The sequence below is a fragment of the Neorhizobium populisoli genome (genome assembly GCF_019430945.1).
GTDB classification, from domain to species: Bacteria; Pseudomonadota; Alphaproteobacteria; order Rhizobiales; family Rhizobiaceae; genus Neorhizobium; species Neorhizobium populisoli.
In genome coordinates this window covers 288,358-345,499 of record NZ_JAHYCB010000004.1, presented here as the reverse complement: position 1 = coordinate 345,499, position 57,142 = coordinate 288,358, and the positions used below count along the sequence as shown (strand labels likewise).

Genomic DNA, 57,142 nt, shown 5'->3' with positions numbered 1-57,142 from the left:
CTCCGCGCGCGTCGAAACCCGCGCCTTCAACACGTCTGAACAGGCTGCCGAAACCCAGCCGCTCGACACCGCAACGTCACCGATCAGCGCCGGTCAGGTGCGCACCGAACTCACCTCGATCGAAGGTGTGCCCTTCGAAGCCCGCGCCCGTTCCGGCCGTGCCGTCGAGGCGCGTTACCACAAGGGAAGCGACAGGCCGGTGATCATCAGCGGCGGTCAGCATCCGAACGAAACGACCGGCATCGTCGGCGCGATCCGCGCTGCGAAAAACCTTGCAGCACGACCGGGCGGTCATTTCGTCATCTCGCCGCTGGAAAATCCGGACGGTTACCAGATCCACTGGCGCCTTCGCGAAGACAATCCGCTGCACATGCACCACGCCGCCCGCTACACGGCTTACGGCGACGACCTCGAATACCGTTCGGGCGAAAACCTGAATGAAAAGGCGATCCGTGTCGAAGCCGAGAAGCTGAGCGGTGCCAAGTTGCACGTCAACCTGCATGGTTACCCCTCGCATGAATGGACACGCCCGCTGTCCGGTTACGTACCGCGCGGCTTTGCCATGTGGACCGTGCCAAAGGGCTTCTTCCTTGTCATGCGCCACCATGCCGGTTGGACGGAACAGGCGGAAGTGCTGATCGACCGCGTCACGCGCCATCTCGCTGCCATTCCGGGCCTCGTCGATTACAACAACAGCCAAGTTGCGTTGTTCGAAACCCATGCCGGCGAAACCGGTTTCCGAGTCATCAACGGCTTCCCCTGCCTGATCTCGATCGACGACCGCCACACGGTACCGCTGACGCTGATCACCGAATATCCGGACGAGACGATCTACGACGACGCCTTCATCGCCGGCCACACGGCCCAGATGGAAACGGTGCTTGCCGCCTATGATGCGATCCAGACGATCGAAGAACCGGCCACGGCCTGACCGGTTCTCAGCTCTCCTCGCCGAGCAATCGTATGACGCTCTGCTTCATATGAAAATTCATGATCTCGCGCGCCTGCGCGGGATCGCCGGCCTTGATCGCCTCCAGCACGCGGGAATGTTCATCCACCACGCGGGGCGCTACCTGGTCTGACGGCCGATCCTGCAGTTTGCGGGTGAATTCCACCGTCAACCGGATCTGCTCGCGCATCGTGCCGAGCGCGAAGGTGAAATACGGATTGCGGGCAGCCTCGGCGACCGCCATGTGAAAGGCGAAATCAGCTTCGAAGACGCCTTCGCCCGGCGGCAGGGTCAACATGCGCTGATGGGCCTGCTCGATGCCGCGGATTGCATCGGGATCGCAAAGCCGTGCCGCATCCTCGGCTGCCGCACATTCCACGACCTGCCGAAACCGCATGCAGCGTTTCATGTCGTAGACGGTCTGGATCGACAGACCCTGAATATCCGCAGCCGAAGGCACGACATCGGCGCGCGGCTGCACGAAATTGGCCGAGCCCCGCCGCGAAATGATTCGGCCGGCTTCGCGCATACGCACCAGCGCCTTACGCAGCACAGGGCGGGAAACGCCGAACTGGCGGGCAAGCTCCGCTTCCGGCGGCAGGCGCCCGCCGCCGTGCCAGGCCGGCGTGTCGAGCATCGCTTCCAGCCGCGTCAGCACATGCGACGACAGGTCTTTCACAGAACGCGGCTTGTGACTGATTTCATCCATCCAGACATCCTATAGCCGCGCTTTGGGCTTTCCAATAGCCCCAAGCGTTTACTAATTTTTACTGATATTGACAAATGGGTTCAGTTCATGGAGTGATTGGCTACCGCGCGGAGGAGTTGAGGATGCCGCGCCGAACGATCAGAAGAGTACAGGACCCGATGCTGACCGAGCCGCATTCGCCGACATTTGCCACCAATCCCCACCTCGCCCGCCTCACGCCCCGCATCGTTTCCGTGCGGGCGATCCCGGTGGCGGGGCAAGACAGCATGCTTCTGAACCTCAGCGGCGCGCATGGCCCGTTCTTCACCCGCAACCTGGCAATCATTGAAGACGATTCGGGCCATACGGGCATCGGCGAAGTGCCGGGCGGCGAGGCGATCCGCAAGACGATCGAAGACGCGGCCTCCCTGCTGATCGGCCAGACGATCGGCAGCTATAACGGCCTGCTCGACAAGGTACGCAAGACCTTCAGCGATCGCGACAGCGGCGGCCGCGGGCTGCAAACCTTCGACCTGCGCACGACGATCCATGTGGTCACGGCGCTGGAATCGGCGCTGCTCGATCTGCTGGGGAAACATCTCGGCGTGCCGGTCGCGGCGCTGCTCGGCGATGGACAACAGCGCGACCGGGTGGAGATGCTCGGTTATCTCTTTTATGTCGGCGACCGCCGCAAGACGGATTTGCAATATCGTGATGGCAAAGCAGAGACTGACGACTGGCTGCGACTGCGCGATGAGGAGGCTCTTAAGCCGGAAGCGGTTGTCAGGCTCGCAGAAGCAACCCACGAACGTTACGGCTTTCGCGACTTCAAGCTGAAGGGCGGCGTTCTGCGCGGTGACGAGGAGATCGAGGCCGTCACCGCCATTGCCCGCCGTTTTCCGGAAGCGCGCGTGACGCTCGATCCGAACGGCGCATGGTCGCTGGAAGAAGCGATCCGGCTGTGCAAAGGCCGCGGCGACGTGCTGGCCTATGCGGAGGATCCGTGCGGCGCCGAACAGGGTTATTCCGGCCGCGAGATCATGGCCGAGTTCCGCCGCGCCACCGGCCTTCCGACCGCGACCAATATGGTGGCGACCGACTGGCGCCAGCTTTCGCATGCGATCCAGCTGCAATCGGTCGATATTCCGCTTGCCGATCCGCATTTCTGGACCATGCAGGGTTCGGTGCGCGTCGCGCAGATCTGCCAGAATTTCGGCATGACCTGGGGTTCGCATTCCAACAACCATTTCGACGTGTCGCTCGCGATGTTCACCCATGTCGGCGCCGCCGCCCCCGGCCGCGTCACCGCGCTCGATACGCACTGGATCTGGCAGGACGGCCAGCGGCTGACCCGCGAACCGCTGAAGATCGAAGACGGCCACATCGCCGTGCCGGAACAGCCGGGCCTCGGTGTCGAACTGGATATGGACCGCGTCGAGGAGGCGCATCAGCTCTATCTGAAACACGGCCTCGGCGCCCGCGACGACGCGATTGCCATGCAGTATCTCGTCAAAGACTGGCGGTTCGATAACAAGCGGCCGTGCCTGGTGCGTTAGCCGACGGAATTGCCTGCCGCCCTGCCAGGGAGGCGGCAGTCCGTTTCGCGATCCGGAGACAAGCGGGAAGGCTCTAAAGTACACCCCAAGCGCGAAAACGGTCGCGACCGGTCAGTTCGCGGAGGTTAAGCTCTCCGGCGATCTTCAACGCCCCCTGCGGTGTAACGCCAAGTTCAGACGCGATCATTCCCGCCGAAACCATTGGCTTGGCAAGCACGAGATCGATCAGTTGCGGCAGTTTCGACGAGATGCGGCGCCCGGAAATCCGGTGCTGCATCTGCTGGCGGGCCAGAAGAAGCCGGTCGTGCTCCTTGAGCCCGGCCTCCGCGCCGGCAGTCAAACCGTCGAGGATGGCAAGCAGTCGCGTATCGCGATCGCGGCTTGCCCGGCGTTCGCGGGAAATCTGTTTTAGTCCGAGATTGACTGGAGCAAGATGCGCCGGCGTGACGCCTGCCTCCCGCAGCAGCGAAGCCGCCAGCAGCCGGCCGAGCCAGGGCGCATGTTGCAGCACCTGCAACATGTTCCAGGCATCGAGCAGCACTGCGGCCCGCAAGACCGCCGGCAATCCCTCCGCCTGTGAGCGCGCCACCCGCCATTCGGCAAGCCGCTCGTCCTCGTTCCAGTCGGGCTCGTAGACGAAGGCATCCCGCTCGCGTGCGCCCGATGGCGTCCGTTCACGGGCATCGGAAAGCAGCGCTTCGCTGCGGGCAAGCACGGCATCGATTTCGGCAAAATTCAAATCGAACGGATCGTCCAGCCCGTCTGCCTCGTCGGAGAACGGCTCATCCTCTACGGCGAAAGTCGCGGCGGCCGATTTGGCCAGCTCTTCGATGCCCCTGCCCCGCAGCTTTGCCAGACCATCGGCGCTCAATGCCCAACCGGGCGGATGGCTGAAAATGCTGCGGCGGCTGCGCAGCACGTCCTGTGCGATCGTCAGTTCGTGGGACGGCGCACGAATGCCCATGCCGACATCGTGCAATACTAAATCTTCGAGATGAACCAGCTCGCCATCGACCCAGAGCGAGGCGCAGGCATCGGCAAAATGGGCGCGTTGAACCCAGCCGTCACCGATCGGTGACCGGGCGATACGCTCGTCAAGTCTCGTCAGTGCCGCCGTCGCGGTCGCGACCGGTGCGAAAAGATCTGGCAGGGAAAGTTTGGAGACGTCGTAACGCATTGATTCGACTATAGCCGATCGGCGTTATGAAAGCGAGGAGGCCTTATGGTTTCGCAGAGCTGTCAGCGATCTGCCGGGGCGACAGGTTCATCCTCAAAACCGGCGGCATCCATGGCTCGCCGCACCACACCGGAAAGCTTGGCATGCTCGAGAAAATCGCTGACGAAGGCGAGGGCTGCCGGACGCTCCTTGCCGACGGCGATCGCAATACCCGTCTGCTGGAACCCGCCATCGAGCACGCGGGCACCCGGCAATTGCGGCAGGAGCGTGCGGAAGGCATCGCGCGAAAGTGCCAGAGCCTCGGCCTGTCCCTCCACCAGGCGCCCGACGGCTTCGGCGATCGTCTCGGCGGCCTGCGGTACGGTTCTCGTCAAGGTACGGATGGAGCTGCGAATAGTGGTCGTGTTGGCGATGCCGACGACGCGAACGTCCTCGCGGTCCACTTCCGAAAGTGCGGTGATGCCGGAAGCGCCGGTGACCAGATAGGTGCTTTCGAGGATATAATAGGCGGGGCCGAAGGCGACGCGTTTCTGCCGCTCGGCATCGACAGGCATGAAGCTGACGTCGATCGCACCGGCTTCCAGCGCCTCGGTGCAGGCGCCGGAATTCGGAAAGTTGACGATTTCGAGGTCGGCGCCAAGCTGCATCGCCAGCGCTTCGCCGATATCGACCGTCACGCCGCGATAGGTCTGGCTGCCGGTATCGAAGACCGCGAACAGAGCCGAAGGCGCGGGAGCCGCGACAATGCCGAGCCGCAGGCAGCCGGTCGGCATGAGTTCGTCGCGAAAATCGTCTAGCACCGCGGTCTCGATCGAAAGCATATAAAATTCCTTCGCCTGAGCGCCGCAGGCCGGCGCGTTTTTCACGCCGACCTGTTCAGCATGCCGCGGCCTGCAAAGCAAGCACGCGGAGCGAGTCAAACGGTCACGGGTTGCTACCTAGCCATCGGTCAGGCCGGCGTGCCGACGCCGAGCAGTGCTTCGTTTTCGTTCACCGAAAGGCTGGTCAGGCGATAGAGGATAAAGCCCGATTTTTCGGAATGGATGCTGGTCAGCACATCGCCGAACACTGTCTTGATCTCCCCCAGCAATTCGCCCTCGGTAACCGGTTCGCCGAGATCCTTTTTCGGATACCAGAGGCCGGTCACCGGCGCGGTTGGCACCCACATGGTCACAACGTCGAGCGGCGTGACCGTAGCCTCACCCGGCAACATGCCTATATGCTGCATGACACGGCGGATACCGTCCGTCATCTGCGGCACGGTCGCCTCGCCCCAAAGACCATTGCCACTGACCTCCGGAAGAATGCTCGGAATGCCGAGCTTGTGGGCTGCATCGACCGTATATCCCGCGCCGCCGGCAGCCACCGCCACCTTGATACCAAAAGCGGCGGCCAGCGCCTTGGACTTTTCGCAGCCCGCCGGGAAGATGGTGAAAGGTGCCAGCCCCTCGTCCAGATCGCCACCGTGGCAATCGATATAGGCATCCGCCTTGGGAAACACATCCGTCACCAGCCAATGAGCCAGCTTTTCGCTGGTCGTGCCATCCGGCCTGCCGGGAAACATGCGGTTCAGGTTCTTGCCGTCCTGCGGCATGATATAGATGTTGCGCCGGCGAAAACCTTCGACATTCAGGATCGGCAGGACGATCAACGTGCCTTTGATGTCCTCCGGCTTCGTCTGCATCAGCTGCACGGCGGCTTCGATCGAACAGTATTCCGAGCCGTGCACACCGGCTGTCACCAGAAGGGTGGGGCCTTCTTCCACCCCTTCGATGACGGCGAACGGGATTTCCAGCTCGTCCACGGCGCTGACATGACCGAATTCCGAACGTGGTCTTCCGGTGCGAAGGGCAGGCAGAGCATGCATGGGCGAACCTCGATGTGACGGGGAAAATGAACGGAAGGCACGCGCCTTCCGGAAGACCACGGATGAGGACCGTCAGCTCTTCTTGACGCCCTGCAGGCGGATCAGGCCGTCTGAATAGGGGACGAAACCCTCGACATTGCTGCGCGCCGCCCAGATCGACTTGTAGTGATAGAGCGGGATGAACGGCATGTCGTTGAGGATCAAGCCGAGGCTCTGGGAATAGAGCTTCATCCGCTCCTTGTCGTCGGTGATCTGGCGGGCCTGTGAGAGCAGCTTGTCCAGTTCCGGATTGCAGTATTTGCCCCAGTTCAGGAAGCCATCGCAGGCAACCCATGGGCTGATATTGCCGTCCGGATCCGGCCGGCCGCTCCAGATCGCCATCGAGGCCTGGTATTTGCCGTCATTGGAATTGGCGGCAAGCGTTGACGATTCCAGCGTCAGAACCTTCACGTCGAAACCCGCTTCGCCGGCCATCGCCTGGATCATCTGGCCGACCTGTCCCAGCGTCGGGCTGTTGGCGACGGAGAAGGTGAAGGACGGGTTCGTTACGCCCGCCTCGGCCAGCAGCGCCTTAGCCTTGGCAACGTCGCGGCCTTTCAGGGCATGCGTCGGGTCATAGAAAGGCGCTCCCTGCGGCTCGGTCTGATTGCTCGGCGGGAAGAGGCCTTCGTAAACGACCTGGCTGATTGCCGCACGGTCGAGAGACAGTTCGAAGGCCTGCCGCACCTTGGCATTCCTGCCGAGCGGGTTGTTGGCCTGATCGCCATGGGCAACGTTGATCGAGATGACGTCGAAGGCGATCGACGGCCCCTGGATCGCCTTGACGCCCTTGTCGTCCTTGATCGTGGCAACATCACTCGGCGAAAGCCGCTCGATCAGATCCAGATCGCCGGAGCGCAGGCTGAGCAACCGCACGGTATCGTCCGGGATCATCCGGTAGATGACGTTATCGACATTGATCGCCTGCTTGTTCCAATACTGGTCTAAGCGCTTCAGCGTGATGTGATCCTGCGAGACGCGTTCGACAAACTGGAACGGCCCGGCGCAGACCGGCTTGGCGCCGACATTGGCGCTGTTGGCCGCAAGCGCTGCCGGCGACATGATCATGCCGGCGCGATCGGCCAGCACGCTGACTAAAGGCGCATAAGCCTGGCTGAGCTTGATTGCCACCGTCAGCGGATCGACGACCTCGATGCTCGAAACCGGCTTCAGCTCGGCCTTGCGGCGGGAATTGGGATCGCTGCGGTAACGTTCCAGATTGGTCTTGACCGCGGCGGCATCCATCTTCTGGCCGTCGTGGAAGGTAACGCCGTCACGCAGTTTCAGCGTCAGCGTCAGGTTATCCGCCGACCAAGCCCAGGACGTGGCAAGCTGCGGCTGGAACTTACCGTCGGGCGTCGTATCGACAAGCTTGTCGCAAAGTGCGGCGAAAATCACGCGGCCGGCGACGGAGCCGCCCGTTGCCGGATCGAGCGCATCGGGATCCGCCCGCAAACCGATGCGCAGATCAGCAGCGGAAACCGGGGCGGCGAGAACCATGGAAGCGAAAACGGCAGAAATCATCCCGGCCATGTGCCGGCCAACCAGTGAAGTCATGAAACGTCCCTCTTTTATCGGCGGCTTTGCCGCGCTGCTCTTTGGCAGCTCAAGAATTGTATTAGCATACAAGAACAGCAATGCACAATCTCGTGCAGTGCCGGCTCAATGATCGATTTCAAGGCAAGGTAATTTAGAGATTTCTGCTATATTCCTGATGAATATCAAGCCGCAACGTCCGCTCACATCGGACTTGTGATCCTATTGACATGCTGCGGTGCATGGTCTGTTATATCACCGTATAACGATTATGACCGCCTTATGACCACAATCGAGACGCCGCATTTGCCAGCGTCGCTCTCGATTGACGGTCATATATCCTGATGCCGGAGCCCATCCGGCCTGGATGGCGTTCAAACCCCAGAGGAGAATAATTTATGAAATTACCGCTGCTGCTTCCGGCTGTCGCGGCCGCACTGCTTGCCGCTGGTGCGCCTTCCATCGCCAGCGCCGATGAGTTGAAGATCGGTCTTCAGGACGACCTCGACGGGCTGGACCCCGCCCGCTCGCGCACGTTCGTTGGCGAAGTCGTGTTCGAATCCATGTGCGACAGCCTTGTCGCCGTCGGTGCCGATCTCGCACCCAAGCCCGAGCTTGCCGAAAAATGGGCATGGAATGCCGACAAGACCGAGCTGACGCTGTCGCTGTTTCCGAACCTGAAATTCCAGGACGGCGCGGCGATCGATGCTGCCGCCGTGAAGGCCAATCTCGACCGCGCTACAACCCTGCCGGACAGCATGCGCAAGTCCGAACTTCTGTCGGTGAAAAGCGTCGATGTCGTTGACGGCCTGACCGTGAAGATCGGCCTGAAACAGCCCGATCCGACACTTCTGCCGCAGCTTTCCAACCGCGCCGGCATGATGCTGTCGCCGGCAAGCTTCGAAAAGGCCGTCACCGCGCCCGCCTGCTCCGGCCCTTACAAATTTGTCTCGCGCCAGCAGAACTACAAGATCGAGCTGGAAAAGTTCGCTGATTACCGCAATGCGGCCGACTACCATTTCGACAAGCTCACCTTCATGATCATTCCGGACACGACGGTGCGCCTTGCCAACCTGCGCTCCGGTGGCCTCGACATGCTGGAACGGCTTGCCCCCTCCGACATTCCGGCCGTGAAAAGCGATGCCAAGCTGCAGCTCGCGCAGGTCACCAGCGTCGGTTACCAGGGCATGACGATCAATGTCGGCAGCAATCCGCGCGCCTCTACCCCACTCGCCAAGGATAAGCGCGTTCGTCTGGCGCTGGAACTGGCAATCGACCGCAACGCGATCAACGAAGTCATCGGGTCGGGCACGTTCAAGCCGGCGCAACAGCCGTTTACCGATCTCAGCCCCTATCACAACCCGGCCTTCAAGGTGACGACACGTGATGTCGCCAAGGCCAAGGCGTTGCTCAAGGAAGCGGGTGCGGAGAAGGTTTCCTTCGAACTGCTCTTCGCCAATTCGACCACCAGCCAGCAGGTGGCCGAGATGATCCAGGCAATGGCGGGCGAAGCCGGTTTCGACATCAAGCTGCGCGCCACCGAGTTCACCACCATGCTGAGCCAGGCGCAGTCCGGCAATTACGATGCCGTGCTGACCGGCTGGTCCGGCCGTTACGACCCGGACGGCAACCTGCACCAGTTCGTCACCTGCAAGGGCTCACTGAACTACGCCGCCTTCTGCAACGAGGCCGTCGATAAGGCGCTCAACACAGCCAAGGTGACGCCGGACTTCGAACCGCGCAAGAAGCTCTACGACGAAGCCCAGACGATCCTGCAGGACCAGCTGCCGATCATCTACCTTTACCACCAGCCGTGGCCGTTCGTGCTCTCGAAGAGCCTGAAGGGTTTTACGCCGAACCCGACCGGCGTGATCAGCATCAAGGGCGTGACCCGCGGTTCGTGATGATTTCGAACTGAAATGCGAAAAGGGTCGGTCATACCGGCCCTTTTTTGTTTAAATCATGATGAGTGTGTCCAACACATTTTAAAGTTATGCGAGAACGGACCCGGCGTAGTGAAGCGGAAACATATCAGATGAAGCGGTCCATGCAGAAAAGACTGGAGGCATTGGAGGCCAATTATATGATCCAGCTCGTCGAAGCTTTGGAGCGTTGTGCCCACGGGAAATATGGGCTTCTAGATCAAAACCAAGCCGTTCTGAACACGCTTAATAAGCAGCTCAGATCGCGCCTTTCATCGCAGGACGCTGAAGACTTGCTGGAGCTTGGTTCTCTCATCGAAAAGCTGCGGCTACAACTCGGCTATATGGACGCCTTTCCACCTCACCAACGCTTGCTTAAAATCCGATCGTCCACCCATCCAAATTCACCGGGCGAACCGAAGCTCGCGCGCGCGCATGGCTTGAAGAACTGTCACGAGAATCGGGGTAAGGCCCAGCCCCTGACCAAGCTCTCGCTCAAAAATGCACCAGCTTCTTCGCCATCATCATATGGACGCCCTTGCAGCCATTCACCGTCTGCGTAATGCGCAGATCGCCCGCCAGGCTGCAGAGCGTATAGGCATCCTCGCGTGACAGGCCGCCCTTTTCGGTCAAGAGCACGATCATGTCGCGCAGCGCCATGACGGAGCACTGGTCGAGGTCCGGGTCCATGCCCATGGTGATGTAGTGGGTCGGCGTTTCGGCGCGTGGATAAACGAAGTCCAGATCGTCGCGGACGGTGAGCTGGAAGGTGCCGCGCAGCGCCGTTTCGATCGCCGTGATGCAGACTTCGCCATCGCCCTGCGCGCCATGGCCATCGCCACAGGAGAACAACGCGCCTTCATTGAAGATCGGCAGATAGAGCGTCGTACCGGCGACCAGTTCCTTGTTGTCGATATTGCCGGCATGCGCACGCGGCATGATCGAGGTGATACGGCCCCAGTTCGGCGGTGGGGCAAGGCCCATCACGCCGAAGAAAGGCGCGAGCGGCAGGTCCAAACCCCAAGGGAGCTTCGCGACGTTGTTTGCCTTGTCGAGCGGGATGTTCAGCAGTCGCGACGTCTCGAAATCGTAAGGCAGGGTGCCGGCGAGCGGGCGGATGACATTGTAGCCCCAGTCCTGACGCAGCTCGACATCGAGAATCTTGACTTCCAGCACCTGGCCGGGTTTGGCGCCGCGCACCGCGACGGGGCCGGTCAGGATATGGCCCTGCATGATCGGCCGGCAGTTCTCGTGGATATCCAGATGCTCCGGCAGGATGGTGAAATCTCCCTTCGGCAGCACTTCCGGCGGGCCGGAAACACTGTCGATGACAACCGTATCGCCGCTGTCGATGGTGATGACAGGCGCGCGCTCCGGATCGAAATAACCCCAGGCGCAATTTTCCGCAGAAGCCGGCACTTTATGCAACATGACTTGGTCCCCATTGTTTGCCTTGGACTTCTCGCCAAGGCGTTCTGAAATTCCATTGAAAAACCCGCCGCGGAGGCCGCGGCGGGTGCAAATGACAGGCTCAGATGGCCGCAAGGCGTCGGAGCAGCATGGTCCAGGCCTTCATGCCGAGCTTGAAATTATCAAGCCGGAAGAACTCGTTCGGCGCGTGGTAATCCTCGTCGGCCGTCGAGAACGAGAAGAAGATCGAGGCGCAGCCGAGATGGTTGCGGAATGCGCTGCCGATCGGGATCGTCGCACCCATAGCGACCCTGAGCGGCTTCTGACCCAGCAACTCGCCGAGCACGCCTTCGGAAACGGCCAGCGCCGGCAGGTCCGGATCGATGAAATCCGCCTCACTGCCCGGCCCATGGCGATGGACCTCCAACACGAAACCATTCGGCAGGCGCGTTTCCAGATGGCGGGTGATCGACGCGATTACATGATCCGGCTTCTGCCCGGCAATCAGCCGGCAGGTGATCTTGACGCTCGCGGTATTAGGAATGACCGTCTTGGTGCCTGCCCCCTGGTAACCGCCGGAAATGCCGTTGAATTCCAGCGTCGGTTCCAGCCATTGGCGGATCAGCAGTTCCCGGCCGGTATCGATCGGATCGCCTCCCTCGACGCCGATTTCCCGATAATAGGCGGCACTGTCGAATTGCGAAGCCTCGATCGCCGAGATGATCAGCGGATCCGGTGGGCTGGTGCCGTCGAGAAAACCGTCGACTGTCACTCGGCCATCCGGCCCGTGCATCGAAGCAAGCAGCGTGGCAAGTGCCGCAATCGGGTTCGGCGCGCTGCCGCCGTGACGGCCGGAATGCAGGTCTTTCGACGCACCGGTGATCGTCACATCCAGCGCCGCAAGACCGCGGCTGGCAACGGTGATGGACGGTTTGTCCGGCCGCCACATGGCGCCATCGGCGGAAAGCACCAGATCGCAGCGCAGCTTGTCGCGATGTTTTTCCAAGACCGGCTCGAAACTCGGGCTGCCGCTTTCTTCCTCACCCTCGATCAACACCTTGAGATTGACCGGCAGCCGGCCTTCCTCGCGCATGAAAGCTTCGGCGACGAGGATCGGGATCAGCAGCGGCCCCTTGTCGTCGGAAACACCGCGGGCATAAAGCCTGCCGTCCCGAATGTCCGGCTCGAACGGCGGCGTCTTCCACTTTTCCAGCGGGTCCGGCGGCTGCACGTCATAATGGCCATAGACCAGAAAGGTCGGCAAAGCCGGGTCGCCGATGATCTCGCCGAAAACAGCCGGATGGCCATCGGTCGTCAGCTGCTCGACATTGGAAAAGCCGGCTCGGCGCAGTCGATCCGCGACGAAATTTGCTGCGGCTTTTATGCCGTCCGCATAGGCCGGATCGGTGCTGACGCTCGGAATGCGGCAGAAAGCCTTCAGGTCTTCCAGCGCCGCCGGATAGTTCGCATCCAGATAGCTTTCGACACTCATTTGCCGCCGTCCACGCTGATCACCTGGCCGGATACCCAGCCGGCAAAATCGGAGGCGAAAAACATCACCATGGCGGCGATGTCGCCCGGCGCACCGAGCCGCTTCAGGGCGATGTTGTTCAGAAGCTTTGCCTGCCCCTCTTCGCCCATCGCCTCCCACTGCTTTTCGGTCGATGGGTTGGATCGCACGAAACCGGGCGCGACATTGTTGACCGTGATGTTCCACGGCCCGAGCTCATGGGCCAGCTGGCGGGTCAGGCCGATCTGCCCGGCCTTGGCGCTGGCATAGGCCTGGATGCCGGTCAGCGAAATGCCAAGGCCTGCGCCGCTGGAAATATTGATGATGCGGCCCGCGCGATTCTTCTTCATGCCCGGCGCCACGGCCTGCGCCATGAAGAAAGCCCCCGACAGGTTGACGTCGAAGATCGTCCGCCAGTCCTCTTCGGAAATCTCCTCGATCGGCCGGCCGGTCTGGCCGCGCACGCCGCCGGCATTGTTGACGAGGATATCGACATCGCCGATCTCAGCCACCAGCGCCTGCACATCGGCACGGCTGCCGACATCAACGATGTGCGAGGTAGTGTTCTCGCCGCAAAGCTTCACCGTCTCTTCAAGACCGACCGCGTTGACATCGCAGACATGCACGATCGCGCCGCGGCTTGCGAAACCCTGCGCGATCGCCCGGCCGAAACCGTGCGCCGCGCCGGTGACGATCACCACCTTGCCGTCGAAGGAAATGTTCATGCGGAAACCCTCGCAAGCTCTTCCAGATTGGCCATGTCGAGCGGACGTTTGCCGTCCTCGATCTCATGGATCATGGTGATCAGCCGGGCGGTGAGCGGCGTCGGCACACGGGATTCCTTGCCGATCTCGACCACCGGCAGAACCTGCGCATCGACTTCCGTCTTGCGCTTGCGGATCGCCAGATCGCGCCAGATGCCGGTGTGGGATTTCGCCGATTTGCGGTTATGCACCACCATGTCGTCGAAGGACTGGGCCGTCTGCTCTTCTGTCGCCAGCGGGCCGAAGGCTGCCGGATCGAACCCGTCGAAGGCTTCGGGGGTGATGTTATTGAGCGCCGCGACGGTCGCGACCTCGAGCGCGATCTGGCGCAGCACCGGCCGCGCCATTGGGTTTTCCATCACGTCGGCAATGCTGTCATTGGTCAGAGCGGTGCCGAACAGCAGCGCACCATAGATCAGCTTGCCCCAGAGGAAGCCCCAGATATTGCTGGTGATCAGCGCCTTCGGCTCGAAATCCTTGAAGTAGCTGTAGATTTCTTCGGCGCGATCGGAGAATCGCCCGTCGAGTTCGCCGAGAACCACCGCGCCGCGGCCGCTCAGCTGGACGACGCCCGGCTCAAGATAATCGGCACCGAAATTGACGAAGCAGCCAACCACCCGGTTTTCGCCGACGATGCGGCCGATTACCCGTTCGTTGAGACCGTTCTGGGCGGAAACGACATAACCGTCCGACGCCAGATGCTTGACCAGTTCCCTGGTCGCCTCTTCCGTGTGGTGAGCTTTGACGCAGAGGAGCGTGCGCTCGTAGATGCCTTCGACCTCTTCCGGCAGATACGCCTTCGCCCTCACCACATCCTCGAAGATCGGACCGACGATCTTCAGCCCTTTTTCGTTGATTGCATCCACATGCGCTTTCGCCGCATCGACGAAGATCACTTCGTGACCGGCGCGGATGAAGGCAGCCCCCAGCGAACCGCCGATCGCGCCGGCGCCCCAGATCAGGATCGGATTGCTCATTTCAGGCCTCCCGCAATGGTGCGCAGCACGTCAGATTTCGACACGTTCATATTGGCTTCCGTCCCTTATTGTCTCTCAACAAGCGTTTCCGCCGGCGGCGGGGAAATCCCGGCGGCGCGGATGATCGGCACGATCACCCGTTCGATATCGGCGGTATCTGGCGCGTGGCGGTATTCGATCGCCTGCTGGCCTGCCGGCACATCCGACAATACGCTCTCCGCGCCCGACGCATAGATCACCACGGTTGCATGCGCGATCATCCCGTCAAGACCAGGGGTTTCGAGCGCGGCTGCGACGATCTCGCCGACATGAGGGGCAAAGCGCTGCACGCCGCTTTTCATGATCGGCAGAAACTCCGGAAAACGGGAAACGACGAGAATGCGCGCTAGGGAATCCAGCGAGGCAAGCGCCCGGCGCGTCTCTTCCGATGGCGTGAAGCTGATCGTCACGACCTTGGGATTTTGCACCAGTACGGTGACATCCCGGTGCCGGTTGGCAATGGTGATGGCGAGATCTGCCGAATTGGCAAGCGCCCTCGCCTTCGGATCGCGTTCGAGTGCCGCGATCGTCAACGGCTCAACGGTGACGTCCCGACCAAGCCGCGCCGCAATGAAGCGCGCATAACTCGCCGTTGCATCCTGAAACAAGCCGATCATGACGATCCTCAGACGCGGGCCGACGGCATCGCGATAGAAAACCCGGGCGCTGACCAATGAGACGAGATCGGCCGAGCGAATGCCGAGCGCGCGGCTTTCGTCGATCAGGTCATCAATATGCCGATGCAGCCCGATCGAATCGACGCGACCGGCAAGCCGCGCCTGCTGGCTGTCGCTCACGAAAGTGCCCGCACCGGGCTTGGTATCGATCAGGCTTGCCGCCTTCAGGTCGGCATAGACCTGGCTTACCGTCATCGGCGCCACGCCGAGTTTTTCGGCAAGCTCGCGGACGGACGGCAGCGCCTCGCCGGGCGCCAGCTGCCCGCAGGTAATGCCGTATTCGATAAGCCCCTGAAGCTGCGTCCTGATCGGCACCGGCAGGTCCCGGTCGATGAAAAACTCCATGTAAGCTGCCAAATCCCATCTGTTCTATTTGACTATAACGACTAGCTTGCCGCCCCTCATTCGGTCAAGCGGCAGGCGCTAGTTCGACGCGAAATGCGGTTGACAGCTATCGGCCCGGATGAAATCGTTATGGTCAGGGAGAACAGTTTTCAGAACCTCATTATTTGCAATCAGCCATGCGGCCCCGGCACAGCGCCGCCGCACCTCGACAGGGATCACCGACATCATGAGTTTTGCAGCCTTCGAACGCGAAATCGCCAAGGTCAACGACATCCTCTGCGCCATGAACCTGCTGACCTGGGATTCGCGGGTGATGATGCCGCCGGGTGGCGTGGAAGCGCGCGGCAAGCAGATCGCCACGCTGGTCAGCCTCGCCCGCGATCTTGCCACCGGCGACGCGATGCAGAAGGCGATCGAAACCGCCCGCGCAGAGCTTGCCGGCGTTCCGGCAAGCGATATCAGGGTGCTTGCCGTCGAACAGGCCGCACAGTCGATCGGCACGCTGTCGCGCATCCCGGCCGAGTTGGTCGGTGCGGCCGCCGAGCTGAAGACCGTCGCCCAGGCCGCCTGGAGCAAGGCGCGCGCCGCCAACGATTTTGCCGCCTTCGCGCCGATGCTCGAACGCACCATGGACATGCAGCGCGAGATCGCCGGCGCCATCGGTTATGCCGAGCACCCGTATGACGCGCTGGTTGCCACCTATGAGCCTGGCATGACCTGGAGCCGGCTTCGCGGCCTTTACGGTGAATTGCGCGACGCCCTGCTTCCGCTGCTCGCTCGTGCCCGGGAAGCGAATGTACGCTCCGAAATCCTCGATCGCGCCTATCCGATCGACAGGCAACGGGCTTTCTCCAGCCTCGTATCCTCGCGCTTCGGCTACGATTTCAACCGCGGCCGCCTCGACGACACCGTCCATCCCTTCGAGATTTCCTTCACCCGTTCCGACGTGCGCATCACCGGCCGCTTCCGCGAAACCTGGCTGCCGGGCGGGCTTTTCGCCGTCTGGCACGAGGCGGGTCACGGCATGTACGAACAGGGCGTCTCCGAGGCCTTCAGCCGCTCGGTCTTCACCACCGATTTCGTCAATCTCTATGCAGTCGGCGGTGCGAGCTTCGGCACGCACGAATCCCAATCCCGCCTCTGGGAAAACCGCGTCGGCCGCTCCCGTCGTTTCTGGGAGTTGAACTTCGCCGATCTGCAAAACGCCTTCCCCGACCAGCTTTCCGACGTGACGCCCGACGATTTCTGGCGGGCGGTGAATGCCGCGCGCCCGGGCTTCATCCGCGTCGAGGCGGACGAGCTGACCTACGATCTGCACATCATGCTGCGCTCGGAAATCGAGGCCGGCCTGATGGCAGGCGAGATCCGCGTCGCCGACCTGCCGGCAATCTGGCGGGAAAAAGTGAAGGCCGCGCTCGGGCTCGACGTGTCGAACGATACGCTCGGCGTGCTGCAGGACGTGCACTGGTCGTCGGGCATGGTAGGATCGTTCCCGACCTATACGATCGGCAACATCATGTCCTCGCAGTTCTTCGCAGCGGCGCGGAAGGAGAGCGCGGTGGAAGCCGGCCTGGAGAGTGGGGATTACCTGCCGCTCAAAACCTGGCTGAACGAGAATGTGCATCAGTTCGGTCGGTCGAAAACGCCGAGCCAGATACTCATCGATGCAACAGGCGAAGACCTTTCGACCGCCGCCTATATTGCCGACCTCACCCGCAAGGTGGACGAACTGACGGCATAAGCCGCTATCGCCGGCACGCTTGTTATCTTTCGAAACGTGCAAACTCCGCCTCTTGTCGGGCGGGGCTGCCGCGTATTTTCCAACCGGCATGGTGGATATTTCCGCCCGGCTCCGGCAAAAGAAGAGGACCGAACCGGGAGAAGAACCGCGCGCATGACTTCCAAGCCTTACAATCCTGCCGAAGACGGTGCGGAAATGTCCTTCCGTGAGAAGATGTCCTATGCGGACTATCTGTCGCTCGATCGCGTTCTCGATGCGCAGAACCCGATTTCTCAGGCGCATGACGAACTGCTCTTCATCATCCAGCACCAAACGTCCGAACTGTGGATGAAGCTGGCGATCCACGAGATCGGATCGGCCATCGAAGCCATTCGCCGCGACGATCCGCAGCCGGCCTTCAAGATGCTCTCCCGCGTCGCCCGCATTTTTGAACAGTTGAACAATGCATGGGACGTGCTGCGAACCATGACTCCCAGTGAATATACGGAATTCCGCGCTTCGCTCGGCCAGTCCTCCGGCTTCCAGTCCTATCAGTACCGTGCCATCGAATTCCTGGCCGGCAACCGCAACCCGGCCATGCTGAAACCCCATTCGCACCGGCCGGAAATCGTTACGATGCTCGAGGATATCCTTGCCCGTCCTAGCCTTTACGACGAGGCGCTGCTGCTGCTCGCCCGCCGTGGTTTCGATATCGGCGAAGATGGCGCCCGCACCGACTGGCGGGAAATGCGCGGTGAAAACCCAAAGGTTCTGGATGCCTGGAAGGCGGTCTACGAAGCGCCCGGAAAATATTGGGAACTCTATGAACTCGCCGAAAAGCTCGTCGATTTCGAGGACTATTTCCGCCGTTGGCGCTTCAATCACGTCACGACCGTGGAGCGGGTGATCGGCTTCAAGCGCGGTACCGGCGGCACGTCCGGCACACAGTATCTGAAGAAGATGCTGGACGTGGAGCTGTTCCCCGAACTCTGGCGCGTCCGCACCGTGCTGTAGGCAAGCCACCTCTCCCATTTCGAATGCCAACCCACCGAATCCAATTGCGCCCTCCCATTGTCGGGCGCATATCGGCTGCGGGGAGATTTGAGGGAGGAATATTTCATGGATAATCGCCGCATTGTCGCGACCGGATTGCGCTTTCCGGAAGGGCCGGTCGTCTGTTCCGACGGCTCGGTCTTCGTCGTCGAGATCGAGCGCAAGGCGGTGAGCCGTGTCACGCCGGATGGTCGGATCGAGGTCGTCGCAGAACTTGGCGGCGGGCCGAACGGGCTGGCGGTCGGGCCGGACGGCATGCTCTATGTCTGCAACAACGGCGGCTTCCTGTTTTTCCAGGAAGGCGAGTTGACCCGCATGAAACCCGGCGTGCCGGAAGGTTATGCCGGCGGCTACCTCCAGCGGCTCGATCCCGATACCGGCAAGACCGAAGTCCTCTACGACCGCTGCGGCGACCATCATCTGGTCGGCCCGAATGATCTGGTCTTCGACGAGCATGGCGGTTTCTATTTCACCGATTTCGGCAAGCTCTATCCGCGCTACCGCATGAATGGCGGGCTTTATTACGCTAAGGCCGACGGTTCCTATATCACCGAGATCGCCTATCCGATGATCACGCCGAACGGTGTGGCGCTGTCGCCGGACGGGAAAACTGTCTACGTCGCCGAGACGGAAACCGGCCGCGCATGGGCTTTCGATATCGTCGCGCCGGGCAAGGTGGAAAAGCGCCCCTTCCCCTCGCCGCATGGCGGCCGGCTGGTCATCGACATGGGCAATTACCACCGTTTCGGCTCGATGGCTGTCGATGCGGCCGGCAATCTCTGCATCGCCACCATCGTCGGCAATTGCATCTCGGTCGTCAGCCCGACCGGCGAACTTTTGCGGCAGGTGCCGATTGGCGATTTCTTCACCACCAATATCGCTTTCGGTGGGCCGGATATGAAGACTGCTTATGTGACCATGTCCGGCACCGGTCAGCTGATGGCGCTGGAATGGCCGGAGCCGGGATACAAGCTGTCCTATAGCGAACTTCGGTGAGGACAAGCCGGCGGTCTGCCAGTATCCAGGCTGACAATATTCCTGCACCATGCGAAAAATCCTTTCTGCAGGGAGGATAGCGCATGGTGAGTGAGCGGGGAAAAATGGCGGCGGGCGAATGGTATTGCTGCCTCGATCCGGAGCTCGATGCCTTGCGCGACCTCGCCCGGGCTGCCTGCCATGCGCATAACACCATGCCGCCCGCCGAGCGCGGTGCCATGGCGCCGGCACTTCGAGCCCTGTTTCTCGAGGTCTCTGAGACGGCTTTTCTGGAAGCGCCGTTTCATTGCTCCTATGGCATGAATCTTCACCTCGGCGACGCAGTCTATATGAATGCCGGCTGCACCATTCTCGACTCTGCCCCGGTGAAGATCGGCGCACGTTCGATGTTCGGTCCCGGCGTTCACATCTATTGCGCCGATCATCACCGCGATCCCGCCCTGCGCTCGCAAGGTATGGAGATCGCAAGGCCGGTGACGATCGGCAAAGATGTCTGGATCGGCGGCGGTGCGATCATCCTCGGTGGCGTAACGATCGGCGACGGCGCGATCGTCGGGGCGGGATCTGTCGTCACCCGCGATGTGCCCGCCGGCGCCACCGTCGTCGGAAATCCGGCCAGGCCCGTCAAGCCGCGCGACTAATTTAGAGACAACTCCTCGACGTAAAGATTGCATTCAGCATTTCTTGGTAATTTTCCGTTAGCAATTCCTCAAGGGTGTCGACCCAGGGATGTTGAGCGGCGTGTTCTGCCGTTTCCGGTTGTTTTGCGTACGGGTTCAAAATGCGTCTGTCGGCTGTGCCATATCTCCTCGCCACCTGCCTCGTTCTGGCCGGTTGCGCCTCGAATTCCGGTCCGGAAAATCTCGCCGCCGGCGTCAATGCGCAGGAAACGACCGGCTCCGTCGTCCAACCCGTCACGCCTGTTCCGTCCGTCGCCGTCGGCAAATCCTCGCGGGTCGGCGCATCGCAGCAGATGGCGGCTCAGTCGATGCCCCAGACCATGACGATGCCGCCCGCCGCGGTGCAGCAGCCGGAAGAGCATGTGGAAACACTTGCCTGGGCGGGCCACGCGCCGGATCCGCAGGCTTTCCGGCAGCAGACGACCGTCGGCATGCCGCTGCCGGCCGATCGGCCGATCGCCGCGATGATGCCGCAACGGCCAATGCTGCCGGACGCCACCCTTCGCCGCGGCGAGCGCATGCGCATCTACGGCCACCGGTTCCGCGACGCCAAGCCGATCAATTTCGGCCGCGTGACGCCGCGCAACTATCCAGTCCACGGTGTCGACGTTTCCCGTTGGCAGGGCGAGATCGACTGGCCGATGCTGCGCACCCAGGGCGCCAACTTCGCCTATATCAAGGCGACGGATGGCGGCGATCATCTCGACCCGATGTTCAAGACCAACTGGTACCGCGCCAAGGTCGCCGGCATCAAGCGCGGCGCCTACCATTTTTTCTACTGGTGCCGTGTGGCCAGCGAACAGGCCGACTGGTTCATCCGCAATGTGCCGCGCGACCCCGACGCACTGCCGCCGGTCATCGACGTGGAATGGAACGGCCAGTCCAGCTGCAAGCAGAACATTTCCCGCGCCAAGGTCTTGGAAAAGATGCAGGTCTTCATGGACAAGCTGGAGCGCCACTACGGCCAGCGCCCGATCATCTACACCGCGCCGGATTTCTACGAGGACAATCTGCAGGGCCAGTTCCAGGACTACCCCTTCTGGCTGCGCGCCGTCGCCCAGCATCCCTCCAAGGTCTATCCAAACCGCAAGTGGGTCTTCTGGCAATATTCCGGCTCCGGCATGTCGCAGGGCGTCAACGAGAAGATCGATCTGAACGTGTTCTCAGGTTCCGAGGAGCAATGGCACCGCTGGGTTGCGCCGGGTGCGGCGATGGCGCGGAATTGATGAGCGTTAGGCGTCGCTGAAACCGATTTTGTCGACTTCCGGCCGGCACTCTGAAGGTCACACCTATCCGCCCACGCGCGGTCTCCCGCCATGGTGATGTCAAATATCGGAGAGCCCACACGAATGCGGAACCTCAAGCAGTTTTAGTAATGGTGGCTCCGCATTCGCGTGGCCTTCGGCGTTCTTTCGGGACTTCCGGTCCCTACAGGTGATTGCCTCGCCTTCTCTGCACGCAAGATTGCTCTTAGCGCTTGCACGGCTCAAACCGAACCCGACCTGGCGGCCAGGGGGACGCTTGATAAGAGTGCCGCCCTTTCAGACGCGCGCTCCATGGCTTTCACCTCTTCCACCATTGCCGCACGTTACGGTTCCAATGAAAGCGCCGGCCTCCGCCTGCCCGCGAACGTCTCGCGAAACACTCCGGCGACGGAAGCAGGGGGATTGTAGGTGCGAGTGGTGGGGCGTGGAAGATTGGAGGGTGGGTTGTTTGTTTTTGTTCGGGAAATCTCTTTCGACATCCCCCGCTATACCCCCCTCTGCCCTGCCGGGCATCTCCCCCACAGGTGGGGAGATTGACTCGCGGCACGAACTTCCAGCGGCATTTACCGTCTAAAAGTGATGCACGGGATACTCATTTACAGAAGCGGCACTCGCAACGTCCATTGTTTGGGTAAACCGGTGCGCCCAGCCAATCTCCCCACCTGTGGGGGAGATGCCCGGCAGGGCAGAGGGGGGTATCACACGGCAGAACAGCCACCTATTTTCTCCTATTCAGTGCGAAGAAAATACCCCTCACCCCGCCTTCCTCAACGCCCTCCCCAAACTCTCGAAAACCCTCGCATCCCCCGACTGTGCCACGTTGAACCGCAGGAAGCGTCCCGCATCCGGCGCCTGGCTGAAGACATTGCCGGGGGCGAGCACGATATGGTCGGCGAGACACGCGCGGGCCACCTCCGCCGCCTCTACCCCGTCCGGCAGCCGGCACCACAGCAGCATGCCGGATTGAGGCATGTGCCAGGGCGTGATGTCGAGCGGTGCGAGGCTGGCGATCGTCTGTTTCATCGCCTTCGATAACCGCAGCCGCAATTCATCGAGATAACGGCGATAGCTGCCGTCAGTCAGGATAGACAGGACAACCTCGGCCGGAAGCCTGCCGGAGGAGAAATGGGTGGCGGTCTTCAGGTCGACCAGTCCCTCGATCCAGTCCGGACGGGCGGCAATGAAACCGCAGCGCACAGAAGCCGACAGCGTTTTTGAAAAGCTACCGATATGGATAACGCGGTCGAGCCCGTCGAAAGCGGCAAGCCGCGGTGCCGGCTCGTATTCGAGATCGGCAAAGATATCGTCCTCGACGATGATGAGCCCCGCCTTGTCGGCCAGTTTCAGCAACCGATGGGCCACGACCGGGGAAAGCACCGCGCCGGTCGGATTGTGGATCGCCGAATTGGTGATGTAGAGCCGCGGCCGATGCTCCTCCAGCATTCGGCCAAAGGCTTCGACATCCGGCCCGGCCGGCGTCATCGGCACGCTGACGACATTGGCCCGGTGGGCGCGCAGAAGCGCATGGAAATTGAAATAACAGGGATCGTCGACCAATACCGTATCGCCCGGCTCAAGCAGGAAACGGCAGATGAGGTCAATCGCATAGGTGCCGGAATCGGTCAGTATGATCTGTTCCGGCGCTGCCGAAATGCCGTGGCCTGCCATGCGCCGCGACAGGAGTTGGCGCAGCGGCAGGGAGCCGAGCGGTGTGCCGTAGTCGGTCAGCAGCGGATCGTCGCTGCGCGCCAGATTGCGCAATGCCCGCCGGATCGCCTCCTGCGGCAACCAGGACGGCGGCAGCCAACCGCAGCCGGGTTTCAGATAATCCGTATCTTCCAAAGCTTGCCGCGATACCCAGAGCGGATCGATCTCACGATCGAGCTTCGGGCCGATATCGGAGAGCGACAGCGGCGCAAGCGGGCTCGACACATAAAATCCAGAACCCGGCCGGGCGCGGATCAACCCCTCCGCCGCCAGCCGTTCATAGGCCTCGACCACGGTCGAAACGGAAACTTGCATGGTCTTGGCGAAGGCGCGGACGGACGGCAGCCGGGCGCCTGGCAACAGTCCGCGGCCGGCAATGCGGCTGCGGATTTCCGCCATGACCGCATCGGTGCGCCCCAAACCGCGATCACGCATCACATCCACTGTACTGCTCCGTTCTCCATTACAGTTTCTCGAAATTGTAATGGATCGTCTCTGGCAGCGCTACGACAATTCGTCGATAGCAGACAAATGTGGGGCCGATCCCAAAGGAATGTCGGAGAGCCGATGTCCAAGGATGGCGCGCGCAGGAGAATGGCGATGGAAGGACCGAACCGATGAACAATACGACAAGCGGCTGGGCGAGCGGGATGATGGGCGTGCTGATCTTCAGTGGCTCGCTGCCGGCCACGCGTGTCGCGGTGGCGGGGTTCGATCCGCTGTTCCTGACGGTCGCGCGTGCCTCGATCGCCGGTCTGCTCGCCTGCCTGCTGCTGTTGGCCTTTCGGGAAAAGCGCCCGGCCCGGGAAGATGTCGTGCCGCTCGTTGTTGTTTCGCTCGGTGTGGTGATCGGATTTCCGCTGTTTACCGCACTTGCCCTGAAACATATCACCTCGGCGCATTCCATCGTCTTCATCGGCCTGTTGCCGGTGGCGACCGCCATCTTCGGCGTCATCCGCGGCGGCGAGCGGCCGAAGCCGGTCTTCTGGCTGTTCTCCTGCCTCGGCAGCGCCATCGTTGCGGGTTTCGCGCTGTTTCAGGAACAGACGGCCTCGCTGGTCGGCGACCTGCTGATGCTGGCGGCCGTTATCGTCTGCGGCCTTGGTTATGCGGAAGGGGCGCGGCTTTCGCGAAAGCTCGGCGGCTGGCAGGTGATTTCCTGGGCGCTCGCCATTTCCCTGCCCATCATGCTGCCGGCCGTCTTCGTGACCATGCCGCAGGTATTTCCGGAAGGCGGGAACGCCGCCTGGCTGGGACTGGGTTATGTCTCGCTGTTCAGCATGCTGATCGGCTTCATCTTCTGGTATCGCGGGCTGGCGCTCGGCGGCATTGCCGGGGTCGGGCAACTGCAACTGCTACAGCCGTTTTTGGGCCTGGTGCTCGCTTCGCTACTGCTCGGCGAAACCGTCAATGCCGGCATGTTCGCGGCGACGCTTGCGGTCGTTGCCTGCGTGGCCGGCGCGAAAAAGTTCGCGCGCTGATCGCAAAGGCCTGTGTCGTCTCAACACACCCGTTCACGAAAATGGGAACCAAACTTCCTTCTTGGCATTATCTGACCGTGTGCAGGCCACGTCTGGCATGAAGAAGGAGGAAGTGAAATGGCTTTTGATCCCAATGACAGGCAGAACGAGTTCCGTAACCCGGAAGTCACCAACACCACGCAGGTTTCCCGTTCGGGCAGCTCTTCGTGGGTCGGCTGGGTAGCTGTAATCGCCGTCATCCTCGTCGGCGCTTTCGTCTGGTCGCAGATGGGTGGTTCGTCCACCGACCCGCAGACCACGTCGTCTACCAACCCGCCGGTTACCAATAATGCGCCGGCCGCTCCGGCAACCCCCGCCCCGGCCACCCCGGCCCCGGCAACGCCGCCGGCTGGTGGCACGGGTACGCAGCCGTAATCGGGTTAACACTCAGCTGACAGAGTGCCAACCAACAGACCGTCCGCCGAAAGGCGGGCGGTTTGTCATTTTAAGAAGTCGAGACGGCATCGGTCGGGCTTTCCGAAACTCGCTCCTGCGGCCAGCGCTGCAGCGCCCGCCGACCCGGATCGGTCAGCGCATAAACACCCTTCTCCACCCGCTCGAACCAACCATAATAATTGGCAAGCAGAATGGCACCTGCATTCGGCCCCGCAGTCTTAAGGTCACGCGGCCTTAAAGGTCCGTCTACGAGCAGCGCAGCACATGCCAGCGCCTGTTGTCGGTAAGCCGTCATTACCGGAATTTTCGTACTGCCGCCAACCGCCGGGTCTCCGCGCCGCTTGCGATGCTCCTTGATCAGCCGTGTCCGCCGTTTCGGATTAGTGCGCGGCATCGGCGAGACGGAGCTGACCAGAACCGAAACCTCGCCTTGATCCGAGACGCCGAGCATGCCGATCCCCAACCTCCGGCAGAGATCGCGATACCGCCGATCCGCCTCGCGCCCCCTGCCCTTGGCGGAGACGCGGGCGGCGATCCAGACCTCGTCGGACGCATTGCCCCGATCGACCGCCTGCAGGATGAGCTCGAGATTGAAGGAAAGTTTCAGCTCGCAGACAACCACAACCGGCGGCTCGGTATCCATCAGCCCGACCATGTCGCAGCCACCCACCTCGCCTTTCACTTCGTAGCCGAAGCTTTCGAGAAAGGTTTTGACGGGCTGGTAGAGGGAGGTTTCCATGCGGTCCGGCGAAATGAATCAGTCGCCGGACCGTATCATGAGGCCCCCATCACATCATCCCCACCTGCGCGGAATGCAGCCTGTTATAGGCGCCGCGGCGGGCGACGAGTTCCTGATGCGTGCCCTGTTCGACGATGCCGGAGCCGTCGATGACGACGATGCGGTCGGCGCCCTGGATGGTGGCGAGGCGATGAGCGATGACGAGCGTGGTGCGGCCCTGCGACAGCTCGGCAAGCGAGCGCTGGATGGCGCGTTCGGTTTCCGTGTCCAGCGCCGAGGTGGCTTCGTCGAGGATCAGGATCGGCGGGTTTTTCAGGAACATGCGGGCGATCGCGACGCGCTGTTTCTGGCCACCGGAGAGTTTCACGCCACGCTCGCCGATCATCGTATCGAGGCCATCTGGGAGGCCGGCCAACATATCTTCGAGACGCGCCCGGCGGGCGGCTTCGACAATGTCCTTCTCCGACGCACCGAGACGGCCATAGGCGATGTTTTCGCGGATCGTGCCACCGAACAGGAAGACGTCCTGCTGCACGATGCCGATCTGCTGGCGCAGCGAAATCTTGGTCATCTGGCGGATATCGATGCCATCGACCGATATACTGCCGGAGCCGATCTCATAGAAACGCGGCAGGAGCGAACAGATCGTCGTCTTGCCCGCACCGGACGGCCCAACAAAGGCGATCGTTTCACCGGCGCGGATATGCAGGTTGACGCCCTTCAGCACCGGCTTGTCCCGGTCGTAACCGAAGGAGACGTCCTTGTAGACGATCTCACCCTCCAGGTGATCGACGGTGACGGCGTCCGGCGCATCGGCGATATCCGGCTCGGTATCGATCAGTTCGGTAAAGCGCCGGAAACCGGCAATGCCCTTCGGATAGGTTTCGATGACCGAGTTGATCTTCTCGACCGGACGAAAGAACACGGTGACCAGCAGAAGGAAACCGATGAAGCCGCCGGCGGTCAGCTCGCCGGAGAGCACGAAATAGGCGCCAGCGATCATGACGATCATCTGCGTCAGGCGCATGCTCATATAGCTCAGCGAGCTGGATGCGGCCATCAGCTTGTAGGCTTCCAGCTTGACGCGGCGATAATTCTGGTTGTCCTTTTCGAACAGCGCCCGCTCATGGCTTTCATTGGCGAAGGCCTGCACCACGCGGATGCCGCCGACATTTTCCTCGATACGGGTGTTGAAATCACCCACCCGGCCGAAGAGCTTGCGGAAATTGTTGGTCATCCGGCCGCCAAAATGGCTGGTGACCCAGGCCGTCAGCGGCACGACAAGCGCGGTGATCAGCGCCAGCTGCCAATTGACCGAGAACATCAGCACCAGCGCGCCGGCAAAGGTCATCAGCGCAATGAACAGGTCTTCCGGCCCGTGATGCGCCACCTCGCCGATCTCTTCCAGATCCTTGGTCAGGCGGCCGACGATATGGCCGGTCTTCTGGTTGTCGAAATAGCTGAAGGAGAGTTTTTGCAGGTGGCTGAAGGCCGCCCGGCGCATGTCGGTCTCGATATTGATCCCGAGCATATGGCCCCAATAGGTGACGACCGCCATCAGGCCGGTATTGATGACATAGATTATCAGCAGCGCCACGGACGCTGCCAGAATCAGCACCCATTCATGGCTCAAGAGCAGTCGGTCGATGAACAGTTTCACCGCCATCGGGAAGGCGAGCTCGAGCACGCCGGACAAAACGGCACACCCGAAATCCAGCAGAAAAAGCCCGCGATATGGCCGGTAATAGGAGAAGAAACGGCGAAGCATTCAGACCATCATTTCAATTTTTAGCAGTGTTGCATTGCAAATCGTTGGAAAGGTGCGGTTGACCGCCGGAACGAAATTGGCGAAACATGACCCAAATTCTCCATATTCGAACCCAGCCTCCATAGTCGAAATCAGGACCGAATGGATAGTATTCTTCTATCGTCGCGCGACGGCCGCACCGCAGCCACAGACAAAAACGACGTTTTTTTATCCCTACGGGATGTCAGTTTCGCGATAGAGGGGCGCGTTCTGCTGCATCCCCTTACGCTTGATCTGACCGCCGGTAAATCCATCGCGCTGATTGGCCATAACGGTTCCGGCAAATCGACGCTTCTGAAGCTGATCGGCCGGCAGCAACCGGCGAGCGGCGGCACGATCACGTTCGAAGGCAAAAAGCTTGAAGATTGGGGTTCCCGTGATTTCGCCCGCCGCCTCGCCTATTTGCCGCAGCGCACGCCGGCCGCCCCTGGCATGCTGGTCAAGGAACTGGTAGCGCTTGGCCGCTACCCCTGGCACGGCGCACTCGGCCGCTTCAGCGCCACCGACAAAGCGAAAGTCGAGGAAGCGATCGAACTGACCTCGATCGGCAAATTCGCCGACCGCATGGTGGACAGCCTGTCCGGCGGCGAACGCCAGCGTGTCTGGCTTGCCATGCTGGTGGCGCAGGATGCGACCTGCCTGCTGCTCGACGAGCCGATCTCGGCACTTGATATCGGCCATCAGCTGGAAGTGCTGTCGCTGACGCATGATCTTTGCCGGGAAAAGGGCATTACCGTGATTACGGTTCTGCACGATATCAACATGGCTGCGCGCTTCTGCGACGAGATCGTCGCGCTGCATTCCGGCCGGCTGATCGCGCATGGCACGCCGGATGAGGTGATGACGACGGACGAGCTGGCGCGGATCTATGATGTGCAGATGGATATTATTCGCCAGCCGACGAGCGGGCGGTTGGTGGCGCTGGCGCAGTGACGTCGCTCGACATGGCAGAGCTATCGCATATGGACGGCATGCGGCGCGGCGGCCTCCAGATCTCCCCCCTTGCGAGGGAGATGTCGCCAGCGGCGACAGAGGGGGGTGGTTCAGCACATTCTACCGTCGGGTTCGTGGCACCACCCCCATCTGTCAGCTCCGCTGACTGCCGGGGTTGAGCCACGGGTCTCAACCCGCTCTTCGAGCCCCCGCAAGGGGGAAGAAGGGAGTGCGCTGCACCGTCCTCACCCTCCAGCCCGCCTGTTCCTCAACAACGTCCGCGCCGAAGTCTGCGGTTTCGCCAACTGATCCGCTTCCAGGGAGGCAAACATCCAGTCGATGAAAACCCGGACGATCGGCGTTGCGCGCATGGCCGGACGGCAGGCGACATAGAAGGCGTCGTTCGCCGTCACGCTCAAATCGAACGGCACGATCAGTTCCCCCTTGGCGATCAGGGCGCTGGCTGTAATCGTGTCGCCGAGCGCAATCCCCTGCCCATGCAGTGCCGCTTCGGTCGAAAACCGCGCATCCCCCATGAAATGCTGCTGACGGCGCGGCAGGTCGATGGCGTTGGCGGCCGCCAGCCAGATATTCCACTCGCGCCCATCCGCATCGCCATGCAGCAGAACGTGATCCTCCAGATCGCGCATCGAGCGCAGCGGCCGGCTGTTGAGCAAAGTCGGGCTGGCCACGGGGAAAAGCTCAAGATTGCTCCACAACCGCGTCCAGGCATCCGGCCAGTTGCCGTCGCCGTAAAGGATCGAGACGTCCACATCCGCCGAATGAAGCACCGCCGGATCGTTGGAGGCGGCGAGCTTCAATCTCACTTCCGGAAACTGTTCCGTGAAGGAATTAAGCCGCGGCACGATCCAGAAGGAGAGCAGTGCCGGCACGCAGGTAATCGATAGCTCCCCCGTCATCGCCGGACGCCGCATCTGCGCCGTCGCCGCCGCGATCTCGCCGAAAGCCTGGGTGACGGCGGGCAACAGCAACGCACCTTCGGAAGTCAGTTTAAGCCGCTTGGCGCCGCGCTCGAAGAGCGTCACATTTAGCGAGGCTTCCAGCGCCTTGATCTGATGGCTGACCGCGCCATGTGTGACGTTGAGTTCGCGGGCGGCCTCCGAAACCGAGCCGCGCCGGGCCGTCGCCTCGAAGGCGCGCAACGGGTTGAGCGGCGGCAGACGGCTGACCATCGTTGATCCTTATTGTTAGTTTTTCTCACATCAACCGCTAGAACAATCTCAATTGCTTTTCCAGCCGGTCTTGGCGGATAATGATCAAAACACAGGCGGCCAACCGCCGGGGACAAAATTTAGGCTGCGCTCTGCAGCCGGCAAACAGGTGAGGCAGTCATGACGTTCGACGAAAAGAGGCTTGCAGAACTGCAGGCAAAATATTCGGACTCCGCCGGCGGCAAGATTTTTGACGAAAAGTTCAAGAAGGTCGGCGAAAAGATCTTCAACAAGGCGGGCACCCGCGTCGCGCCCTATGCTGGCCTGCCGACGCTGCTCGATGCGCCCTATCTCGGCGTCGATTCAGAAAACCCGGATTTCGGCGACCTTGAGGTGGCGCTGATCGGCATGCCGATGGACCTCGGCGTCACCAACCGCCCCGGCTCCCGTTTCGGACCCCGCGCGCTACGCGCCATCGAACGGATCGGGCCTTACAACCACGTTCTCGAATGCGCCCCGACCCATGAGCTGCGCGTGGCCGATATCGGCGACGTGCCGTTCCGCAGCCGCTACCGGCTGGAAATGAGCCATGACGACATCGAAAAGCGCATCAACCAGGTCGTCGATGCGGGCGTCCTTCCCCTATCGGTCGGCGGTGACCATTCGATCACCCACCCGATCCTGAAGGCGGTCGGCAAAAAGGCGCCGGTCGGTCTGATCCATATCGACGCCCATTGCGACACGAGCGGCTTCTTCGACGAGACCAAGTTCCACCACGGCGGCCCGATGCGCAACGCGGTGCTGGATGGCGTGCTCGACCCGACCCGGACGATCCAGATCGGCATTCGCGGTGCTGCCGAATATCTCTGGGAGTTCTCCTACGAGTCCGGCATGACCGTGATCCATGCCGAGGAAGTGACCGGCATGGGCATTCCGGCAATCATCGAGAAGGCGAAACAGATCGTCGGCGATGGCCCGACCTATGTCTCGTTCGACGTCGACAGTCTCGACCCGAGTTTTGCGCCGGGCACCGGCACGCCTGAAATCGGCGGCCTGACGACGCGCGAAGTGCTGGACCTGATCCGCGGCCTGAAGGGCATCAACATCATCGGCGGCGACGTCGTCGAAGTGGCACCGCAATATGACGCCACCACCAATACCGCGCATGCCGGCGCGCAGATGCTGTTCGAAATTCTCAGCCTGATGGTCTTCAGCCCTTCCGTTAAGGGCTGAAACCGACATAAAATAGCAACAAGAGTGGGAACTCGCCCGCGGTCAACGAGCCGGCCGGGCAAACAAAGGAGAGACGGAATGTCTGATATCTTCAACACCAAGCTTGGTCGCCGTGGCGTCCTCGCCGGCGGCATCGCCGGCGCCTCAATGCTGGCCATGCCCTCCGTGCTGCGCGCCCAGGACAAGAGCCTGAAGGTCGGCGTCTATGGCGGCTACTTCAAGACCTCCTTCGACAAGAACATCTTCGCCGATTTCACCAAGGCGACCGGCATCGCGGTCGAATCCGTCGCCGAGCCGACCGGCGAAGCCTGGCTGGTGCAGCTGGAACAGGCCGCCAAGGCAGGTGCCGCCCCGGCCGACGTCTCGATGATGTCGCAGGTCGCGATGCTGAAAGGCCAGTCGACCAATCTCTGGGCGCCGCTCGATATGGCGAAGATCCCCAACTCGAAGAACCTCATCGAGCGTTTCGTCAACAAGTATCCGGATGGCAAGGTCGCCGGCATCGGTGCCGTTTCCTGGTACATCACGCTGGTTTCCAACACCGACGTCTTCAAGACGGCGCCGACTTCCTGGGCCGACATGTGGGCCAAGGACAAGGCCGACAAGCTCGGCCTGCTCGCGCTCGTCTCCAACTCCTTCCTGCTCGAAGTCGCCGCCAAAACCTTCATGGGCGGCACCAAGGCGCTCGATACGGACGAAGGCATCATCAAGGCGCTCGAAAAGCTTGCCGAACTGAAGCCGAACGTCCGCCTCTGGTATCGCGATGAGGCGCAGTTCGAACAGGCGCTGAAGTCGGGCGAAATCCCGATGGGCCAGTATTACCACGACGTCACCGGCCTTGCCGCCGCCGACGGCAACCCGGTCCGCTCCACCTTCCCGAAGGAAGGCGGCATTCAGGATTCGGGCTGCTGGGCCCTGTCGCGCGCCTCGAAGAAGACCGAGGAGGCCCACACCTTCATCAACTACATGTGCCAGCCGGCGATCCAGGCGATCCTGTCCCGCAAGGTCGGCACCTCGCCGACGGTGCAGCGCAGCCTGCTCGATCTGTCCGACAAGGAATTCGCCTCCGTGTCCTCGGATATCGAGCCGATCATTCCGCGTTACGATCTCTATCAGACCAAGTCCGACTTCCTGAACCAAAAGTGGACGGAGATGATCGCCGGGTAAGATAAGACACGCGGGATTGCTTTCCCGAATGTCGCGCGACAGAAAGGTCTTGATCGAGATGCGGAAAGACCGATGAAACTCAATGTCGCCATCTATCTTGGAGGAGTGCTGCTGGTCGTGCTTGGCAGCCTCCTCTCCGCGTTCATCTTTGAAAACGACTGGATACCGGTCGCAGTCGGCCAATTGCTGCTTTCGGTCTTATCCTATCCGCTGGGCGTGTTTGCATCTCTGATCCTGTTCGTTCTGATCTATATGGGATTAGCGACACCAGCCGAGGCGATATTCATCACGATGCCGGCCTTTGCCCTGTTGGGCTACCTGCAATGGTATCGAATTATACCCGCTTTCTATAGAAAGTAGCTCTCAACTGTCTGCTCTGGAGCAGACGACACCCGCTCGCCGAGCAAATTGACGAGAACCGAATGTCCGGATTGAACATCAACCATGTGACGAAGCAGTTCGGCACATTCACCGCCGTCAACGACATCAGCCTGTCGGTGCCGGACGGCACTTTCGTGTGCCTGCTCGGCCCTTCCGGCTGCGGCAAGACCACGCTGATGCGGATGATTGCCGGCCTCGACCTGCCGACCGGTGGCAAGATCGAACTCGGTGGTTCCGACATTACGCAGGTGCCGACACACAAGCGCGATCTCGGCATGGTCTTCCAGTCGCTGGCGCTTTTCCCGCATCTGACGGTCGGCGAGAATATCGCCTATTCGCTCCGCATTCGCGGCGTGGCGAAGGACGTGCAGAAAAGTCGAGTCGAGGAACTTCTCGGCATGATCCATCTGCCGGGTTTTGCGGACCGTTCCGTCAACAAGCTTTCCGGCGGCCAGCGGCAGCGCGTGGCGATTGCCCGCGCGCTGGCGATTTCGCCGAAACTTTTCCTGCTCGATGAGCCGCTTTCGGCGCTCGATGCGAAACTGCGCGAGGCCATGCAGGTGGAACTGCGCCAGCTGCAGCAGCGGCTAGGCATCACCACGATCGTCGTGACCCACGACCAGCGCGAGGCGATGACCATGGCCGATACGGTCGTCGTCATGAACAAGGGCGAGATCCGCCAGGCCGCCGCGCCGGTCGATATCTACCGTCGCCCGGCGGACAGTTTTGTGGCCGACTTCATCGGTCAGACCAACCTTATCCCCGTCGAGGCTGACAGTGCCGGCCGCGCCATTGTGCTCGGCCAGACCGTGGAGGGTATCTCGCTGCCGACGGGTACGTCCAAGGGTATGCTTTCGGTTCGCCCCGAAGACGTGCAGGTCACCGCCCCCGGCAATGGCGCGATCTCCGCCACCGTCACCTTCATCCGCGATCTCGGCGGTGCGATCGAGACTTTCGTGGAGGCAGGTGGCAGCCAGGTGATCGCCGTATCCTCCCCGCGCGCAAGGCCCGAAGTTTCCGTCGGCCAGCAGGTCGGCATCCGGCTCGATCCCGCCACCAGCGTGGTGCTTGCGAAATGAGACGCGAACCGCCGCAGCGACTTGCCGATTACGGACCGCTCTTCTTTCCGGCGGGCATGCTGATCGTGTTCTTCGTGGTGCCTTTCGCCACGATGATCGCCGTATCCTTCTTCCAGCGCCAGCAAGGCGGCTTCTACACGCCGGCCTTCGTCTTCGACAATTACGCGCGCTTCCTGACCGCCTTTTTCGGCGGCGTGCTTGGGTTTTCGCTGTTCCTCGCGATCGCGGTCGCCATCGCCTGCGTGGCGATCGGCATACCCTTCACCTATCTGCTGTCGCGCTCGAAACGCAGCGTGCAGATCGTCTGGCTGGTGGCGCTGCTTTCCGTCCTGTCGCTCTCGGAAGTGATGATCGGTTTTGCCTGGTCGACGCTGTTCTCGCGCACCGCCGGCATCACCAATCTCTTCGTCTGGATGGGGCTGATGACCCAGGCGCAGGCGCTGACCCCAAGTTTTGGCGCGGTCATGACCGCCATGACCTATCAGGCCTTTCCCTACACGGTTCTGGTCCTATACCCCGCCCTCGTCCGCCTCGACCCGACGCTTACGGAAGCGGCGCGCACGCTCGGGGCATCGCCGGTCAAGGCCTTCTTCACGGTCGTCGTGCCGGCGCTTCGCAACACCATTCTCGCGACGCTGATCATGGTCTTCATCTTCGCACTCGGCTCCTACCTGTTGCCGCAGCTACTCGGCCGGCCGCAGCACTGGACGCTGTCGGTGCTGATCACCGATCAGGCGATTTACCAGTCTAACATGCCCTTCGCTGCCGCCATGGCCGTGTTCCTCGTGCTGGTGTCGCTGGCGCTGGTCGGCCTCTCGCTTTATGCCGGCCGGCAGAAGGAGGCGAAATGATCGCTTTGCGCCGCATCTTCTTCTTCGCCGTCGGCCTGTTCCTGGCTTTGCCGCTGATCGTCGTCGCCGGCGTTTCGGTCAACCAGAGACAGACACTGACTTTCCCGCCGCAGGGCTTTTCGCTCTCGTGGTACGGACAGATCTTCACCGATCCTGAATGGCGCAATGCCCTGCTCGCCTCGCTGACGCTTGCCGCAACCTCGGCGCTTCTGGCGCTGCTGATCGCCCTGCCGCTCGCCTGGTTTCTCTGGCGGCGGGTCGCGCCGTGGGCGAACATCTTCCAGCTTTTGGGCGTCGCGCCGTTTACGCTGCCGCCGGTCATCACCGCGCTCGGACTACTGACTTTCTGGGCAACGACCGGCTTTTACGGCCAGGCCTGGACCGCCGTCATCAGCCACGGCATCTTCTTCGTCACCCTGCCGCTGGTCACCCTGTCGCTCGGCTTTTCGGCGATCGACCGCTCGCTGGTGGAAGCGGCCGCGACGATGGGCGCTGACGACCGGACGATCTTCCGCACCGTCGTGCTGCCGCTGATCCTGCCCTATCTCGTCTCGGGTTATGCCTTCGCCTTCGTCCTGTCGCTCAACGAATATATCGTTGCCTACATGACGGTCGGCTTCACCATGGAAACCCTGCCGATCAAGATTTTCAACGCGCTGCGCTACGGCTATACGCCGACCATGGCTGCGGTAACCGTGCTGTTCCTGCTGGTCGCAGCGGTCATCTTCGGCCTGGTGGCAAGGTTCGGCGACCTGCCGAAACTGCTCGGTGCGATGGCGGAGGACAAGTGATGAAAGTTGCCGGTTACCAGATGCAGTCCATCGTCGGCGATGTTGACGCGAACCTCGCGAAGATCGAGACTGCGGCCCAGAAGGCCGCTGCTCAGGGCGCGGCACTGCTGATCGCGCCTGAACTGGCGCTCACCGGTTATGGCGCGGCGGACAAGTTCCCCGGTCTCGCCACACCCGCCCATGGCCCGGTGACCGACCGGCTTTCGGAGATCGCCGCAAAGCACGGTATCGCGATCGTCGCGGGCTTTGCCGAAGAAACCCATGAAGCCACCTTCAACAGCGCTTTTTTCACGGACGGCAAGGGCCAGACCGCCGTCTATCGCAAATGCAATCTCTACGGTCCCTATGAGCGCAAATGGTTCCGCCAGGAGGATCGTCGTCAGGTTCTGGTGACGCTTGGCGGCATGCGGATCGGGTTCCTGATCTGCTATGACGTGGAGTTTCCGGAAAACGTGCGCCAATTGGCGAAAGGCGGCGCCGACCTCGTCGTCGTGCCGACGGCGCTGCCGGCCGGCTGGTCGGGCGAGTTCATCGCCAATCATATGATCCAAGTGCGCGCCTTCGAGAATCAGGTCTTCGTTGCCTATATCAACCATGCCGGCGCCGACGATCTCTTCGCCTATGCCGGCCTGTCGCGCATCGCAGCGCCTGATGGCAAGCTGATTGCCGAGGCTCCCGCTGCCGGAGAGGCATTGATCATCGCGGATATCGACATGGCGCCTTACGCCAAGTCCCGCGCGGAAAATACCTATCTTGCAGATCTGGTTTAACTTTCCGCCTGCTCGAAACCGCGATGATTTCCATCAATTCGACTTTGGCCAGCCTCCCTTTTCTTTGATAATGTTGTATAGCATTCGTCGCGACAGCATTTCTGGGGGGAGTTGATGACGCGTATTTTCCGGGCGCCGGCCTTTTATATCCAAGGCCCCGGTGCCCTTGCCCAGCTTGGTGAGAAGGCAGCGACGCTCGGCCGTTCGGTCGTGGCGATCTGCGATGCGCTGGTGCTGCCACATATCGAAGCGGACCTGGCTGAAGCGCTTCATCGGCAAGACATTGTCCCGACGGTCATTCCTTTCGATGCCGACGTCACCCATAAGGAAATGGACCGGCTGGCGGAAGACGTGCGCCGTATCGGCGGCGAGGTCGTGGTCGGCATCGGCGGCGGACGCACGCTCGATACCGCCAAGGGCGTCGCACGCCGCGCCGGCCTGCCCTTCATAAGCGTGCCGACCGTTGCTTCTACGGATGCCCCTTCGACGCGCGGCATCGTCATCTATGACGACCAACATACGATGATCGGCGTCGAACAGATGGACGCAAACCCGGCCTTCGTGATCGTCGATACGGCAATCATCGCCAAAGCTCCCGCCCGCTTCCTGCGCGGCGGCATCGGCGACGCGCTGACCGCAAAATTCGAGACTGAAGGGGCGTGGAAGGGTACCGGGCTCTCGAAACAGGGCACACGGCCGCTGAAGACCGGCGTCATGCTGGGCGAAATCTGTTATCGTATGTTGCTGGAGCACGGACCGGGCGCCATGCGGGTTGCCGGCACCGGCGAGGTGACGGCGGATTTCGAGGCCGTCATCGAAGCCGTGTTATGGCTGAGTGCCGTTGCCTTCGAGAATACCGGCCTGTCGATCGCCCATGCGGTTGCAACGGAGCTCGGCGCGATCGAACCGGTCCGCAAGCAATCGCTGCATGGCGAGCACGCGGCCTATGGCACGCTGGTACAGGCCGTCGCCGAAGGTCGATCCGCAGACGAGTTGAAAGAACTGTTTTCCTTTTGCGACGAAATCGGCATGCCGCGCCGTCTCGTCGATCTCGGACTACCGGTCGTGGACGATGCCGCAATCGAGGAGCTTGCGGCAAAATGCACGAAAAGCCCGTTCATGGTCAACCAGGCACGGAAGCTCGACGCAGATGACCTCGCAACAGCATTCCGATCTGTGGAAAACTACGCATAAAGCAGGCTCGACCTGCCACTAATATAAAGATAATCATCTGGGAACACAGGGGATTTAGCATGCCAGCAGATAAGGCCGCAGATAGGACAAAAGCGCCGGAAGAGTGGACCCAGCGCCGCATTCAATCGATCGAGGTCGGCTTCCAGGTCATCCGCGCCATGGAAGCGGCAAACGGCCCCCTGCCGCTGCGCGATATTGCAGCGGCTGCCGGCATGCCGCCCTCCAAGGCACATCTTTATCTCGTCAGTTTCGTCAAGGAAGGCATGGCGTTCCAGGACCCGGTGACCGGCCATTACGGGCTTGGCCGCTTTGCCATTCAGCTCGGCCTTTCCGCCATCCGGCAGCTCGACGTGGTGGAACTGGCGCGCGAGGAACTGACCACGCTCCAACGCACTACCGGTTTTGCCACCTATCTCTCGCTCTGGGGCGATCGCGGCCCGGGCATCGTTTCCAAGGTGGATGGCGAAAGGCAGGGCTCGCTGGCCGTCCGCCTCGGTTACGTGCTGCCGCTGCTTACCTCCGCAACCGGCCAGGTCTTCCTCTCCTATCTGGAAGAGAACGAGACCGCCGCGGTGCGGCAGGACGAGATCAACGCCAACAAGCGGGATTCGTCGGAAGAGGCCGCTTCGCTCGCACCGCGCGTCACCACGGTGAAGGATATCCAGAAGATCATCGAAACCGTGCGCCGGCAGGGTTATGCGATGACCATCAACAGCATCAATTCGAGCTTTGCGGCGATCGCCGCACCGATCTTCGACTACAGCGGCCGCATCGTCGCGACGATGACCGTGCTCGGCTCCGACAAGCAGCTATCCGGCACCCGCAAGAAGCCCACGCTGGAAGCCCTGCTGGCGGCAGCACATCACCTTTCCGAACGGCTTGGCGCGCCGGCACGCGGGGTAACGACCGAAGAGAGCGATCCGCCGCCGGCACCGAAACCCGGCAAGGCAAAGGGCGCCGCAGCACGGTAATGAGACGGTCGGCCGCCAATCCCCTTTGACGCGTCGCAACAATTGATTACATTGGGACAAACGTAGGTTTATTCCCCATGAGCGTCCGCCCTCCGCAGTCACTTTCCAATCCCGGCCTCGTCAATTCCGGCTTCAATGTGCTCGAATACGAGATGCAGGCCGAACGCGCGGCCGCACTTGGGCGACAGGGCGTGAAGGTGGAGGCGGCACTTGCCGCACTTAACGCCTGGGACGGGGCCTGCGACAGCCCGGAGAAGCATGAGAACCTGCTGTTCGATGCCGCCGATGCGGTCTGGGCTTTCTTTATCCAGCGCGAAATGTGCGGCATGCGCAACAATCGCGATATAATCAAGCGCTACGGCATCCCGCAGGAGGTTCTCGCGCGGGTCGGCACGGTGCGCAAATGAGTTTTGGAACGGATAGTTGAGATTGGCGCGCGCTTTGAAGCCAAAAGCCGGCCGGAATGTGGACGCAGAACATGACCAAGCCCGTGATCGGTGTGATCGGGAATTCCTATACCGTCGAGAACCGCTTTGCCGCGCAGCTCGTAGGCGAAAGCAATCTCCAGGCGATCGCCGAGCTGACCGACGCCCTGCCGCTGATGTTTGCCGGCAACCCGAAGATTACCGATATCGGCACGCTTCTTTCGATCGTCGATGGCATCCTGCTGACCGGCGCCCGTGCCAATGTGCATCCGCGCAATTTCAAGACCGAGCCGCATGTCGCACACGAGCCCTATGACGAAAACCGCGATGCGGTCGCCCTGCCGCTGATCGATGCCTGCGTGGCGCGCGGCATTCCGGTCTTCGGCATCTGTCGCGGCTTTCAGGAAATGAACGTCGCAGCCGGCGGCTCGCTGCATCCGGAAATCCGTGATCTGCCCGGCCGCATCAATCACCGCATGCCGCGGCTGGAAACCGGCGAGATTCATCCCGATCCCGCCGTTATCTTCGCCGATCGCCATGATGTGCAGCTTATGCCCGGCGGCACGTTTGCGAAACTGCTCGGCAAGGAAACGATCCGGGTCAACTCGCTGCATGGCCAGGGCGTTCTTCAGCTCGGCGAGCGTATCATTGCCGAAGGCGTCGCCGAGGACGGCACGATCGAGGCGATCCGCTTCAAGGAGGCGCAAGGTTTTGCGCTCGGCGTGCAATGGCATGCGGAATACGATCCGCAGGTAAACCCGATCAACCGGACGCTTTTCCAGGCTTTCGGCGAGGCGGTCCGGTCTCGCAAGAAGGCTGCCGCATAATCACGGCCGAGCAAAAATTGCCGGTCGCGGCAAAACCGCAAGATCGGTCGAGCGTGCCGCTTCCCGCTGCGTTTAGTTGATGCCGCCACGGAAGGATTATCGATGAAGGCGGCGCTTCAACACTATCATGCCCGAATGCAGCGGGTGCTTGATCATATCGACAGCCATCTGGACGATGATCTGGATCTCGACATGCTGAGCGGCATCGCAGCCTATTCGAAATATCATTTCCACCGACAGTTCACCGCAACTTTCGGCCTCTCAGTGCATCGCTATATCCAGCTCGCCCGCATGAAGCGCGCCTCATACCGGCTGGCCGACGGGGATGCCCGGAGTGTTACCGACATAGCGATGGACGCCGGTTACGATGCGCCCGATGCCTTTGCCCGCGCTTTCCGGCAACGGCTCGGCCAGTCTCCGTCATCGTTTCGGAAATCGCCCGATTGGGCGCCGTGGCTTGTGGCCTTCGGGCCTTTCGACAACGCCAGGAGCAAGCTGATGCAGATTATCTATACGAATGACGACGTGATGATCAGGGACGTATCGCCGACGCCGGTGGCAATCCTTGAGCATCGGGGAGACCGGACAACGCTCGGCACGACCATCGAGCGGTTCATCGCCTGGCGCAAGGCCGCCGGCCTGTCGCCCGAGACGAACCCCACCTTCAACATCTTCCGTTCGGAGAGGACACCCGCAGTCCCGGCCGATTACAGCATGGATCTATGCGTGGGAACCGATCGGCCTATCGACAAGGACGACGATGTGATGAAGGCCGGTATGATCCCGGGCGGGCGCTGTGCCATCATGCGCGTCGTCCACGATACCCACAATCTGGAGCCCGCTGCACTCTATCTCTATCGCGACTGGCTTCCGGCTAGCGGCGAGGAAGCCCGCGACTTCCCGATCTATTGCCAGCGGCATTTTTCCTTCCTCCCGAACTCGGCGGTCCATGAAGTCGTGGTGGAACTGTTCCTGCCGCTGAGATAGACCCCTGCAACGAAAAAGGCCGGAGCATTTCTGCTCCGGCCTTCGGTTGCCTTTGGAGGCTTGATCGTCAGATGATGTCCGACACCATGGTGCGCAATGCCGGGAAGGCATCGCCCAGATAGGATTGCGGCCAGGGCATGTTGAGCAGCTTGTCGAACAGGATGAACATCGATGCCCAGATGCAGATCGCGATGACCAGCGTGCGCAGCCAGGGCTGTTTGCCCTCGAAACGCATGTAGGCGACCATGTAGATGAAGAGCGTCGGGAGCAGGCCGATCAGTTCCGAGCCGACGAACACACCCAATACCCAGGCGAACATGATGCCCATGCGCGGATAGAGTTCGCGGTCTGGCATAGCTTCCAGCACGTCGGCCATATGCGCCTTGCGCGGCTTGACGATCGTTTCGCCGGCACGCTTGCGCATGTAGACGCCGATGCCCGAGCAGATCACCACGATGAGGCCGACGGCGGAAACCGTCTGCGGCATCAGCCGGGCGGCGAGCGCCCATTCCGTGGATGTGGCAAGTGCGGTGATGAATAGCAGCGCCGCGAGGATCCACATGCCGGGCAGCATGATACGGTCGACGGCGGAAATCGGGCCGGCAGGCTCGATGTCCTTCGGTGCGACCGGTTCGCTGACCGCAGCGCCGACGGCGGCCAGAGCCGGCTCGGCATTGCGGCGCTTCAGGAAGAAACGGACGGCAGTATAGGCAAAGTAAACGACCGGGATCAGCAGGATGAAGATGACGCCCGGGCGCTGCAGCCATGTGGCGCCGTAGCGGCTGGTCGAAATGAACAGATACTGTTCGACAAGGCCGCCAAGCACGAGGCCGAGCAGGACCGGCGCACGCGCCCAGCCGAACCGTTTCATGCCCCAGCCGATCACCGAGAAGATCAGCAGCACGATGATGTCGCCGATATCGCGGGTCGCCGAATAGGCGCCGATGAAGACGATGGCGAGTACCGTCGGCACCAGGATGCCAGCCGGCACCATGGCGAGCTTGGCAAGCTGCGATACGAAGGCAAAGCAGATGAGAACGCCGATAATGTTGGCGATCATCAGGCTCCAGACGATCGTATAGGTGATATCCAGCTGTTCGGTGAGCAGTTTCGGACCCGGCTGGATGCCGTGCATCATGAACGCGCCGAGCAGGATCGCCATGGTGGCGCTGGCCGGAATACCGAAGGCGAGCGTCGGGATCAGCGCGCCGCCTTCGCGGGAATTGTTGGCCGCCTCGCAGGCGATGACGCCGCGCACGTCGCCGGTGCCGAAGGTCTCTGTGCCGCCCTTGACGGATTTCGCGGCCGAGCCGTAGGCGATCCAGTCGATCGCCGGGCCACCGAGGCCCGGAACCGAACCGAGGATAGCGCCGAGCCAGGAGCTCTGCAGCACGAGGCGAATGTTCTGGATCGCATCCTTCACGCCGCGGAACTGGTCGCGCACGATGCTTTCGCTCTTGTGCATGGCGACCGCCTGGCGGGCAGCCCCGAGCTCGATCAATTCAGGCACCGCGAAGAGGCCGAGAACCAGTGCTTCGAGCGGCACGCCTTCCCAGAGATAGATCGAATCGAAGGTCCAGCGAAGCTCGCCGGTCTGCGCTTCGTCACCCACCGAGGCGATGACGACACCGAAACACGCCGCAACGAGCCCCTTCATCATGTTGCCCTGGCTGACGGCTGCAACGAGCGTCAGGCCGAGAATGCAGAGAGCCAGAAGCTCCGGCGTGCCGAAGGCCATCATGAAAGGACGCAGGATCGGAATGGAGACGGCGAGCAGCAGCGCGCCGAAAATGCCGCCGATCAGCGATGCTGTATAGGATGCACCGAGCGCCCTTCCGGCCTCGCCGCGCCGCGCCATCGGATAACCGTCCATGACGGTTGCCGCCGAACCGGCAGCCCCCGGCACCCCGATCAGGATCGAGGGAATGGTGTCGGCCGTCGGCGTCACCGCCCACATGCCGATCAGGAAGGCGAGCGCCGTATAGGCGTCCATCGTGTAGGTGAACGGCAGAAGCAGGGCCATGCCCGCCAGACCGCCGATGCCGGGAATGACCCCGATAAAAAGGCCGAGTACGCAACCCAGCATGATGATCAGGAAGCGCATGGGGTCAAAAATGACCGTCAACGCCGCCATGGCCTGTTCGAAAATCATATACTTCCTCCACCGCCTCGCGGCCGGCGAGGCATATTCGTCCCTGGGACGCCGCAGCGCCCTCTCTCCCTCATAGTCGACCTATCACCCGGCAAACCTTGCCGCCAGCAACTGTAGCGGTCGAGAGAAACACTCGAATACGCATGCACCGCGCCTGGCGTTTTTGCTCACAGGTACTTGTGTAGTATTGTATTTTTGTACGACAATGTTGAACCGCCTCGATATCGCTTGGCAAATTCAAAAAGCAAAGAGTATTATCATGCCAATGAATTTGGCTAATATCGATCTCAAGCTCCTGGTCGTCTTCGACGCCATGATGGTCGACGGCAGCGTCAGCCGCGCTGCCGAACGGCTTGGCATGTCGCAGCCGGCGCTGTCGAACGCGCTGAACCGGCTGCGCCTGCTTCTGAACGACAGGCTTTTCCTGCGCACTGCCGACGGCATGCGCCCGACGCCGCGGGCCCTGGAGATAGCGGGACCGATCCAGGCGGCGATGCGGCAGATCGAGGAGGCATTGGAGCCCACAGCTTTCGAACCAGGCGATCCGGACTGGACGTTCAGCCTGGCGGTTTCCGACCATGCCTCGGTCGTCTTGCTGCCGCTGCTGATCGAGCACATTACCCGTATTGCGCCGCGCGTCAGCCTGCAGATCCAGTCGCGGCCGAACGAGGAACTGCCGACCCAGCTGGACAATAGCGAGATCGACCTCGCCGTCGGCATTATCCCCAACCTGCCGCGTCGCTTCAAGAACATGCCGCTGTTTGAGGATACCTATGTCTGCATGATGCGGCGGGGCCACCCGCTGGCGGGCAAACCGATTACGCTGGACGAATTCCTCGCAACCGATCAGCTTTCCGTGAAGCCGGGCATGAGCGATGTCAGCCGCGCTGACCGGTTTCTGGCCCAGGCCGGTCTGAAGCGCCGCGTTGTGACCACCGTCCACCAGTTTCTCGCCGCGCCCGCGATCGTCTCGCGCTCCGACCTCGTCGTACTGGTGTTCGAAAAGATGGCGCCGATCTTCGATCCGTCGCGCTTCTATTTTTGTCCCGTGCCGGTGTCGAACATGACTGTTTGCGCCACCGCAGTGTGGAGCGATGTGCATACGGACCTGCCTGCGCACAAATGGCTGAGGCGGCAGCTTGCCACGGTCGCCCGCCAGCTTGCCGAGGAAAACGAAAGCCCGCCGCTTTCTGCGGCCGGATAATTTGATCGGCATCGCCACCTCCCGATCGCCTGTTGTCAGCCGGCATTCTTTTGCATATACGATTGTCATACAATATGACGTAGAATGCCTAGCGAGGAGAATTCCATGGCCTACCAGTCGAGCAGCCTAGCCACGACCCGTGATGGGACTACGATTTCCTACCGGCTGATCAAAGGCAATGGTGACAAGCGCATCGTGCTGGTGCATTCGCTCGCCATGGACAAGACGTTCTGGGAGCCGACCGCGGAAGCGTTGGACGGCGCAGCAGACGCGCTGATCTTCGATTGCCGCGGCCACGGCGCATCGGGAAAGCCGGCCGGCCCCTACAGCGTCGAACTTTTTGCCGATGACATGGCCGATCTGATGGACCATGTCGGCTGGACATCCGCCGTCGTCGCCGGCGCCTCGATGGGTGGCTGCGTGGCACTCGCGTTTGCGGCGCGGTATCCGGAGCGTGCTGCCGCACTCGGCCTGTTCGATACGACCTCCTGGTATGGCGCAGATGCCCCAAAGGCCTGGAAGGAACGCGCCGACAAGGCGGTTGCCGAAGGCATGGGCGCACTCGTCGGCTTCCAGAAAACCCGCTGGTTCAGCGATGCTTTCCGTGAGGCCAATCCGGATGTCGTCGAAAAGGCGATCGGCGTTTTCCTGAAGAACGAACTGCCGGCCTATGCCGCGACCTGCGCCATGCTCGGCAATGCGGATATCCGCGCGGCTCTGCCTGGCTTCAGGTTTCCCTGCCGTGTCGCGGTCGGCACCGAGGATTATGCGACGCCGCCGGAGATGGCGCGTTACATGGCTGATAATATTCCCGGCGCCGAACTGTTCATCATGGAAGGCGTGCGGCATTTCACGCCGCTTGAGGTGCCGGGTGTGATTGCCGGGCACCTTCAGGAACTGGCCAAGGCGGTTTGATTTCCAAATCGCCTAGAACTTGCCCCTCATCCCCCTGCCGGGACCTTCTCCCCGTTCTGACGGGGAGAAGGAAGCAAGCCGCACCGCTTTCCAGAACCTCAACGATCAAGCGGGGCACGTCCCCTCTCCCCGCGAGCGGGTTAGGGGCCAACGCTGCCTGCGAAGAACGCAAACCTACTCCTTCACCGCACCGGTCATCGACGACACGTAATAATCCACGAAGAACGAATACAGGATCACCACCGGCAGTGAGCCGAACAGCGCGCCGGCCATCAGCGATCCCCATTCGAACACGTCGCCGCGCACCAGTTCCGTCAGCACGCCGACCGGAATCGTCTTGTTTTCCGACGACTGGATGAAGGTCAGCGCGTAGATGAACTCGTTCCATGAGAGCGTGAAGGCGAAAATCCCGGCCGAAATCAGGCCCGGCACCGCCAAAGGCAGGATGATCTTCGTCAGAATCTGACAACGGTTTGCGCCATCAACCAGCGCGCTTTCCTCCAGCTCGAACGGGATCGAGCGGAAATAACCCATCAGCAGCCAAGTGCAGAAGGGAATGAGGAAGGTCGGATAGGTAAAGATCAAGGCCAGCAGCGAGTCATACATTCCGAGCTTGAAAACGATGAAGGCGAGCGGAATGAACAGGATCGACGGCGGCACGAGATAGGCCAGGAAAATGACGAGGCCTATCGACCGCGAGCCGGTGAAACGCACCCGCTCGATCGCATAAGCGCCGAAGACCGAGGCGAACAGCGACAGGGAGGTGGAGCAGACCGCCACCAGCATCGTGTTCCATAGCCAGCCCGGATAGGATGTTTCCAGAAACAGATATTTGATGTGCTGCAGCGTCGGCCCGACCACCCAGAAGGGGCTGTAGTTCTTGTAGTCGGTCAGCTGGTCGTTCGGCTTAACCGAGGTGATCGCCATCCAGTAGAACGGGAAGAGCAGCACGAAGACGAAGACCGCCATCGGCAGATAGACCATTACCACCCGCCGCGGCAGGCGGTTCAGATAGCTCATGCCCTCGGCATTGTCGGTCAGGACTTCGTTGGCGGCGTTTGTATTGGTCGACATTGTGGTTCTCCCAAGCAATTCCAGCAAAAGTGCATCGCGGTTTTGCGTCCGGAATTGCGTAAAACAAAAGAATCGAGAGCGTTTCGGTGAAGCCGAAATGCTCTAGTCCTGACCGCCCTGCTGCCATTTGCGGCGTTGCAGGCCGAAGAAGCTGAACATGATCGCGCCGAGCAGGAAGGGCACCATGGCAACGGCGATCGCCGCGCCCTCGCCGAGCTGCCCGCCGGGAATGCCGCGCTGGAAGGACAGGGTCGCCATCAGATGCGTGGCATTGACCGGGCCGCCCTTGGTCAGCACGTAGATGAGCTGGAAATCAGTGAAGGTGAACAATACCGAGAAGGTCATGACGACGGCGATGATTGGCGTCAACATCGGCAGCGTCACATGCCGGAAGCGCTGCCAGCTGGTGGCGCCGTCAAGCGAGGCGGCTTCCTGCAGCGAAGCCGGAATGGTCTGCAGGCCGGCCAGCAGCGAGATCGCCACGAAGGGAATGCCGCGCCAGACATTGGCCAGTATCACCGAGATGCGCGCATTGGTCGGATCGCCCAGGAAATTGATCGGGCTGCTGATCAGGCCCATCTGCATCAGCGACCACGAAACGATCGAAAACTGTGCGTCGTAGATCCACCAGAAGGCAAGGCCGGAGAGCACGGTCGGCACGACCCAGGGCAGCAGCACGATCGCCCGGAAGAAGCTCTTGAACGGCAAATGCTGGTTCAGGAGCAGCGCCAGCCAGAGGCCGAGCGCGAATTTCAGCACCGAGGCGACGGACGTGTAGAGCACGGTATTGAAGACCGACAGCCAGAAGACCTTGTCCTCCATCAGGTACTGGTAGTTTTCCAGCCCGATGAACACCCCGTCGCGGCCGATGCGCGTGTCGGTAAAACCGAGCCAGACGCCGAGCCCCAGCGGATAGGTAAGGAAGCAGATCAGAAACACCGCCGCCGGCAGCATGAACAGGAAGCCGAGCACGTTGTTGTTCTGCAGCAGCGAAGGCCTGCGCGTTTCCCCGGATTGCACCGTCGACATTGCTTATCTCCAGATTGCCGTTTGTCTTTTCTGGGAAGTGGCGGACCGTGATTGCCCCTCACCCAGAGAGCAGCAAGCTGCTCTCCACCTCTCCCCGCGCGCGGGGAGAGGGAACTTGCGATGCTCGGCGTCGAGGCCGAGGGTAGCCGGCGCGGCATATGCCCTTCTCCCCGTCAGAACGGGGAGAAGGTGCCGGCAGGCAGATGAGGGGCAAACATCAGATATGATTGCCCCTCATCCTTGAGGCGCAGGAACTAAACCCGGTAATACCGGTTCGCCCGGCGCTCGGCTTCCTTCATCGCGTCTTCCGGTGAAAGCTGGCCGGTGACGGCTGCGGCATACATGTCGACCAGCACGTAGTCGGCCATGGTGGATGCCGAGGCGTAACCCAGCGGGCCGGCATAGCCGTTCGGGCGGAGCGTTTCCGAAGCGCGGGCATAAGGCGCGTGGATCGGGTCGGCGGTCCAGATCAGGTTCTTGGCGAACTCCTTGAGCGGCTGGCAGCAATAGGCGCTGGAGCCCTGGATCCAGGCATTCATCTGGTCGGCTTCCATCATGAACTTGATGTAGGCCTTCGCCGCTTCCGGATATTTCGTATGCTTGAAAAGCAGCAGCGAGCTCGTCTGGTGCAGCTCGACGCTCTTGCCGACCGGGCCGATCGGGAAATTGGTCGAGCGGATATCCTTGGCGATTTCGGCGAGCTTCGGGTCCGCCTTCGCGGCATAATAGACCGAAACGCCGTTGGCGATCAGCGACACCTGGCCGGCCAGGAAGGCGCGGTTGTTGTTGATGTCCTGCCAGCTTTCCGTGCCCGGAATGAAGGTGGCGTAAAGCTGCTTGGCATAGTTGATCGAAGCCAGCGTTTCCGGGCTGTTGATCGTCACCTTGCCGCTTTCGTCGACCATCTTGGCGCCGTGGCTCCAGAGCAGCCAATGGGCATAGTTGTTGCCGTCGCCGACGGCCTTGCCGTGCGGGAAGCCGGCGGGGGTGCCCTTGGCCTTCATCGCCTTGCAAAGCTCGAGGAAGCCTGCCGTATCCTTCGGGAATTCGCTGAAGCCGGCAGCCTTCATGTGGCTGTCGCGATAGACGACGGCGTTGCCGATCGCCGCCAGCGGCATGGCAATGAACTTGTCGCCGCGCGAGGCATAACCCTTCACGCCGTCATACCAGCCACCATATTTGCCGCCGAGATAATTGGCGAGTTCGGTGAGATCGGTCAGCTTGTCCGGATACTGGTGCGCATCGTCGAACCAGCACATGACGAGGTCCGGGCCGGAGCCGACGTTTGCCGCAACCGCTGCCTTGGGGCGGATATCTTCCCAGCTTTCCTTGTCGACGCGGACCTGAACGCCGGTCGCATCGGTGAACTTCTTGGTATTGGCGAGCCAGGCGTCTTCGTCACCCTTCACGAACGGCGTCCAGCGCAGCAGGCGCAAGCTGGCGCCGGCCTCCGGCTTGTAGGCCGGCTCGGCCTGGGCAAACGAGGGGCGAATGCCGAGGCCGGCAACGCCCGCCACGGTTGCCGATGCAGCCAGAAAGTCACGTCTCTTGATCGTCATGATATTCCTCCTCTTTGAAAAGCGGGAGCGAACTCTCCGGCATTCACCTCCCGCTGGGCGAACGCGGCCTTAGCATCCGTAAAACGGAATGCGTGCCGACCGGCAGATGAGCGGGGAGACTCCTCCTCTCCCGCACCTCCGCCGGACAGCGTCAGTCTGTCAGCCTCTGCCCGCTTTCGGCATCGAAGAGGTGAACATGCGAGGCGTCGATCGCGACGCGCAGCATTTCGCCCGGCCGCGCGGTGATGCGCTCGCGGAAGACACAGGTGAGATCGCTGCCGCCGAGCCTCAACGTCAGATGCGTCTCGTAGCCGGTCGGCTCCAGCACGACGATTTCACCGGGCAGACCATTGGCATCGAGCGAGATATATTCGGGGCGCAGGCCGTAAACGAGGTCACGGCCCTTGGCGGCGGCCGGCGAATTGGCGACCGGCAGAGCCGTGCCATCGGCGGTCAGGAAGCGCGTCGGATCGTTGGCATCGAGCTTGCCCTTGATCATGTTCATAGCAGGCGAGCCGATGAAACCGCCGACGAAAAGATTGGCCGGCTTGTCGTAAAGCTCCAGCGGCGTGCCGATCTGCTCGACGATGCCGTCATGCATGACGACGATCTTGTCGGCCATGGTCATCGCCTCGATCTGGTCGTGCGTGACATAGACCGTCGTCGTCTTCAGCCGCTGATGCAGCTCCTTGATCTCGGCGCGCATGGCGACGCGCAGCTTCGCATCGAGATTGGACAGCGGTTCATCGAACAGAAATACTTCCGGATCGCGGACGATGGCGCGGCCCATGGCGACGCGCTGGCGCTGGCCGCCGGAAAGCTGGCGAGGATAACGGTCGAGCAACTTGTCGAGACCGAGAATGCCGGCGGCGTATTTCACCCGCTTCTCCGCCTCGTCCTTCGGCGCCTTGTTCAGCATCAGCGAGAAGGCCATGTTCTGCTGCACGGTCATATGCGGATAGAGCGCATAGTTCTGGAACACCATGGCGATGTCGCGTTCCTTCGGCGGCAGGGTGTTGACCACCCGCCCGCCGATCTTGATCTCGCCGCCGGAAATGTTCTCAAGCCCCGCCAACATGCGCAGAAGGGTGGATTTGCCGCAGCCCGAAGGGCCGACCAGGATGACGAATTCCCCATCGGCAATATCAATGTTCACGCCCTTGATGACCGGAACCGCCCCGAACGACTTCCGAACATCCGCGAATTGAACGCCTGCCATATTCCCTCCTCCCAGATTCCAAGCACGACCTGCTATGCTTTTGTATTTTCGTTATTCCTGCCGGCAGCGAACCGCCGGTTATCCGCGCCCGACAAAGGGCATCTTGGTGGCCATCACGGTCATTGTCAGAACGTTCGCATTGAGCGGCAGGCTTGCCATGTAGACGACCGCATCGGCCACATGCGCCGGATCGATCGTCGCTTCGGCGGCGAGCGTGCCGTTGGCCTGCAGCACGCCTTTCGAAATCTTCGTAGTCATGTCGCTCGCGGCATTGCCGATATCGATCTGGCCGCAGGCGATGTCGAAGTTGCGCCCATCCAGCGCTGCCGATTTGGTCAGCCCGGTGATCGCATGCTTGGTCGCCGTATAAGGTGCCGTGTTCGGCCGCGGTGTGCTGGCCGAGATCGAGCCGTTGTTGATAATGCGGCCACCCTGCGGCGTCTGCGCCTTCATTAGCCGGAATGCCTGCTGGCTGCAGAGAAAAGCACCGGTAAGATTGGCCGCGACGATGGCGTTCCAGTCTTCGAAGGACTGTTCCTCGATCGGCACATTGGGCACGTTGATGCCGGCATTGTTGACAAGCAGATCGAGCCGTCCGTATTTTTCCGAGACCGTGTCGAACAATCCCCGGACCGAGACCGGGTCGCCGACATCGGCAGTTACGGCGAGATAGTCCGCGCCGGTTTCCTTGCCGAGCTCAGCCGCCGCCTTTTCCAGCACATCCGCGCGGCGACCGGAAATGACCACCGTATAACCGGCGGCACCAAGCGCCCTGGCGATTGCCCGGCCGACGCCGGTTCCGCCACCGGTAACGATGGCGATCTTGGAAACGCCGCTCATGCGATCCTCCCGCCGAGCTCATCCTCGATATGCACCTGCAGGATCTGGTCGAAATTCGTCTCGGCCTTGAAGCCAAGTCCGGCTGCGCGGCTGGCATCGAACTGCGTCGGCCAGCCGGCGACGATGCGTCCGATCACCGGATCGGCCTCGCGTTTTATCAGCGCCACGGCCTTGTCGCCGGCCACACGGCGCAACGCCTCGATCTCTTCGCCGACCAGAGCCGATAGGCCTGGCATGGTGAGGTTTCGGCGCGGCCCGATCTTCGCCGTATCTATCGTCGCCGCATGCACGAAGAAACCGACCGCAGAACGGGGGCTTGCAAACCAGTGCCGCACGTCCTCGTTCACCGGCAGCACGGCTTCCTTGCCGACCAGCGGCTCGCGGAGAATGTTGGAGAAGAAGCCGGAGGCCGCCTTGTTCGGCGTGCCGGGACGCACGCAGATCGTCGGCAGGCGAATGCCGATACCGTCGAAAATGCCGCGGCGGGAATAATCGGCCAGCAGCAGTTCGGCGATCGCCTTCTGGGTGCCGTAGCTGGTCAGTGGCGTCGTGAAGAATTCATCCGGAATGACCTCCGGGAAGGGCGTGCCGAAGACCGCGATGGAGGATGCGAAGACGACGCGCGGCACATAGGTCGATTTCAGGCCCTGCTGACGGATCGCATCGAACAGCGCTCGCGTGCCATCGAGATTGACGGAATAACCCTTGTCGAAATCCGCTTCCGCCTCGCCCGAGACGATGGCGGCGAGATGGAAGATCATGTCCGGGCGGGTCTCGATCAGCTTGTCGGCGACGCCGGCCTGAGCGAGGTCGATCACCAGCGCCGTGGACACGCTTTGCAACGCCTCCGGCACTGGCGGCTGGAACGCGTCGACCAGCGTCAGGCGGTCGATCGCGCCGCCGAGCACCTGCGGCTCGCGGGCAATCCGTTCGACCAGCTTGCGGCCGATCATGCCTGCCGCACCCAGAATCATTACATGCATTTCGGCTTCTCCTCCCAGTTCCGCCGCATCATCTCGTTTTGTCTCGATGCCACGGATCCGATGTTTCTCCGTTCGAATTCCCGGCATCCGTCACGCTTTGCGCGACGTCATCCTCTCCTTAAAATCCTGCAGCCACTGCAAACCTTCATCCGTGGATCTGGCCGGCCGGTACTCGGCTCCAATGGGGCGGTCGTAGCCCAGCTCTTCCAGAAGATTGAGAATGTAGCGGTAATCGATCTCCCCGTGATCCGGCTCCCGCCGGTCCGGTACCGACGCGATCTGGATATGTCCGATCGAATTCAGATACGCTTGCAACCTGCGGGTCAAGTCACCTTGCATGATCTGCAGATGGTAGCAATCGAACATAAGTCTGATGTTCGGCGTGCCGATCGCCTCGATGATCTCCAGCGCCTGCTCCGATGTCTGCAGGAAATAGCCCGGTGCATCGCGATGGTTCAGCGGCTCGATGAGGATGATGATATCGGCCTTTGCAGCAAGCTCGCAGGCGTATTGGAGGTTGGCTACGAAGGTCGCGCGGCCAACTTCGCCGGAAGATTTGCCTGCCATGACGTGGACATTCGGCGTGCCGATCGCAGCCGCATATTCGATCGCCTGCTCGATTGCGCGGCGCGCTTCATCCTCGCGGCCGGGAACAGCCGCAAGCCCGTTATCGCCGGCCGCGACATTGCCGCGTGTCGTGTTGAGACCGAGCATGATGAACCCGGTTTCCTTTAGCGCCTCACGAACGGCCTCGACCGGAACGTCATAAGGATAGTGGCATTCGACCGCATCGAAACCAGCGGCCTTGGCGGCGCGGATCGCATCGGGAAGCGGCAGTTCCTGCCACAGAAAGCCGAGATTGGCGGAAAACAGCGTCATCTCAATCCCACTCCACATCATAGGTTCGGACGATATCGCCGATCTGCGCATTGCTGAGCAAGGACGGATTGGCACCACGCGTCAGCATGGCGAGCTTCGCGGTCTCCTCCATCTCCTCGATAGCGTAAACCGCCGCTTCAAGATCCTTGCCGGCTACGACCGGACCATGAGCTGCCAGCATCACCGCACTGCGCCTGCCGGCCAGCCCGCGGATTGCGTCACCCATCGCCGGATCGCCCGGCATGAAATAGGGAAGCATTTTCACCTTGCCGAGCTTCATCACCGAATAGGCAGTCAGCGGCGGCAGCATGTTATCTTCATCCACCTCCGGCAGCAGCGACAGCGCTACACAATGGCTGCAATGCAGGTGAACCACAGCGCCCGTCTTGCCCGGCCGGGTTTCGTAGAAGGCGGAATGCAACGGTATTTCCTTGGTCGGCTTGTCGCCGCCGCTTTGTTTTCCATCCACCTCAAAGCAGGAAAGCCGCGCCGGATCGAGCCGGCCGAAGGAACTGCCCGTCGGCGTAACCAGAAGCCGTCCGTCGGAAAGCCGTGCCGAAATATTGCCCGAAGACCCGGCCGTCAGGCCGCGATCGTAAAGCGACTTCGCCATCACGCAGATGTCTTCCCTGAACCGCGCTTCCTCGCTCATGCGGCCTCCAGCAGCTTGAACGCATCCTCGAAAAAGGTCTCGGAGCCAAAATTGCCGGATTTCAGCGCCAGCGCCACCCGCTCGCCTTCGACATCCGCAAACACCCATGGAACGCCGGGGGCGATTTCCGGGCCGATTTCCAGCCGGGTGATGCCGAGCGCCTGGGTGATCGCACCGGATGTCTCTCCACCGGCGACCACGAAACGCCGCGCACCATTCCGAAAAGCCTGTTTGGCCAGACCGGCCAATGCCTGCTCAACGATATAGCTCGCCTTTTCGAGACCAAGCGTCTCCTGCGCCTTGCGGACCTCTTCCGGTTCGGCGGTCGCAAAAATAAGCTTCGGCTGGTTGGCGGCCTGCTGTTGCAGCCACTCTCGCGCGGCACCGGTACCACCGTCCTCCAGCGCAACGGGATCGAGCCGCAGGCTTGCATTCTTTCCGGCATAATAGGCGACCTGCCTGCGGGTCATGGCCGAGCAACTGCCGGAGAACACGACCTGGCCACCTTCCGGCACTTGAGCCGAAAGCTTCCCGGCAGGCGCAGAAGTGAGCCCCTGCTCGACATAAAATCGTGCCAACTGGCCGGCGATTGCGCTGCCGCCGGTCGTCAGCGGCATATCGGCAGACGCTTCGGCAATTGTCTTGAGGTCATCGTCGGAGACGGCATCAGTGACCATGTGCCCGACACCTTCGGAAGCCAAAGCATCGAGCCTTGCCCTCAAAGTCGCCCCCCCTTGCGCTACGACGAGACGGTTGGCGAGACCGACTTTGCGCTGGACCTGCGGTTGAAGCAGCCGCACGAGGCTAGAGTCGCGCATCGGCGTCAACGGATGATCCTTCATCGGGCTTTCCGACAGAAGCTGTTCGCCGACGAAGAGATGCCCCATGAAGATGCTGCGGCCGTTTTCCGGGAAAGCCGGGCAATAGATGGTCTGCTTTGCGCCAAGCTCGTCCATCAGCATCTCGGCCACAGGGCCGATATTGCCCTCCGCCGTGCTGTCGAAGGTGGAGCAGTATTTCCAGAAAAACCGCGTCGCGCCGGCCTTCTTCAGCCATTGGAATGCGGCACGGGCCTGATCGACGGCATCCTTCGCCGGAACCGTCCTGATCTTCAGCGCAATGACCTCGAAGGCGGCGGTATCGATGTCATCCTCGGCCGGCACGCCGATCCGCAGCGAAACCGGCACGCCGCTGCGCGAAAGCAGCGCCGCGAGATCGGTCGCGCCGGTAAAATCGTCCGCGATGCAGCCGAGGACAGTCGCCATCAGGTCTGACCTTCCATGCCGGGCAGGACGGCACCGCTCTTCTTGGCCAGAACCTTGGCCACAGCCGCGTCGTCTTCCAGCCCGAGGCCCGCTTCGGAGGCTTCCTTGAACAGGCCGAGCGCGGTCGCGGCGAGCGGCGTGACCGCCCCACTGCGGCCGGCCTCCGATGTGACGATCCCAAGATCCTTGACGAAGATGTTAACCGCCGAACGGGGCGTATAATCACCTTGGACGATATGCTCTCCACGGTTCTCGAACATCCAGGAAGAGCCGGCAGACACGCGCAGCACGTCGTAAAGCGTCTGCAGGTCGATGCCGGTCTTGGCGGCCAGCGTCATCGCCTCGGCGGTCGCGGCAATGTGCACGCCGGCGAGAAGCTGGTTGATCATCTTCACCTGCGAGCCGGGACCGGGCCGGTCTCCCAGGCGAAAAACTTTGGCTGAAACCGCATCGAGCGCGGCCTGCGCCTTGGCGAAGGCTGCCTCGGAACCGGAGCCCATCACCGTCATCTCGCCGGAAAGCGCCTTTAGATGCCCGCCGGAAACCGGCGCATCGACGACCAGCATGCCGGCCGCTTCCAGTCTTTCGGCAATCGAGATCGTGGCGCTCGGCGCCATCGTTGTGCAGAGAAGGAAGACAGTGCCGGCAGAAGCGGCGTTCGCCGCACCGTTCTCCCCGAAGAGCACGTCCTCTGCCTGGCTGCTGTTGACGACGAAAATGAAAACGGCATCCGCTGCTTCAACAGCCTTGGCCGGCGTCGTGCAGACCTTGCCGCCCGCCTCTTCAAAACGCTGCAATATCTCGGCGCGGACATCACATCCCGCGACGGCAAATCCCACTCTCAGAAGCGACAGGGCAGCACCCCATCCCATCGAGCCGAGACCTATGACAGCTGCTCTCCTCACGTCCTGCACGGCCTATCCTCCCCAGGCGCCACACAAGTGTCTGATATCAATGTTATCGATACCGGTATCGGTAACAAAGCGTATTTTTGTGACTTATGTCAAGAGCCGGTGGTTTCACTTTATCCACAATGGGCCTATGACTTAAGTTGGCGCCGGCTTACATCGCGCCTGGTCAGAGGATGCCTTTGGGGATGCGCAAATCCACTCTGGAAGAAGTTGCCGCAGCGGCCGGCGTCAGCAAGATGACCGCCTCGCGGGCGTTGCGTGGCACGCCGGATGTGTCGTCCGAGACCCGGCAGCGGGTTCTGCAGGCGGCAGAACAACTGAGTTATATCGGCAACCGGCTGGCACTGTCGTTATCCTCCCAGCGCACCAATCTCGTCGCCGTCGTGGTGCCGAGCATGTCGAATATCGTCTTTCCCGAAGTGCTGGCCGGCATTTCAGCCGGGCTGGAAGGTTCCGGCATGCAGGCGGTGTTCGGCATTTCCGATTATGACGCGGCAAAGGAGCGCGAGATCATCCACGACATGCTGTCCTGGCAGCCTTCGGCGATTATCGTCACCGGCCTCGACCAGCCGGAAGAGACGGTGCGAATGTTGAAGAGCGCCGGCATTCCGGTCATCCAGGTGATGGATCTGGACGGAGATCCGATCGATTTCAACGTCGGCCTATCGCACGGTCGAGCAGGCGAGGAAATGGCGCGCGCGCTGGTCGGCGCAGGCCGCAAACGGTTCGGTTATATCGGTAGTGCGCTGGAACGGGATTTGCGCGCGGCAAAGCGCAAGGCTGGTTTCGAAAAGGTGCTCAAGCAGAACGGCTTGCATTTCGTCGAACAGCAGATCGACAGCACTTTCTCCTCGATCGCGCTCGGCAAGCGACTGACGACCACGATGCTGGCCTCCGTGCCGGACCTCGATTGCCTGTATTACACCAATGACGACATGGCGACCGGCGGACTCTTCGCCTGCATGGAACTAGGTGTGGCGGTGCCTGAAAAGCTGCTGATCGCCGGGTTCAACGGCCTTGATCTCGCAAGTGCTTTGCCGGTGCGGATTGCCACTTCCCGCTCACCGCGTCGGGTTATGGGTGAGACGGCGGCAAGGCTGGTGCGGGAGGCGATTGCCGATCCTGATGGCAGCCACCAGAAGACGATTGCCTTCACCCCGGAGATTACCGGAATCACCTGACGAAAAAGCCAGCAGAGTGATCCGCCGGCTTTCGATGTCTTCAGATCATGGATCTTCAGAGAATATGTGTGCCGCCGAGGTTCTGTACCGCACGGCGGGTCATGACAGCGACGAGATGCGCGCGATAATCGGTCGGCGCATGCATATCGCCCATCATCCGCGACGGGTCGATGGTCAGGCCTTCCAATGCTTCGGCGGTCAGACTTTCAGTGAGACGTTCTTCGGCTTCCGTCCAGCGGAACACGCCTTCGTTGCCGGCACCGGTGATCGCCACACGGATATGCCCGTCGCGATGTTTCGACACGAAAGCTGCCGCCATTGAATACCGCGAGGCCGGATTGCGGAACTTGGCGTAGCCGGCGATCTCGGGGATATTAAATTCGATGCGCACGAGAATCTCACCCGGTTCCAGCGCCGTCGTGTAAAGTCCCTGGAAATATTCCTCGGCCGGAATTTCCCGGCGATCGGTATGGACGGTCGCATCGAGCGACAGGACTGCAGACGGGTAATCCGCCGCCGGGTCGTTATTGGCGGTCGAGCCGCCGATCGTACCCATGTGGCGTACCTGCACATCGCCGATCGAGCCGGCGAGACCGGAAAGCGCCGGAACGACCGCCTGGATCTCCTTCGATGATGCGACGATGTGATGGCGCGTCGCAGAACCGATAATGACCTTGTTGGCCGTGACCTCGATACTGGAAGCAAGTTCCGGGATGTTACGCACGTCAATCAGATGCTGGGGTGCGGCAAGGCGCGATTTCAGCGTCGGGATCAGCGTATGTCCGCCGGAGAGGTAGGAAGCATCCTCCGAACCTTCAAACAGTTCAATGGCTTCCGAAAGGCTCATAGGCTTGTGGTAGGTGGTTGCGTACATTCTGGTATCTCCCTTCCCTACCGGTTATTCGGCGGCTTCGACCGGCGCCGCGGTTTTGGCGGCGCGGTGCTTGCCGGCCGCATCCAGCACCGCCTTGACGATGTTGTGATAGCCGGTACAGCGGCAGATATTGCCTTCCAGCTCATGGCGAACGGTGTGTTCATCAAGCTCGCCATCATGACGGCGGACCATATCGACTGAGGCCATGATCATGCCCGGCGTGCAGTAACCGCACTGCAGACCATGATGCTCGTGGAAGGCCTGCTGCATCGGGTGCAGCGTCGC

Annotated in this window: 53 protein-coding genes (2 of these 53 running past the window's edge); 26 read left to right on the top strand and 27 right to left on the bottom strand. The window is 61.5% G+C overall.

What is annotated here, in order from left to right; translation table 11 throughout:
- Positions 1-931 carry the 3' portion of a M14 family metallopeptidase gene (locus KX729_RS12735; protein ID WP_219742835.1) on the top strand. Its footprint begins 794 nt before the window's first position, so 931 of the gene's 1,725 nt are visible here — the last part of the coding sequence; the start codon falls outside the window, past its left edge; its stop codon occupies positions 929-931.
- Positions 932-938: 7 nt separating this feature from the next.
- Here KX729_RS12735 and KX729_RS12730 read toward each other — a convergent pair whose 3' ends face one another.
- Complete coding sequence (locus tag KX729_RS12730) at positions 939-1,658, bottom strand: FadR/GntR family transcriptional regulator (protein ID WP_219742834.1); 720 nt, start codon at positions 1,656-1,658, stop codon at positions 939-941.
- Between the two features lie 158 nt (positions 1,659-1,816).
- Between KX729_RS12730 and gudD the strand changes: the two genes are divergently transcribed.
- Entirely contained in the window at positions 1,817-3,193 is a 1,377-nt protein-coding gene (gudD, locus tag KX729_RS12725; protein WP_219743124.1) for a glucarate dehydratase, read from the top strand.
- 73 nt (positions 3,194-3,266) lie between these two features.
- Here gudD and KX729_RS12720 read toward each other — a convergent pair whose 3' ends face one another.
- The 4 genes from KX729_RS12720 to KX729_RS12705 form a co-directional block, all read right to left on the bottom strand.
- Positions 3,267-4,370, bottom strand: a complete 1,104-nt coding sequence (locus KX729_RS12720; RefSeq protein WP_219742833.1) for an RHE_PE00001 family protein — start codon at positions 4,368-4,370, stop codon at positions 3,267-3,269.
- 62 nt (positions 4,371-4,432) lie between these two features.
- Positions 4,433-5,191 (bottom strand): transporter substrate-binding domain-containing protein, encoded by a 759-nt coding sequence (locus KX729_RS12715; RefSeq protein ID WP_219742832.1) that lies wholly within the window; start codon positions 5,189-5,191, stop codon positions 4,433-4,435.
- A 128-nt stretch (positions 5,192-5,319) separates the two neighbouring features.
- On the bottom strand, positions 5,320-6,237 hold the full coding sequence (locus tag KX729_RS12710; RefSeq protein WP_219742831.1) for a succinylglutamate desuccinylase/aspartoacylase family protein: 918 nt from the start codon (positions 6,235-6,237) through the stop codon (positions 5,320-5,322).
- 72 nt (positions 6,238-6,309) lie between these two features.
- On the bottom strand, positions 6,310-7,833 hold the full coding sequence (locus KX729_RS12705; protein ID WP_219742830.1) for an ABC transporter substrate-binding protein: 1,524 nt from the start codon (positions 7,831-7,833) through the stop codon (positions 6,310-6,312).
- 377 nt (positions 7,834-8,210) lie between these two features.
- On the opposite strand from KX729_RS12705, the gene KX729_RS12700 reads away from it, so the two are divergent.
- Positions 8,211-9,716: an ABC transporter substrate-binding protein gene (locus KX729_RS12700; RefSeq protein ID WP_219742829.1), complete on the top strand. Its 1,506-nt coding sequence runs from the start codon at positions 8,211-8,213 to the stop codon at positions 9,714-9,716.
- Positions 9,717-10,229: 513 nt separating this feature from the next.
- On the opposite strand, the gene KX729_RS12695 is transcribed toward KX729_RS12700, so the two are convergent.
- The 5 genes from KX729_RS12695 to KX729_RS12675 form a co-directional block, all read right to left on the bottom strand.
- The gene (locus tag KX729_RS12695; protein WP_219742828.1) at positions 10,230-11,165 is read right to left on the bottom strand and encodes an acetamidase/formamidase family protein; all 936 of its coding nucleotides are present in this window, start codon (positions 11,163-11,165) and stop codon (positions 10,230-10,232) included.
- Between the two features lie 100 nt (positions 11,166-11,265).
- The gene (locus tag KX729_RS12690) at positions 11,266-12,636 is read right to left on the bottom strand and encodes a dipeptidase (protein ID WP_219742827.1); all 1,371 of its coding nucleotides are present in this window, start codon (positions 12,634-12,636) and stop codon (positions 11,266-11,268) included.
- Positions 12,633-13,379, bottom strand: a complete 747-nt coding sequence (locus KX729_RS12685; RefSeq protein WP_219742826.1) for an SDR family NAD(P)-dependent oxidoreductase — start codon at positions 13,377-13,379, stop codon at positions 12,633-12,635. The genes KX729_RS12690 and KX729_RS12685 overlap by 4 nt, the downstream gene beginning before the upstream one ends.
- Positions 13,376-14,395 (bottom strand): ketopantoate reductase family protein, encoded by a 1,020-nt coding sequence (locus tag KX729_RS12680; RefSeq protein WP_219742825.1) that lies wholly within the window; start codon positions 14,393-14,395, stop codon positions 13,376-13,378. The genes KX729_RS12685 and KX729_RS12680 overlap by 4 nt, the downstream gene beginning before the upstream one ends.
- Positions 14,396-14,460: 65 nt before the next feature.
- A complete protein-coding gene (locus KX729_RS12675; RefSeq protein WP_219742824.1) occupies positions 14,461-15,456 on the bottom strand; it encodes a GntR family transcriptional regulator in 996 nt (331 codons plus the stop codon).
- A 226-nt stretch (positions 15,457-15,682) separates the two neighbouring features.
- On the opposite strand from KX729_RS12675, the gene KX729_RS12670 reads away from it, so the two are divergent.
- The 5 genes from KX729_RS12670 (at position 15,683) to KX729_RS12650 (ending at position 21,131) form a co-directional block, all read left to right on the top strand.
- Positions 15,683-17,197: a gluzincin family metallopeptidase gene (locus KX729_RS12670; protein WP_219742823.1), complete on the top strand. Its 1,515-nt coding sequence runs from the start codon at positions 15,683-15,685 to the stop codon at positions 17,195-17,197.
- A 153-nt stretch (positions 17,198-17,350) separates the two neighbouring features.
- A complete protein-coding gene (gene kynA / locus KX729_RS12665; RefSeq protein WP_219742822.1) occupies positions 17,351-18,190 on the top strand; it encodes a tryptophan 2,3-dioxygenase in 840 nt (279 codons plus the stop codon).
- A gap of 105 nt (positions 18,191-18,295) precedes the next feature.
- Positions 18,296-19,225, top strand: a complete 930-nt coding sequence (locus KX729_RS12660) for an SMP-30/gluconolactonase/LRE family protein (protein ID WP_219742821.1) — start codon at positions 18,296-18,298, stop codon at positions 19,223-19,225.
- An 83-nt stretch (positions 19,226-19,308) separates the two neighbouring features.
- Positions 19,309-19,866: a sugar O-acetyltransferase gene (locus KX729_RS12655; RefSeq protein ID WP_219742820.1), complete on the top strand. Its 558-nt coding sequence runs from the start codon at positions 19,309-19,311 to the stop codon at positions 19,864-19,866.
- 140 nt (positions 19,867-20,006) lie between these two features.
- A complete protein-coding gene (locus KX729_RS12650) occupies positions 20,007-21,131 on the top strand; it encodes a glycoside hydrolase family 25 protein (protein WP_219742819.1) in 1,125 nt (374 codons plus the stop codon).
- Positions 21,132-21,923: 792 nt separating this feature from the next.
- Here KX729_RS12650 and KX729_RS12645 read toward each other — a convergent pair.
- Positions 21,924-23,312 (bottom strand): aminotransferase-like domain-containing protein, encoded by a 1,389-nt coding sequence (locus KX729_RS12645; RefSeq protein ID WP_219743123.1) that lies wholly within the window; start codon positions 23,310-23,312, stop codon positions 21,924-21,926.
- Between the two features lie 182 nt (positions 23,313-23,494).
- Here KX729_RS12645 and KX729_RS12640 point away from each other — a divergent pair, with 182 nt between their 5' ends.
- Positions 23,495-24,358: a DMT family transporter gene (locus tag KX729_RS12640; RefSeq protein WP_219742818.1), complete on the top strand. Its 864-nt coding sequence runs from the start codon at positions 23,495-23,497 to the stop codon at positions 24,356-24,358.
- A 117-nt stretch (positions 24,359-24,475) separates the two neighbouring features.
- Positions 24,476-24,772, top strand: a complete 297-nt coding sequence (locus tag KX729_RS12635) for a hypothetical protein (protein ID WP_025554472.1) — start codon at positions 24,476-24,478, stop codon at positions 24,770-24,772.
- Between the two features lie 70 nt (positions 24,773-24,842).
- Here KX729_RS12635 and KX729_RS12630 read toward each other — a convergent pair whose 3' ends face one another.
- Positions 24,843-25,532 carry a DUF2161 domain-containing phosphodiesterase gene (locus KX729_RS12630; protein WP_219742817.1) on the bottom strand — a complete coding sequence of 230 codons (690 nt, stop codon included), beginning with the start codon at positions 25,530-25,532 and terminating at the stop codon, positions 24,843-24,845.
- A gap of 49 nt (positions 25,533-25,581) precedes the next feature.
- Entirely contained in the window at positions 25,582-27,300 is a 1,719-nt protein-coding gene (locus KX729_RS12625; RefSeq protein ID WP_219742816.1) for an ABC transporter ATP-binding protein, read from the bottom strand.
- A gap of 141 nt (positions 27,301-27,441) precedes the next feature.
- Between KX729_RS12625 and KX729_RS12620 the strand changes: the two genes are divergently transcribed.
- Positions 27,442-28,272 (top strand): ATP-binding cassette domain-containing protein, encoded by an 831-nt coding sequence (locus KX729_RS12620; RefSeq protein ID WP_219742815.1) that lies wholly within the window; start codon positions 27,442-27,444, stop codon positions 28,270-28,272.
- Between the two features lie 245 nt (positions 28,273-28,517).
- Here the strand turns inward: KX729_RS12620 and KX729_RS12615 are convergent, their stop codons facing one another.
- Complete coding sequence (locus tag KX729_RS12615; protein ID WP_219742814.1) at positions 28,518-29,465, bottom strand: LysR substrate-binding domain-containing protein; 948 nt, start codon at positions 29,463-29,465, stop codon at positions 28,518-28,520.
- Positions 29,466-29,624: 159 nt separating this feature from the next.
- On the opposite strand from KX729_RS12615, the gene speB reads away from it, so the two are divergent.
- The 12 genes from speB to KX729_RS12555 all read left to right on the top strand — a co-directional run bounded on the left by speB (position 29,625) and on the right by KX729_RS12555 (position 40,120).
- Positions 29,625-30,677: an agmatinase gene (gene speB / locus KX729_RS12610; RefSeq protein ID WP_219742813.1), complete on the top strand. Its 1,053-nt coding sequence runs from the start codon at positions 29,625-29,627 to the stop codon at positions 30,675-30,677.
- 78 nt (positions 30,678-30,755) lie between these two features.
- Positions 30,756-31,844, top strand: coding sequence for an ABC transporter substrate-binding protein (locus KX729_RS12605; protein ID WP_219742812.1), 1,089 nt, complete (start codon positions 30,756-30,758; stop codon positions 31,842-31,844).
- A 72-nt stretch (positions 31,845-31,916) separates the two neighbouring features.
- Complete coding sequence (locus KX729_RS12600; RefSeq protein ID WP_219742811.1) at positions 31,917-32,204, top strand: hypothetical protein; 288 nt, start codon at positions 31,917-31,919, stop codon at positions 32,202-32,204.
- A 62-nt stretch (positions 32,205-32,266) separates the two neighbouring features.
- Positions 32,267-33,304, top strand: a complete 1,038-nt coding sequence (locus tag KX729_RS12595; protein WP_219742810.1) for an ABC transporter ATP-binding protein — start codon at positions 32,267-32,269, stop codon at positions 33,302-33,304.
- A complete protein-coding gene (locus KX729_RS12590; RefSeq protein WP_219742809.1) occupies positions 33,301-34,155 on the top strand; it encodes an ABC transporter permease in 855 nt (284 codons plus the stop codon). Before KX729_RS12595 ends, KX729_RS12590 begins: the two co-directional genes overlap by 4 nt.
- Positions 34,152-34,946, top strand: coding sequence for an ABC transporter permease (locus tag KX729_RS12585; protein WP_219742808.1), 795 nt, complete (start codon positions 34,152-34,154; stop codon positions 34,944-34,946). Before KX729_RS12590 ends, KX729_RS12585 begins: the two co-directional genes overlap by 4 nt.
- Positions 34,943-35,716 (top strand): carbon-nitrogen hydrolase family protein, encoded by a 774-nt coding sequence (locus tag KX729_RS12580; RefSeq protein WP_219742807.1) that lies wholly within the window; start codon positions 34,943-34,945, stop codon positions 35,714-35,716. Before KX729_RS12585 ends, KX729_RS12580 begins: the two co-directional genes overlap by 4 nt.
- Before the next feature lie 114 nt (positions 35,717-35,830).
- Positions 35,831-36,910 carry an iron-containing alcohol dehydrogenase gene (locus KX729_RS12575; protein ID WP_219742806.1) on the top strand — a complete coding sequence of 360 codons (1,080 nt, stop codon included), beginning with the start codon at positions 35,831-35,833 and terminating at the stop codon, positions 36,908-36,910.
- 59 nt (positions 36,911-36,969) lie between these two features.
- Positions 36,970-37,881, top strand: coding sequence for an IclR family transcriptional regulator (locus KX729_RS12570; protein WP_219742805.1), 912 nt, complete (start codon positions 36,970-36,972; stop codon positions 37,879-37,881).
- A gap of 77 nt (positions 37,882-37,958) precedes the next feature.
- Positions 37,959-38,288, top strand: coding sequence for a DUF6665 family protein (locus KX729_RS12565; RefSeq protein WP_219742804.1), 330 nt, complete (start codon positions 37,959-37,961; stop codon positions 38,286-38,288).
- 71 nt (positions 38,289-38,359) lie between these two features.
- A complete protein-coding gene (locus tag KX729_RS12560; protein WP_219742803.1) occupies positions 38,360-39,133 on the top strand; it encodes a gamma-glutamyl-gamma-aminobutyrate hydrolase family protein in 774 nt (257 codons plus the stop codon).
- 102 nt (positions 39,134-39,235) lie between these two features.
- On the top strand, positions 39,236-40,120 hold the full coding sequence (locus KX729_RS12555) for an AraC family transcriptional regulator (RefSeq protein WP_219742802.1): 885 nt from the start codon (positions 39,236-39,238) through the stop codon (positions 40,118-40,120).
- A gap of 67 nt (positions 40,121-40,187) precedes the next feature.
- Here KX729_RS12555 and KX729_RS12550 read toward each other — a convergent pair whose 3' ends face one another.
- The gene (locus tag KX729_RS12550; protein WP_219742801.1) at positions 40,188-42,272 is read right to left on the bottom strand and encodes a tripartite tricarboxylate transporter permease; all 2,085 of its coding nucleotides are present in this window, start codon (positions 42,270-42,272) and stop codon (positions 40,188-40,190) included.
- A 259-nt stretch (positions 42,273-42,531) separates the two neighbouring features.
- Between KX729_RS12550 and KX729_RS12545 the strand changes: the two genes are divergently transcribed.
- Positions 42,532-43,476 (top strand): LysR family transcriptional regulator, encoded by a 945-nt coding sequence (locus KX729_RS12545; RefSeq protein ID WP_219742800.1) that lies wholly within the window; start codon positions 42,532-42,534, stop codon positions 43,474-43,476.
- A gap of 105 nt (positions 43,477-43,581) precedes the next feature.
- Positions 43,582-44,391, top strand: coding sequence for an alpha/beta fold hydrolase (locus KX729_RS12540; RefSeq protein WP_219742799.1), 810 nt, complete (start codon positions 43,582-43,584; stop codon positions 44,389-44,391).
- Positions 44,392-44,565: 174 nt separating this feature from the next.
- On the opposite strand, the gene KX729_RS12535 is transcribed toward KX729_RS12540, so the two are convergent.
- The 10 genes from KX729_RS12535 to ltnD form a co-directional block, all read right to left on the bottom strand.
- Positions 44,566-45,465, bottom strand: coding sequence for a carbohydrate ABC transporter permease (locus KX729_RS12535; protein ID WP_219742798.1), 900 nt, complete (start codon positions 45,463-45,465; stop codon positions 44,566-44,568).
- A 102-nt stretch (positions 45,466-45,567) separates the two neighbouring features.
- Positions 45,568-46,494 (bottom strand): carbohydrate ABC transporter permease, encoded by a 927-nt coding sequence (locus KX729_RS12530; protein WP_219742797.1) that lies wholly within the window; start codon positions 46,492-46,494, stop codon positions 45,568-45,570.
- 254 nt (positions 46,495-46,748) lie between these two features.
- Positions 46,749-48,053, bottom strand: coding sequence for an ABC transporter substrate-binding protein (locus KX729_RS12525; protein ID WP_219742796.1), 1,305 nt, complete (start codon positions 48,051-48,053; stop codon positions 46,749-46,751).
- A 151-nt stretch (positions 48,054-48,204) separates the two neighbouring features.
- The gene (locus KX729_RS12520; protein ID WP_219742795.1) at positions 48,205-49,272 is read right to left on the bottom strand and encodes an ABC transporter ATP-binding protein; all 1,068 of its coding nucleotides are present in this window, start codon (positions 49,270-49,272) and stop codon (positions 48,205-48,207) included.
- A gap of 78 nt (positions 49,273-49,350) precedes the next feature.
- Positions 49,351-50,112, bottom strand: coding sequence for an SDR family oxidoreductase (locus KX729_RS12515; RefSeq protein WP_219742794.1), 762 nt, complete (start codon positions 50,110-50,112; stop codon positions 49,351-49,353).
- The gene (denD, locus tag KX729_RS12510) at positions 50,109-51,095 is read right to left on the bottom strand and encodes a D-erythronate dehydrogenase (protein WP_219742793.1); all 987 of its coding nucleotides are present in this window, start codon (positions 51,093-51,095) and stop codon (positions 50,109-50,111) included. The genes KX729_RS12515 and denD overlap by 4 nt, the downstream gene beginning before the upstream one ends.
- 90 nt (positions 51,096-51,185) lie before the next feature.
- On the bottom strand, positions 51,186-51,974 hold the full coding sequence (locus KX729_RS12505) for a hydroxypyruvate isomerase family protein (protein ID WP_219742792.1): 789 nt from the start codon (positions 51,972-51,974) through the stop codon (positions 51,186-51,188).
- 1 nt (position 51,975) lies between these two features.
- Entirely contained in the window at positions 51,976-52,626 is a 651-nt protein-coding gene (gene otnC, locus KX729_RS12500; RefSeq protein WP_219742791.1) for a 3-oxo-tetronate 4-phosphate decarboxylase, read from the bottom strand.
- Positions 52,623-53,891 carry a 3-oxo-tetronate kinase gene (otnK, locus tag KX729_RS12495; RefSeq protein ID WP_219742790.1) on the bottom strand — a complete coding sequence of 423 codons (1,269 nt, stop codon included), beginning with the start codon at positions 53,889-53,891 and terminating at the stop codon, positions 52,623-52,625. The genes otnC and otnK overlap by 4 nt, the downstream gene beginning before the upstream one ends.
- Entirely contained in the window at positions 53,891-54,805 is a 915-nt protein-coding gene (gene ltnD / locus KX729_RS12490; protein WP_219742789.1) for an L-threonate dehydrogenase, read from the bottom strand. The genes otnK and ltnD overlap by 1 nt, the downstream gene beginning before the upstream one ends.
- A gap of 182 nt (positions 54,806-54,987) precedes the next feature.
- Between ltnD and KX729_RS12485 the strand changes: the two genes are divergently transcribed.
- Complete coding sequence (locus tag KX729_RS12485; protein ID WP_219742788.1) at positions 54,988-55,983, top strand: LacI family DNA-binding transcriptional regulator; 996 nt, start codon at positions 54,988-54,990, stop codon at positions 55,981-55,983.
- Between the two features lie 55 nt (positions 55,984-56,038).
- Here KX729_RS12485 and KX729_RS12480 read toward each other — a convergent pair whose 3' ends face one another.
- Positions 56,039-56,857 (bottom strand): FAD binding domain-containing protein, encoded by an 819-nt coding sequence (locus tag KX729_RS12480; protein ID WP_219742787.1) that lies wholly within the window; start codon positions 56,855-56,857, stop codon positions 56,039-56,041.
- Positions 56,858-56,881: 24 nt separating this feature from the next.
- A protein-coding gene (locus KX729_RS12475) for a (2Fe-2S)-binding protein (RefSeq protein ID WP_219742786.1) crosses the window boundary here: on the bottom strand, positions 56,882-57,142 show its 3' portion. 243 nt of this gene lie beyond the right edge of the window; the window shows 261 of its 504 coding nt (coding positions 244-504); the start codon falls outside the window, past its right edge; the stop codon is at positions 56,882-56,884.

Bases quoted from the DNA above. Each gene is read 5' to 3' on its own strand.
- kynA (WP_219742822.1), top strand. From the start codon at position 17,351: ATGACTTCCAAGCCTTACAATCCTGCCGAAGACGGTGCGGAAATGTCC.
- KX729_RS12695 (WP_219742828.1), bottom strand. From the start codon at position 11,165: ATGTTGCATAAAGTGCCGGCTTCTGCGGAAAATTGCGCCTGGGGTTAT.
- KX729_RS12630 (WP_219742817.1), bottom strand. From the start codon at position 25,532: ATGGAAACCTCCCTCTACCAGCCCGTCAAAACCTTTCTCGAAAGCTTC.
- KX729_RS12635 (WP_025554472.1), top strand. From the start codon at position 24,476: ATGGCTTTTGATCCCAATGACAGGCAGAACGAGTTCCGTAACCCGGAA.
- KX729_RS12585 (WP_219742808.1), top strand. From the start codon at position 34,152: ATGATCGCTTTGCGCCGCATCTTCTTCTTCGCCGTCGGCCTGTTCCTG.
- KX729_RS12560 (WP_219742803.1), top strand. From the start codon at position 38,360: ATGACCAAGCCCGTGATCGGTGTGATCGGGAATTCCTATACCGTCGAG.
- KX729_RS12675 (WP_219742824.1), bottom strand. From the start codon at position 15,456: ATGGAGTTTTTCATCGACCGGGACCTGCCGGTGCCGATCAGGACGCAG.
- KX729_RS12535 (WP_219742798.1), bottom strand. From the start codon at position 45,465: ATGTCGACCAATACAAACGCCGCCAACGAAGTCCTGACCGACAATGCC.
- KX729_RS12555 (WP_219742802.1), top strand. From the start codon at position 39,236: ATGAAGGCGGCGCTTCAACACTATCATGCCCGAATGCAGCGGGTGCTT.
- otnK (WP_219742790.1), bottom strand. From the start codon at position 53,891: ATGGCGACTGTCCTCGGCTGCATCGCGGACGATTTTACCGGCGCGACC.
- otnC (WP_219742791.1), bottom strand. From the start codon at position 52,626: ATGAGCGAGGAAGCGCGGTTCAGGGAAGACATCTGCGTGATGGCGAAG.
- KX729_RS12480 (WP_219742787.1), bottom strand. From the start codon at position 56,857: ATGTACGCAACCACCTACCACAAGCCTATGAGCCTTTCGGAAGCCATT.
- KX729_RS12515 (WP_219742794.1), bottom strand. From the start codon at position 50,112: ATGAGCGGCGTTTCCAAGATCGCCATCGTTACCGGTGGCGGAACCGGC.
- KX729_RS12505 (WP_219742792.1), bottom strand. From the start codon at position 51,974: ATGACGCTGTTTTCCGCCAATCTCGGCTTTCTGTGGCAGGAACTGCCG.
- KX729_RS12690 (WP_219742827.1), bottom strand. From the start codon at position 12,636: ATGAGTGTCGAAAGCTATCTGGATGCGAACTATCCGGCGGCGCTGGAA.
- KX729_RS12615 (WP_219742814.1), bottom strand. From the start codon at position 29,465: ATGGTCAGCCGTCTGCCGCCGCTCAACCCGTTGCGCGCCTTCGAGGCG.
- KX729_RS12520 (WP_219742795.1), bottom strand. From the start codon at position 49,272: ATGGCAGGCGTTCAATTCGCGGATGTTCGGAAGTCGTTCGGGGCGGTT.
- KX729_RS12670 (WP_219742823.1), top strand. From the start codon at position 15,683: ATGAGTTTTGCAGCCTTCGAACGCGAAATCGCCAAGGTCAACGACATC.
- KX729_RS12565 (WP_219742804.1), top strand. From the start codon at position 37,959: ATGAGCGTCCGCCCTCCGCAGTCACTTTCCAATCCCGGCCTCGTCAAT.
- KX729_RS12645 (WP_219743123.1), bottom strand. From the start codon at position 23,312: ATGCGTGATCGCGGTTTGGGGCGCACCGATGCGGTCATGGCGGAAATC.
- KX729_RS12590 (WP_219742809.1), top strand. From the start codon at position 33,301: ATGAGACGCGAACCGCCGCAGCGACTTGCCGATTACGGACCGCTCTTC.
- KX729_RS12640 (WP_219742818.1), top strand. From the start codon at position 23,495: ATGAACAATACGACAAGCGGCTGGGCGAGCGGGATGATGGGCGTGCTG.
- KX729_RS12705 (WP_219742830.1), bottom strand. From the start codon at position 7,833: ATGACTTCACTGGTTGGCCGGCACATGGCCGGGATGATTTCTGCCGTT.
- KX729_RS12620 (WP_219742815.1), top strand. From the start codon at position 27,442: ATGGATAGTATTCTTCTATCGTCGCGCGACGGCCGCACCGCAGCCACA.
- KX729_RS12600 (WP_219742811.1), top strand. From the start codon at position 31,917: ATGAAACTCAATGTCGCCATCTATCTTGGAGGAGTGCTGCTGGTCGTG.
- KX729_RS12540 (WP_219742799.1), top strand. From the start codon at position 43,582: ATGGCCTACCAGTCGAGCAGCCTAGCCACGACCCGTGATGGGACTACG.
- KX729_RS12685 (WP_219742826.1), bottom strand. From the start codon at position 13,379: ATGAACATTTCCTTCGACGGCAAGGTGGTGATCGTCACCGGCGCGGCG.
- KX729_RS12625 (WP_219742816.1), bottom strand. From the start codon at position 27,300: ATGCTTCGCCGTTTCTTCTCCTATTACCGGCCATATCGCGGGCTTTTT.
- KX729_RS12650 (WP_219742819.1), top strand. From the start codon at position 20,007: ATGCGTCTGTCGGCTGTGCCATATCTCCTCGCCACCTGCCTCGTTCTG.
- KX729_RS12715 (WP_219742832.1), bottom strand. From the start codon at position 5,191: ATGCTTTCGATCGAGACCGCGGTGCTAGACGATTTTCGCGACGAACTC.
- KX729_RS12530 (WP_219742797.1), bottom strand. From the start codon at position 46,494: ATGTCGACGGTGCAATCCGGGGAAACGCGCAGGCCTTCGCTGCTGCAG.
- KX729_RS12485 (WP_219742788.1), top strand. From the start codon at position 54,988: ATGCGCAAATCCACTCTGGAAGAAGTTGCCGCAGCGGCCGGCGTCAGC.
- KX729_RS12595 (WP_219742810.1), top strand. From the start codon at position 32,267: ATGTCCGGATTGAACATCAACCATGTGACGAAGCAGTTCGGCACATTC.
- KX729_RS12550 (WP_219742801.1), bottom strand. From the start codon at position 42,272: ATGATTTTCGAACAGGCCATGGCGGCGTTGACGGTCATTTTTGACCCC.
- KX729_RS12575 (WP_219742806.1), top strand. From the start codon at position 35,831: ATGACGCGTATTTTCCGGGCGCCGGCCTTTTATATCCAAGGCCCCGGT.
- KX729_RS12655 (WP_219742820.1), top strand. From the start codon at position 19,309: ATGGTGAGTGAGCGGGGAAAAATGGCGGCGGGCGAATGGTATTGCTGC.
- KX729_RS12570 (WP_219742805.1), top strand. From the start codon at position 36,970: ATGCCAGCAGATAAGGCCGCAGATAGGACAAAAGCGCCGGAAGAGTGG.
- KX729_RS12680 (WP_219742825.1), bottom strand. From the start codon at position 14,395: ATGAGCAATCCGATCCTGATCTGGGGCGCCGGCGCGATCGGCGGTTCG.
- KX729_RS12720 (WP_219742833.1), bottom strand. From the start codon at position 4,370: ATGCGTTACGACGTCTCCAAACTTTCCCTGCCAGATCTTTTCGCACCG.
- gudD (WP_219743124.1), top strand. From the start codon at position 1,817: ATGCTGACCGAGCCGCATTCGCCGACATTTGCCACCAATCCCCACCTC.
- KX729_RS12730 (WP_219742834.1), bottom strand. From the start codon at position 1,658: ATGGATGAAATCAGTCACAAGCCGCGTTCTGTGAAAGACCTGTCGTCG.
- denD (WP_219742793.1), bottom strand. From the start codon at position 51,095: ATGCATGTAATGATTCTGGGTGCGGCAGGCATGATCGGCCGCAAGCTG.
- KX729_RS12525 (WP_219742796.1), bottom strand. From the start codon at position 48,053: ATGACGATCAAGAGACGTGACTTTCTGGCTGCATCGGCAACCGTGGCG.
- KX729_RS12710 (WP_219742831.1), bottom strand. From the start codon at position 6,237: ATGCATGCTCTGCCTGCCCTTCGCACCGGAAGACCACGTTCGGAATTC.
- KX729_RS12700 (WP_219742829.1), top strand. From the start codon at position 8,211: ATGAAATTACCGCTGCTGCTTCCGGCTGTCGCGGCCGCACTGCTTGCC.
- KX729_RS12605 (WP_219742812.1), top strand. From the start codon at position 30,756: ATGTCTGATATCTTCAACACCAAGCTTGGTCGCCGTGGCGTCCTCGCC.
- KX729_RS12545 (WP_219742800.1), top strand. From the start codon at position 42,532: ATGCCAATGAATTTGGCTAATATCGATCTCAAGCTCCTGGTCGTCTTC.
- KX729_RS12660 (WP_219742821.1), top strand. From the start codon at position 18,296: ATGGATAATCGCCGCATTGTCGCGACCGGATTGCGCTTTCCGGAAGGG.
- speB (WP_219742813.1), top strand. From the start codon at position 29,625: ATGACGTTCGACGAAAAGAGGCTTGCAGAACTGCAGGCAAAATATTCG.